General features: G+C 72.9%; 38 protein-coding genes and 1 pseudogene (1 of these 39 only partly in view). 11 read left to right on the top strand and 28 right to left on the bottom strand.

The window, feature by feature from the left end; all coding sequences use genetic code 11:
- Positions 1 to 140: 140 nt before the first annotated feature.
- From CHF15_RS37385 to nrdR, 4 genes are all read right to left on the bottom strand, one after another.
- Positions 141 to 605, bottom strand: a complete 465-nt coding sequence (locus CHF15_RS37385) for a hypothetical protein (protein ID WP_245939245.1) — start codon at positions 603 to 605, stop codon at positions 141 to 143.
- 88 nt (positions 606 to 693) lie between these two features.
- Positions 694 to 2061 (bottom strand): dipeptidase, encoded by a 1368-nt coding sequence (locus tag CHF15_RS37380; protein WP_089228387.1) that lies wholly within the window; start codon positions 2059 to 2061, stop codon positions 694 to 696.
- 292 nt (positions 2062 to 2353) lie between these two features.
- Positions 2354 to 5269: a vitamin B12-dependent ribonucleotide reductase gene (locus tag CHF15_RS37375; protein ID WP_089228386.1), complete on the bottom strand. Its 2916-nt coding sequence runs from the start codon at positions 5267 to 5269 to the stop codon at positions 2354 to 2356.
- A 125-nt stretch (positions 5270 to 5394) separates the two neighbouring features.
- Entirely contained in the window at positions 5395 to 5907 is a 513-nt protein-coding gene (nrdR, locus tag CHF15_RS37370; protein ID WP_018561833.1) for a transcriptional regulator NrdR, read from the bottom strand.
- A 535-nt stretch (positions 5908 to 6442) separates the two neighbouring features.
- Here nrdR and lexA point away from each other — a divergent pair.
- Positions 6443 to 7213, top strand: coding sequence for a transcriptional repressor LexA (gene lexA / locus CHF15_RS37365; RefSeq protein ID WP_026251503.1), 771 nt, complete (start codon positions 6443 to 6445; stop codon positions 7211 to 7213).
- 102 nt (positions 7214 to 7315) lie between these two features.
- Here the strand turns inward: lexA and CHF15_RS37360 are convergent, their stop codons facing one another.
- From CHF15_RS37360 to CHF15_RS37345, 4 genes are all read right to left on the bottom strand, one after another.
- Positions 7316 to 9304, bottom strand: a complete 1989-nt coding sequence (locus CHF15_RS37360; RefSeq protein ID WP_089228385.1) for an ATP-dependent DNA helicase — start codon at positions 9302 to 9304, stop codon at positions 7316 to 7318.
- Positions 9305 to 9386: 82 nt separating this feature from the next.
- A complete protein-coding gene (locus tag CHF15_RS37355) occupies positions 9387 to 10136 on the bottom strand; it encodes a GNAT family N-acetyltransferase (protein ID WP_089228384.1) in 750 nt (249 codons plus the stop codon).
- Between the two features lie 21 nt (positions 10137 to 10157).
- On the bottom strand, positions 10158 to 12050 hold the full coding sequence (locus CHF15_RS37350) for an IucA/IucC family protein (RefSeq protein ID WP_089228383.1): 1893 nt from the start codon (positions 12048 to 12050) through the stop codon (positions 10158 to 10160).
- Positions 12051 to 12117: 67 nt separating this feature from the next.
- The gene (locus tag CHF15_RS37345) at positions 12118 to 13500 is read right to left on the bottom strand and encodes a diaminobutyrate--2-oxoglutarate transaminase family protein (RefSeq protein ID WP_089228393.1); all 1383 of its coding nucleotides are present in this window, start codon (positions 13498 to 13500) and stop codon (positions 12118 to 12120) included.
- 214 nt (positions 13501 to 13714) lie between these two features.
- On the opposite strand from CHF15_RS37345, the gene CHF15_RS37340 reads away from it, so the two are divergent.
- Positions 13715 to 14890: a trypsin-like serine peptidase gene (locus tag CHF15_RS37340; RefSeq protein WP_179280129.1), complete on the top strand. Its 1176-nt coding sequence runs from the start codon at positions 13715 to 13717 to the stop codon at positions 14888 to 14890.
- Positions 14891 to 14966: 76 nt separating this feature from the next.
- Here the strand turns inward: CHF15_RS37340 and hflX are convergent, their stop codons facing one another.
- The 6 genes from hflX to miaA all read right to left on the bottom strand — a co-directional run bounded on the left by hflX (position 14967) and on the right by miaA (position 22876).
- Complete coding sequence (hflX, locus tag CHF15_RS37335; protein WP_089228381.1) at positions 14967 to 16475, bottom strand: GTPase HflX; 1509 nt, start codon at positions 16473 to 16475, stop codon at positions 14967 to 14969.
- Between the two features lie 146 nt (positions 16476 to 16621).
- Positions 16622 to 18106 (bottom strand): M1 family metallopeptidase, encoded by a 1485-nt coding sequence (locus CHF15_RS37330; protein ID WP_089228380.1) that lies wholly within the window; start codon positions 18104 to 18106, stop codon positions 16622 to 16624.
- A gap of 72 nt (positions 18107 to 18178) precedes the next feature.
- A complete protein-coding gene (locus CHF15_RS37325) occupies positions 18179 to 20311 on the bottom strand; it encodes a RelA/SpoT family protein (protein ID WP_089228379.1) in 2133 nt (710 codons plus the stop codon).
- Positions 20312 to 20463: 152 nt separating this feature from the next.
- On the bottom strand, positions 20464 to 21342 hold the full coding sequence (dapF, locus tag CHF15_RS37320; RefSeq protein WP_089228378.1) for a diaminopimelate epimerase: 879 nt from the start codon (positions 21340 to 21342) through the stop codon (positions 20464 to 20466).
- Positions 21343 to 21358: 16 nt separating this feature from the next.
- Positions 21359 to 21835 (bottom strand): hypothetical protein, encoded by a 477-nt coding sequence (locus CHF15_RS37315; protein ID WP_179280130.1) that lies wholly within the window; start codon positions 21833 to 21835, stop codon positions 21359 to 21361.
- Between the two features lie 99 nt (positions 21836 to 21934).
- The gene (gene miaA / locus CHF15_RS37310) at positions 21935 to 22876 is read right to left on the bottom strand and encodes a tRNA (adenosine(37)-N6)-dimethylallyltransferase MiaA (RefSeq protein WP_245939244.1); all 942 of its coding nucleotides are present in this window, start codon (positions 22874 to 22876) and stop codon (positions 21935 to 21937) included.
- Between the two features lie 108 nt (positions 22877 to 22984).
- On the opposite strand from miaA, the gene CHF15_RS37305 reads away from it, so the two are divergent.
- Positions 22985 to 23224, top strand: a complete 240-nt coding sequence (locus CHF15_RS37305; protein ID WP_089228375.1) for an antitoxin — start codon at positions 22985 to 22987, stop codon at positions 23222 to 23224.
- Between the two features lie 30 nt (positions 23225 to 23254).
- Here CHF15_RS37305 and CHF15_RS37300 read toward each other — a convergent pair whose 3' ends face one another.
- The 4 genes from CHF15_RS37300 to CHF15_RS37285 all read right to left on the bottom strand — a co-directional run bounded on the left by CHF15_RS37300 (position 23255) and on the right by CHF15_RS37285 (position 26840).
- On the bottom strand, positions 23255 to 23950 hold the full coding sequence (locus tag CHF15_RS37300) for a class III extradiol dioxygenase subunit B-like domain-containing protein (protein ID WP_089228374.1): 696 nt from the start codon (positions 23948 to 23950) through the stop codon (positions 23255 to 23257).
- Positions 23951 to 23975: 25 nt separating this feature from the next.
- Complete coding sequence (locus CHF15_RS37295; protein WP_089228373.1) at positions 23976 to 24305, bottom strand: hypothetical protein; 330 nt, start codon at positions 24303 to 24305, stop codon at positions 23976 to 23978.
- A 43-nt stretch (positions 24306 to 24348) separates the two neighbouring features.
- The gene (gene miaB, locus CHF15_RS37290; protein WP_220093376.1) at positions 24349 to 25839 is read right to left on the bottom strand and encodes a tRNA (N6-isopentenyl adenosine(37)-C2)-methylthiotransferase MiaB; all 1491 of its coding nucleotides are present in this window, start codon (positions 25837 to 25839) and stop codon (positions 24349 to 24351) included.
- A 113-nt stretch (positions 25840 to 25952) separates the two neighbouring features.
- Positions 25953 to 26840 (bottom strand): MBL fold metallo-hydrolase, encoded by an 888-nt coding sequence (locus CHF15_RS37285; protein ID WP_089228371.1) that lies wholly within the window; start codon positions 26838 to 26840, stop codon positions 25953 to 25955.
- Between the two features lie 129 nt (positions 26841 to 26969).
- Between CHF15_RS37285 and CHF15_RS37280 the strand changes: the two genes are divergently transcribed.
- Positions 26970 to 27953 carry a TAXI family TRAP transporter solute-binding subunit gene (locus tag CHF15_RS37280; protein WP_179280128.1) on the top strand — a complete coding sequence of 328 codons (984 nt, stop codon included), beginning with the start codon at positions 26970 to 26972 and terminating at the stop codon, positions 27951 to 27953.
- Positions 27954 to 28325: 372 nt separating this feature from the next.
- Positions 28326 to 30164, top strand: a complete 1839-nt coding sequence (locus CHF15_RS37275; RefSeq protein WP_089228369.1) for a bifunctional serine/threonine-protein kinase/glutamate ABC transporter substrate-binding protein — start codon at positions 28326 to 28328, stop codon at positions 30162 to 30164.
- A gap of 211 nt (positions 30165 to 30375) precedes the next feature.
- Here CHF15_RS37275 and CHF15_RS46085 read toward each other — a convergent pair whose 3' ends face one another.
- The 5 genes from CHF15_RS46085 to CHF15_RS37245 are packed head-to-tail and all read right to left on the bottom strand — an operon-like array spanning position 30376 to position 36194.
- Positions 30376 to 32172, bottom strand: coding sequence for an HAD-IA family hydrolase (locus CHF15_RS46085; RefSeq protein WP_410169682.1), 1797 nt, complete (start codon positions 32170 to 32172; stop codon positions 30376 to 30378).
- Positions 32173 to 32205: 33 nt separating this feature from the next.
- Positions 32206 to 33300 carry an ABC transporter ATP-binding protein gene (locus CHF15_RS37260; protein ID WP_089228368.1) on the bottom strand — a complete coding sequence of 365 codons (1095 nt, stop codon included), beginning with the start codon at positions 33298 to 33300 and terminating at the stop codon, positions 32206 to 32208.
- Between the two features lie 7 nt (positions 33301 to 33307).
- Positions 33308 to 34141 (bottom strand): ABC transporter permease, encoded by an 834-nt coding sequence (locus tag CHF15_RS37255; protein WP_089228367.1) that lies wholly within the window; start codon positions 34139 to 34141, stop codon positions 33308 to 33310.
- Positions 34129 to 35037, bottom strand: a complete 909-nt coding sequence (locus tag CHF15_RS37250) for an ABC transporter permease (protein ID WP_375821187.1) — start codon at positions 35035 to 35037, stop codon at positions 34129 to 34131. The genes CHF15_RS37255 and CHF15_RS37250 overlap by 13 nt, the downstream gene beginning before the upstream one ends.
- Positions 35034 to 36194, bottom strand: a complete 1161-nt coding sequence (locus CHF15_RS37245) for an ABC transporter substrate-binding protein (RefSeq protein ID WP_089228365.1) — start codon at positions 36192 to 36194, stop codon at positions 35034 to 35036. Before CHF15_RS37245 ends, CHF15_RS37250 begins: the two co-directional genes overlap by 4 nt.
- A gap of 280 nt (positions 36195 to 36474) precedes the next feature.
- Here CHF15_RS37245 and CHF15_RS37240 point away from each other — a divergent pair, with 280 nt between their 5' ends.
- Entirely contained in the window at positions 36475 to 37248 is a 774-nt protein-coding gene (locus CHF15_RS37240) for a GntR family transcriptional regulator (RefSeq protein WP_089228364.1), read from the top strand.
- Here CHF15_RS37240 and CHF15_RS37235 read toward each other — a convergent pair.
- Complete coding sequence (locus CHF15_RS37235; protein ID WP_089228363.1) at positions 37217 to 38605, bottom strand: sensor histidine kinase; 1389 nt, start codon at positions 38603 to 38605, stop codon at positions 37217 to 37219. The genes CHF15_RS37240 and CHF15_RS37235 overlap by 32 nt on opposite strands.
- 14 nt (positions 38606 to 38619) lie before the next feature.
- Positions 38620 to 39327, bottom strand: a complete 708-nt coding sequence (locus CHF15_RS37230; RefSeq protein ID WP_089228362.1) for a response regulator transcription factor — start codon at positions 39325 to 39327, stop codon at positions 38620 to 38622.
- A gap of 290 nt (positions 39328 to 39617) precedes the next feature.
- Here CHF15_RS37230 and CHF15_RS37225 point away from each other — a divergent pair, with 290 nt between their 5' ends.
- The 5 genes from CHF15_RS37225 (at position 39618) to CHF15_RS37205 (ending at position 44722) form a co-directional block, all read left to right on the top strand.
- Positions 39618 to 40394: an amino acid ABC transporter ATP-binding protein gene (locus CHF15_RS37225; RefSeq protein WP_089228361.1), complete on the top strand. Its 777-nt coding sequence runs from the start codon at positions 39618 to 39620 to the stop codon at positions 40392 to 40394.
- Positions 40395 to 40433: 39 nt separating this feature from the next.
- The gene (locus CHF15_RS37220; protein WP_089228360.1) at positions 40434 to 41357 is read left to right on the top strand and encodes a glutamate ABC transporter substrate-binding protein; all 924 of its coding nucleotides are present in this window, start codon (positions 40434 to 40436) and stop codon (positions 41355 to 41357) included.
- A gap of 111 nt (positions 41358 to 41468) precedes the next feature.
- Entirely contained in the window at positions 41469 to 42116 is a 648-nt protein-coding gene (locus tag CHF15_RS37215; RefSeq protein WP_089228359.1) for an amino acid ABC transporter permease, read from the top strand.
- Positions 42113 to 42961 carry an amino acid ABC transporter permease gene (locus CHF15_RS37210; RefSeq protein WP_089228358.1) on the top strand — a complete coding sequence of 283 codons (849 nt, stop codon included), beginning with the start codon at positions 42113 to 42115 and terminating at the stop codon, positions 42959 to 42961. The genes CHF15_RS37215 and CHF15_RS37210 overlap by 4 nt, the downstream gene beginning before the upstream one ends.
- A gap of 105 nt (positions 42962 to 43066) precedes the next feature.
- Entirely contained in the window at positions 43067 to 44722 is a 1656-nt protein-coding gene (locus CHF15_RS37205; RefSeq protein WP_089228357.1) for an FAD-dependent monooxygenase, read from the top strand.
- A gap of 460 nt (positions 44723 to 45182) precedes the next feature.
- Here CHF15_RS37205 and rny read toward each other — a convergent pair whose 3' ends face one another.
- The 3 genes and pseudogenes from rny to recA all read right to left on the bottom strand — a co-directional run.
- Positions 45183 to 46670 (bottom strand): ribonuclease Y, encoded by a 1488-nt coding sequence (gene rny / locus CHF15_RS37195; protein WP_089228355.1) that lies wholly within the window; start codon positions 46668 to 46670, stop codon positions 45183 to 45185.
- A gap of 93 nt (positions 46671 to 46763) precedes the next feature.
- Positions 46764 to 47387: pseudogene (gene recX, locus CHF15_RS37190) on the bottom strand (recombination regulator RecX); the annotation flags it as partial.
- Positions 47363 to 47795: the end of a recombinase RecA gene (gene recA / locus CHF15_RS37185; RefSeq protein ID WP_089228354.1), read on the bottom strand. Its footprint extends 704 nt past the window's final position; only the last 433 of its 1137 coding nucleotides appear in the window; its start codon lies beyond the right edge, outside the window; the stop codon is at positions 47363 to 47365. The gene recA and the pseudogene recX, both read right to left, overlap by 25 nt.

Here is a 47795-nt window from a genome sequence, read left to right as displayed (position 1 = left end):
TCGGCCCGCCACACCGTGCCCATGCCACCACGGCCGATCCGCTCCACCAGCCGGTACCTCCCGGCCACCAGGCGTCCGAGGTCGGACATCGCGCGATTCTCCTTGGTCATCGGTTGACGGGTCCCGCCGGCCGGCCGGCCTCAGGACAGGGCGACGACCCGCGCCTCGGCAGGGCCGGAGTCGAAACGCAGGACGATGTCGTAGAGGTAGGTGTCGCCGGCCCCGGGGGCCAGGGCCGTGCGGGCCCCGGGCCGCACAAGGCCGGAGACGGCCTCGTGCCGTTCGCCGGGCGCCGAACCGCTGATGGTGACGAGCCGCAGGGGCGTACGGCCGGTGTTCTCCAGGGTGACGGTGCGGGTCCGCAGGCACGGCGTGGCCGAGGTGCCCTCGGGGCACCGGAAGCGCACGTCCCCGAAGTCGCCCAGCCCGCAGGAGACATCGGTGGCGTACGCGATGTCCGACGAGCAGACCGCGCCGATCCGCAGACCGGCCGCGGGGGCGGCGTCGGCCGGCGCCCCGTGCGCGTCGGACCCCCGCGGCTGTGCGACGACGAACACCCCGAGGGCAGCGGTGGCGAATACGGCGGGCAGAAGTGATTTCCGCACCAGGTGCTCCAATGGGCGACGCGCAGTAAGAACGGCCGCGCTTTCCTGCGGGGATGACACGCGAATTCCAAGGATCCACTCCGGCCCGCTATGCCCGGTCGCCTCTCCCCGCGTAAAGGCGCATGAAATGGGCTTCGGCGACGGCGAGGCGCCGCAGTTCGTCGACGGAGACGCTCTCGTCCACGGCGTGGATCTGCGCCTCGGGTTCGCACAGCCCGATCAGGAGGATCTCGGCCCGGGGGTAGAGGGAGGCGAGGGTGTTGCACAGCGGGATCCCGCCGCCGAGCCCCGCGATGTCCATGTCGCGACCGCTGTAGGCCGTGCGCATGGCCTCGGCCATGGCCGCGTAGGCGGGGCTCGAGGTGTCGGCGAGGAACGGCTCGCCCTGGGCGACCTGCTCCACCGACACCCGCGCGCCCCACGGGGTGTGCTTCTCGATGTGGGCGGTCAGCAGTTCCGTGGCCCGCGCGGCGTCGACGCCCGGGGGGATGCGCAGGCTGATCGCCGCCCGCGCGCTCGCGTGGACCGAGGGCGTGGCCCCCACGACGGGAGGGCAGTCGATCCCCATCACGCTCACCGACGGCCGCGCCCAGAGCCGGTCCGCGACGGAGCCGGTACCGACGAGGCCGACCCCGTCCAGCACCCCGCCGTCCACCCGGAAGTCGGTCTCCGGGTAGGTCAGGCCGCGCCACTCTCCGTCGGCCTCCAGCCCGTCGACCCGCGGCGTTCCGTCCTCGTCCACCAGCGAGCCAAGGATCTTGACGAGTGCGGTGAGCGCGTCGGGGGCGGCCCCGCCGAACTGGCCGGAGTGCAGGTTGCCGCGGAGGGTCTCGACGCCGATCCGGAGCATCGTGATGCCGCGCAGCGACGCGGTGACGGTCGGCGTCCCGAAGCGGAAGTTTCCCGCGTCGCCGATGAGGATCACGTCCGCGTCGAGCGCTTCCGGGTGGGCCCGCGCGTACCGTTCCAGACCGCCCGTCGCCTGCTCCTCGGAACCCTCGACGATCACCTTGACGTTCAGCGGCAGGCCGCCGTTCGCCTTGAGCGCGCGAAGGGCCAGGAGGTGCATGAGCACGGCGCCCTTGCAGTCCGCGGTGCCCCGTCCGTACCAGCGTCCGTCACGTTCGGCCAGCTCGAACGGCGGCGTCCGCCAAGTCTGCTCGTCCGGGGCCGGCTGGACGTCGTAGTGCGCGTACAGCAGGATCGTGGGAGCCCCCGCCGGGCCCGGCAGGTGCCCGAGCACCGACTGGTGGCCGTCGGGCATGTCGAGGATGCGTACGTCGGCGAACCCTTCGTCCCGCAGGGCGCCGGCGACCCAGGCCGCGGCCTTGTGGCATTCCTCGGGGGGTGCGACAGCGGGGTCCGCGACCGACCTGAACCCGACGAGTTCCGCGAGTTCGCTCCGCGCCGCCGGGATCAGCGATGCGACGGTGTCGGCGATGGGGTCGGGGGACAACGGGGGCTCCTTGGCGTACGGGGAGGAAAGGCGCCGATCGCCGGAGGGGGGAAAGGCCTCCCTGTCACGGGAATTCGACAGCAGTCGCCTCGACCCTATTCGGGCCCGCGCGGGCCCGAATAGAAAGCGCGTGCCACTTTCCGTGCCACCGGATTCCGCCGAGTGCGCGGTGGGGCGGGACGGGGCCGCCGGCCGGCCGGCCGCGCGCCCGTACGGCCCCCGACACGCGCGTGTCCCCCCGAAGCGGAGCTTCGGGGGGACACGCGCGGAACGGCCCGATCAGGCCCCGGCGTCAGCTGCAGCCGCTGGTGGAGCCGCAGCCCTCGCACAGGTAGCAGCTGCCCGCGCGGCGCATCTTCGTGCCGCAGGAGAAGCAGAGCGGGGCGTCGGCGTTGAGGCCGAGCTGGATCTCCAGCAGCTCCGTCGAGTTGTGCGCCGTCTTCGGCGCCGGGGTCACCGCGGCGGGCTCGGCCTCGGGCGTCGCGGCGGCGGCCGGCTTGGGCGCCTCGGTCTGGCGCGGGGCGGACTGCGCCAGGCCCTCGACGTCGACCTCCTCGGCGGCGGGCTCGTAGGAGCCCGTGTCGAGGTGGCGCTGGCGCTCGTCGGCGGAGTGGATGCCGAGGGCGGAGCGGGTCTCGAAGGGCAGGAAGTCCAGCGCCAGGCGGCGGAAGATGTAGTCGACGATCGACTGCGCCATCCGCACGTCCGGGTCGTCCGTGAGGCCGGCCGGCTCGAAGCGCATGTTGGTGAACTTCGAGACGTAGGTCTCCAGCGGCACGCCGTACTGCAGGCCCACCGAGACGGCGATGGAGAAGGCGTCCATCATGCCCGCGAGGGTCGAGCCCTGCTTGGACATCTTCAGGAAGACCTCGCCGAGACCGTCGTCCGGGTAGGAGTTGGCGGTCATGTAGCCCTCGGCGCCGCCCACCGTGAAGGAGGTGGTGATCCCCGGGCGGCCCTTGGGGAGCCGGCGGCGGACCGGGCGGTACTCGACGACCTTCTCGACGGCGGCGGGGGCGGTCGCCGGCGCCTGCTCGGCCTTCTTCTCGTCCGCCTTCTTCTTGGCGGAGAGCGGCTGGCCGACCTTGCAGTTGTCGCGGTAGATCGCGAGCGCCTTCAGGCCGAGCTTCCAGCCCTCGTAGTAGATCTCCTCGATCTCCTCGACGCTCGCCGACTCCGGCATGTTGACCGTCTTGGAGATGGCGCCGGACAGGAACGGCTGGGTCGCGGCCATCATCCGGACGTGGCCCATCGGCGCGATGGAGCGCTCGCCCATGGCGCAGTCGAAGACCTCGTAGTGCTCGGGCTTCAGGCCGGGCGCGTCGAGCACGCTGCCGTGCTCGGAGATGTGGGCGACGATCGCCTCGATCTGCTCCTGCTGGTAGCCGAGGCGGTGCAGGGCCTGCGGGACCGTGTTGTTCACGATCTGCATGGAGCCGCCGCCGACCAGCTTCTTGAACTTGACCAGGGCGAGGTCGGGCTCGATGCCGGTGGTGTCGCAGTCCATCATCAGGCCGATGGTGCCGGTCGGGGCCAGCAGGGAGGCCTGCGCGTTGCGGAATCCGTTCTTCTCACCGAGGCGCAGGACGTCCTGCCAGGCCTCGGTGGCAGCGGCCCAGACCGGGGTGTCCAGGTCGTCCATCCGCGTGGCGACGGCGTTGGCGTCGGAGTGCTGCTTCATGACGCGCTTGTGGGCCGTGGCGTTGCGGGCGTAGCCGTCGTACGGGCCGACGACCGCGGCGAGCTCCGCGGAACGCTTGTACGAGGTGCCGGTCATCAGGGAGGTGATGGCACCGGCGATCGCGCGGCCGCCCTCGGAGTCGTAGGCGTGGCCGGTCGCCATGAGCAGCGCGCCGAGGTTGGCGTAGCCGACGCCCAGCTGGCGGAAGGCGCGGGTGGTCTCGCCGATCTTCTGGGTCGGGAAGTCCGCGAAGGAGATGGAGATGTCCATCGCGGTGATGACGAGCTCGACGACCTTGGCGAAGCGCACGGCGTCGAAGCGCTGGTTGCCCTTGCCGTCGTCGTCGAGGAACTTCATCAGGTTGAGCGAGGCGAGGTTGCAGGACGAGTTGTCCAGGTGCATGTACTCGCTGCACGGGTTGGACGCGGTGATGCGGCCGGTCTCCGGCGTGGTGTGCCAGTGGTTGATGACGTCGTCGTACTGGATGCCGGGGTCGGCGCAGGCCCAGGCGGCCTCGGCCAGCCTGCGGAAGAGGGCCTTGGCGTCGACCTCCTCGATGACCTCGCCGGTCATCCGGGCACGCAGCCCGAACTTGCCGCCGTTCTCGTACGCCTTCATGAACTCTTCGTTCACGCGCACGGAGTTGTTGGCGTTCTGGTACTGGACGGACGCGATGTCGTCGCCGCCCAGGTCCATGTCGAAGCCCGCGTCGCGCAGGGCGCGGATCTTCTCCTCCTCCTTCACCTTGGTCTCGATGAAGGCCTCGACGTCCGGGTGGTCGACGTCCAGGACGACCATCTTGGCCGCCCGGCGGGTGGCGCCGCCGGACTTGATGGTGCCGGCGGAGGCGTCGGCGCCGCGCATGAAGGAGACGGGGCCGGAGGCGTTGCCGCCGGAGGAGAGCAGCTCCTTGGAGGAGCGGATGCGGGAGAGGTTCAGGCCGGCGCCGGAGCCGCCCTTGAAGATCATCCCCTCTTCCTTGTACCAGTCGAGGATGGACTCCATGGAGTCGTCGACCGAGAGGATGAAGCACGCCGAGACCTGCTGCGGCTGCGCGGTGCCGACGTTGAACCAGACCGGGGAGTTGAAGCTGAAGACCTGGTGGAGCAGGGCCCAGGTGAGCTCGTGCTCGAAGATCTCCGCGTCGTCGGGCGACACGAAGTAGCCGTGGTCCTCGCCGGCCTTGCGGTACGTCATGACCACGCGGTCGATCAGCTGGCGGAGGCTGCTCTCCCGCTGTGGGGAGCCGACGGCGCCGCGGAAGTACTTGCTGGTGACGATGTTGACCGCGTTCACCGACCACGAGTCGGGGAACTCCACGCCGCGCTGCTCGAAGTTGATCGAGCCGTCGCGCCAGTTGGTCATGACGACGTCACGGCGCTCCCAGACCACCTCGTCGTAGGGGTGCGTCCCCGGGGTGGTGTGGATGCGCTCGATGCGCAGGCCCTTGGCGGCGGGGGCCGCCGCGGCCGCCTTGCCGGCCTTGGCTCGGGAACCCCGTGCCGGGCCGCTCGTCGTCTCTGTCATGTGCCGCCTCCCATTACAGGCATTACAGGTAAAACGCCCTGAAGCGCCGCGGTCTTCCCGCGTCTGTGTCTCTCATGGCCGGTACACCCCCAGGTGCCCGGCAAGTCCGGTGCCGGTGCGCGCCGCTATGGCGCGGCGACGGTGGCGGTGGGGACGGCTCCGTCCCGGTCCCGCCCTCCGGTGTCGCCCGGCGGCCCCTGGTCGCGCAGCTCCGCGATCGCCGCCTCGAAGTCCTCGAGCGAGTCGAAGGCCCGGTAGACCGAGGCGAACCGCAGGTAGGCGACCAGGTCCAGGTCCTTCAGCGGGCCGAGTATGGCCAGTCCGACGTCGTGGGTCGACAGCTCGGCGCTGCCCGTGGCGCGTACCGCCTCCTCGACGCGCTGCCCGAGCTGGGCGAGGGCGTCCTCGGTGACGGGCCGGCCCTGGCAGGCCTTGCGGACCCCCGCGATGACCTTGTTGCGGCTGAAGGGTTCGGTGACCCCGCTGCGCTTGATCACCATCAGCGAGGCCGTCTCCACGGTGGTGAAACGGCGGCCGCAGTCGGGGCACTGCCGGCGACGGCGGATCGAGGTGCCGTCGTCGGTGGTCCGGCTGTCGACGACGCGACTGTCGGGGTGTCGGCAGAAGGGGCAGTGCATCGTTTCCCTCTCCCTCCCTCACCCACGGTGAGCGCACGACTTCTGAGCCCGAGGGGCCGGTGACGGCCCCGCGAAGCAGCCACAAGCATAGGCGATCCGGAAGGGCTTGATGACCCGGGGACCACTACTTGTGGGGGCTGCACACCATCCAACCACTAGATCTGGTGGCGTGGTGGCCACATGCGCCCATCGCACGGACCGCGTGTCGCGGCCCGCCGACGGGACGGGAGCCTACGCGACGCGGCGCCTCCCGGGGGAGCCGGGGCGCGAGTGACACACTGGGTGTACGGATCGTCACGGCTCGCGCATCATGGAACCGGGCGGGCGCACGGGGGTGCCGGCGCAATACCGGCCCGGGGAAACGGTGTTCGGATCCCGAATGCGGAACGAATTCGAAATTATATTCGATCAATACCATCTACACCTTGATCGCGACAGCGGATCCATGCAAATTCACTCGAACGTGTGTTTGGCGCAACCTTTCGAAAGCAACTACCGTTGTCCTACTAGGGAGAACATCTCGAGAGGGGCCGCCGTGACCACCACCGCCGACAGCGCCGCATTGACCGCCCATGACCGCCCCCAGGACCGGGTACGCCCGATGGAAGCGATGAACGACGAGACGCCAAAGCCCGCGCGAGCGCTACCCGGACGACCTCCAGGAATCCGGGCGGACAGCTCCGGACTCACCGACCGCCAAAGGCGTGTCATCGAGGTGATCCGGGATTCCGTCCAGCGGCGCGGATACCCGCCGTCCATGCGTGAGATCGGCCAGGCCGTCGGGCTGTCGAGCACCTCGTCGGTCGCCCATCAGCTCATGGCCCTGGAGCGCAAGGGATTCCTCCGGCGCGACCCGCACCGCCCCCGGGCGTACGAGGTGCGCGCCTCCGACTCCACGCAGGCGCAGCCCACGGACACCGCGGGCAAGCCGTCCGCGTCGTACGTCCCCCTGGTGGGCCGGATCGCCGCCGGCGGCCCGATCCTCGCCGAGGAGTCCGTCGAGGACGTGTTCCCGCTCCCCCGCCAGCTGGTGGGCGACGGCGAGCTGTTCGTCCTGAAGGTCGTCGGCGACTCGATGATCGAGGCCGCCATCTGCGACGGCGACTGGGTGACCGTGCGCCGTCAGCCGGTGGCGGAGAACGGCGACATCGTCGCCGCGATGATCGAGGGTGAGGCCACGGTCAAGCGCTTCAAGCGCGAGGACGGGCATGTGTGGCTGATGCCCCACAACGCCGCGTACCAGCCCATCCCCGGGGACGAGGCGACCATCCTCGGCAAGGTGGTGGCGGTGCTGCGCCGGGTCTGACCCAGGACCCGCCCGTGACCGGGCCCCGGGACCTCTGCGCCGGTTCCGGGGCCCCGTTGTGTGCCGGGGGCTGCTGCTGTGCTGCCGGGGTGCCCGGCGGCGTCACTCGGCCGCCGGGGCGGCGGCGTCGATGGCGGCCAGCGAGCGGCGGACCTGGTTGCGGTCGGTCGTCTGCCAGAAGTCCGGCATCGAGGCCTTGATGAAGCTGCCGTAGCGTGCCGTGACCAGCCGGGGGTCGAGCACCGCGACGACCCCGCGGTCCCCGGAGGCCCGCACCAGCCGGCCGGCACCCTGGGCCATCAGCAGGGCCGCGTGCGTGGCGGCGACCGCCATGAAGCCGTTGCCGCCCTTCTCCTCCACCGCCTTCTGCCGTGCGCTCATCAGCGGGTCGTCGGGGCGGGGGAACGGAATCCGGTCCATGACCACCAACTGGCAGTTCGGCCCGGGCACGTCCACGCCCTGCCAGAGGGAGAGGGTGCCGAACAGGCAGGTGCGGGCGTCCGAGGCGAAGCGGCGGATCAGCTCGCCCAGGGTCTCCTCACCCTGCAGCAGGATCGGGTGGTCGATACGGCCGCGCAGCGCCTCGGCGGCGGCCTGGGCCGCACGCATGGACGAGAACAGCCCGAGTGTGCGGCCGCCCGCGGCCTCGATCAGCTCGGCGAGCTCGTCCAGCATGTCCTCGCGGCCGCTGTCGCGGCCGGGCTGCGACAGATGGCGGGCGACGTAGAGGATGCCCTGCTTGGGGTAGTCGAAGGGCGAGCCGACGTCGAGGCCCTTCCAGACCGGCGGCTCCTCCTCCCCCTCGGCGGCCACGGTGCCCTCAGGGGCCAGCCCGAGCGAGGCCGCGACCCCGTTGAAGTCGGCGCCCAGCCGGAGCGTGGCGGAGGTCAGGACGACGGAGCGCTCGGTGAACAGCTTCTCCCGCAGCAGCCCGGAGACGCTGAGCGGGGCGACCCTCAGCGAGGCGCCGAAGCGGTCGTGGCGCTCGTACCAGACGACGTCGTACTCGGAGCCCTCGACGATGCGCTCGGCGACCTCGTGGACGTTCTCCGTTGCGGCGAGGGCCATCTTCCGCACGGCGTCCTCGTCCTGCACGGAGCGGTCACGGGTCTCGCCGAGCGAGGTGATGACCTGGCGGCAGGCGTCGCGCAGCGCCATCAGGGCGTAGCGCAGATCCTCGGGCAGCTCCTCGAGACGCCCGGGGAGGGCGAGTTCCATGAGCCGCTCGAAGCCCTCCGACGCGCTCATCAGCGCGTCGGCGGCCTTCTCGTTGACCAGCTTGGCCGCGAGCTTCACGGTCCGGTTGACCCGGCCGGGGGTGAGCTCGCCGGTGGCGACCCCGGTGACGCGGGAGACCAGTTCGTGGGCCTCGTCGACGACGAGCACCTCGTGGCCGGGCAGGACGGGCGCACCTTCGAGGGCGTCGATGGCCAGCAGCGCGTGGTTGGTGACGACGACGTCGGCGAGCTTGGCGCGCTCGCGCGCCGCTTCCGCGAAGCACTCGGCGCCGTACGCGCAGCGCGAGGCGCCCAGGCACTCGCGGGAGGTCACCGCGACCTGCTGCCAGGCGCGGTCGGAGACGCCGGGGGTCAGGTCGTCGCGGTCGCCGTTCTCCGTCTCGTCCGACCAGTCGCGCAGCCGGAGCAGGTCCTGGCCGAGCTTGCTGGTCGGTGCGGCGGCCTCGAACTGGTCGAAGAGCCCGTCGCCCTCGTCCTGCGGCACGCCCTCGTGGAGCCGGTGCAGGCACAGGTAGTTGGAGCGCCCCTTGAGCATCGCGAACTGCGGTTCGCGGCGCAGCAGCGGCTGCAGCGCGTCGACGGTGCGCGGCAGGTCGCGCTCGACGAGCTGGCGCTGCAGGGCCAGGGTCGCGGTGGCGACCACCACGCGCTCGCCGTGGGCCAGCGCGGGCACCAGGTAGCCGAGCGACTTGCCGGTTCCGGTGCCGGCCTGGACGAGCAGGTGGGAGCCGTTGTCCACGGCTTCGGCGACGGCTTCGGCCATGGCGACCTGGCCGGGCCGCTCCACCCCGCCGACCGCGGTGACAGCGGCGTGGAGGAGGTCGGTGAGGGCGGGCTTCGAGGGCTGTGTCATAGGGCGTCCAGCCTACGGGGCGGCACCGACAACGCGGTCCCCACCACCGGCCACGAGCCGGTCCCCCTGCGGGACCGGCGGGTCACAGGACGTGACGCAGTACGCGGTCGCGGACCAGCAGCGCGGCCCGCTTGCCCGGCAGCTCGACCTCCGCCGAGAAGCGGAAGCCAGCGGTGAGGAAGGCGGCCACGGACGGGGTGTTGCGCAGGTCCGGCTCGGCGATCACCCGGGTGCAGCGGGGGCGCCGGCGCAGGGTGTGGTCGGCGACGGCCCGCAGCAGGGTGCCGCCGAGACCGCGGGCCCGGTCGGCGACGGGCCCGATGAGCAGATGGAGCCCGGTGTCGTGGGGGCGGGCCGGGTAGTGGCGGGCCAGCGGGTCGAGGTCGGCGCGGTAGACCTCCCAGTAGCTCATCGGCACTCCGTCCAGGACCCCGACGCAGGGCATGCTGCGCCCGTCGCCGTCGAGCTGGGCGCGCAGGTGCCGCTCGGCGACCTCGGGCCGGCCCGCGAGTTCCCAGAACTCCGCGACGGCCGGGTCGTTCATCCAGCGGGTGATGACAGGGAGGTCGCGCTCGGGGCGTACGGGGACGAGCTGGAAGGTGCCCGCGGGGGTGCCGACCGGGCCCCAGTCGGCAACGCCGTCGAGGAGGTCGTCGAGGGCGGTCGCGCCGCCGGCGCGGTCGTCGGCGGTGAGGTCCTCGTCGAAGAGGGCGCGGACCTCGGGAGGCAGTTCGAGGTCGAGGGTGTCGTCGGCGTTCTCGTCGCGGGGGTCCCGGGGGTCGGCGGTCGCCGCCGGGGAGGCGGGGGCGCGGGTGGGGTCGGCGGTCGCCACGGTGGTCGCGGCCTCCTCTCGTCAGGCGGTGAGCGGGTTGGGGACGGTGACGTAGACGGACTGAGTGTCGACGGGGCCGACGAGCTCGTCGATCCCGTGCAGCCGGGTGAGGAGATTGGCCTTGCAGCGCAGCACGGGTTCCTCCAGCAGCCGCCCGGGCAGGCCCGAGCGGCCGGTGCGGGCGGCCTGTTCCAGGAAGCGGCGGAGGGCGGCGAGGAGCACCCGTTCGTCGGCGAGGCGCTGGGAGCCGAGGGCGCCGACGAGGCCGAGGACGTTGTTGACGCCGAGGTAGTAGGCGAAGCGCTCGTCGGCGACGGCGTCGGCGACGAAGGTGTCGCTGCGGTCGCCGGCTCCGGGGAGCAGGGCGGTGAGGCCGGCGCGCGCGGACTCGCGGAAGTAGTAGCCCTGGTTGTCGCGGTAGCGGCCGCCGGACGGCCAGCCGTCGGCGTCGAGGACGACCAGGGTGTTCTGCTGGTGGGCCTCCAGGGCGATGCCCGCCTCGCCGTCGAGCCACAGCACGGGCCGCACCACGGCGTCGAGGTAGCGCAGGAACCACTCGGTGGCGACGGCCGCCACCGGTCGTCCCGTACGGGACGCGAGCCGGGACAGCAGTTCGGTGAGCCGGGACCGCAGGGCGCCGCCGCCCGCGGCGGGGCGGGGGGCGGTGAGGCCGGCGAGGCAGCGCACCTCGTCGCGGGGGCCGAAGGGGTTGTGCCGCAGGACGACGTCGAGGCCGGGTACGGGGACGCCGGCGGCGGTGCCGACGGCCAGCCAGGCGGGGTCGCGGACGATGTCGAACCCGGGGTGGGCGGCGTGCCAGCGCGCGGCGAGGCCGGCCCGGAGCAGCCGGTGCACCTCGACGCCGCGGTGGAGCTCCTTGCGGAGGTTCTCGCGGCGGGAGTTGGTGATCCGCAGGGCCAGCGAGAGCTTGAGCATCGCGGGGGAGCCGGGCCGGTACACGGTGCGCAGCGAGGACGTGGGGTGCCAGGGGTCGCCGCCGGCGCCGAGGTCGTGGAGGAGTCCGGCCTCCAGGAGTGCGCGCACCCCGGGGCGGTGGGCGACCTCGCGGGCCTGCCAGGGGTGGAGGGGGAGCGCCACGGTGCCCGCGGGGAGCCGCCGGACGAGTTCCGGTCCGGCGAGGGCCGCCAGCAGCCGCTCGGCGGGGACGGGGCGGCCGCGTTCGGTCCAGGCGGAGTCGGTGGCCAGGAGCGAGCGGTGCACGGACAGCCAGTGCAGGGCGAAGGCCCCGCGCAGCTCCGGGGCGTACACGGCGGCCTCGGCCTCGGTGAGTCCTTCGCGGCCCTTGGGCGCGGGGTGCAGCGGGTGGCCGAGGACCAGGGCCTGCTCGGCGTCGAGGAAGGGGTCGGTGCCGTGGGGGGCGGCGGGGCGGGCGCGGCGGGCGGCGAGGAAAGCGGCGGTCTGGCGTACGGAGTCGGCGACGCGCGCGACGAGGCCGGGCCCGTCCGGGCCGGTCGCGGCGGCCTCCCGGGCGAGCAGCGCGGCGAGGGTGACGGCGTCCAGCGGGGCGCCTCCGGCGGCCGGCCGCGGGGCGCCGAAGCGGTGGTGGCCGACGGCGGACCGGTGGTGGACCGGGACGAGGAGTTCGGTGCCGCTCGCGGGGAGCGGGACGCGCAGGGTGCGGCCGTCCGGCTCGGGCGGCAGCCCCGTCTCGCGGACCCAGCAGCGCAGCAGGACCTCCGTGCCCGCGGCGTCGGCGGCGGCCCACGGATCCGCCTGCTCCAGCGGGTCGGCGCCGGACGACGGGCCGGGCGACGGGTCGGTCGGCGTCGGCGGCCCGGCGTGGCCCGCCGGCCGGGCGCGGTCCGGCAGCGTGGCGCGGTCCTGCGGTTCGGCCGCGGCGGCGCGCTGCTGGGGGACGGCCACGGTGGTTTCTTCGCCGGGACGTACGGTCATCGCTTCGCTCCGTGTGGGGTCGGCGTCCGGTGGGATCCGCCCCGGAACGGGGCCGGTGGGCGCAAGGTCACGCCCGGACCGCCGTCACCGCGGCGAGGGCGTCGGCGAGGCGGTCCAGGACGGCTTCTGACTGTTCTTCGGTGATCGTCAGCGGGGGCAGCAGCCGGATCACGCTGCTGTCGCGGCCGCCGAGTTCCACGATGAGCCCGCGGTCGAGGGCGGCCCTGCGGACGGCCGCCGCGAGGCGGGGCGCGGTCGGGGGGACGGCCCCGGGACCGGTGGCCGCTTCCGGGTCGACGAGTTCGACGCCGAGCATGAGGCCGCGGCCGCGGACGTCGCCGACGCAGGGGTGCTCCGCGGCCAGGCCCCGCAGCCGGGCGAGCATACGGTCCCCGAGCAGGGCGGCACGCTCGGCGAGGCCGTTGCGCTTCACATAGGCGAGGGTGGCGGTGCCCGCGGCCATGGCGAGCTGGTTGCCGCGGAAGGTGCCGGCGTGGGCGCCGGGCTGCCAGCAGTCGAGTTCCTCGCGGTAGACGATGACGGCGAGCGGGAGGCTGCCGCCGATCGCCTTGGAGAGGACCATCACGTCGGGGACGATCCCGCTGTGCTCGACGGCCCAGAAGGTCCCGGTGCGCCCCACCCCGGTCTGCACCTCGTCGGCGATGAGCGGGATGCCGCGGGCGGCGGTCAGTTCGCGCATCCGCCGCAGCCAGGTGTCGGGGGCGGGGATGACGCCGCCCTCGCCCTGGACGGGTTCGAGGAGCATGCCCGCGGGGGGCTGGATGCCGCCCTTGGGGTCGTCGAGCAGGCTCTCCGTCAGCCGGGCGGAGAGTTCGGCGCCGCCTTCGCCGCCGACGCCGAACGGGCAGCGGTAGTCGTACGGGTAGGGCAGCCGGGTGACCCGCGCGTCGGCGGTGCCCGCCGCGCCGCGGACGGCGGTGTCGCCCGTGGCGGCGAGGGCGGCGGCGGTCATGCCGTGGTAGCCGCCGGAGAAGGCGAGGAGTCCGTCGCGGCCGGTGGCGGTGCGGACGAGCTTGAGGGCAGCCTCGACGGCGTCGGTGCCGGCCGGGCCGCAGAACTGGATGCGTCCGTGCCGGGCGAGCCGGGGCGGCAGCGTCTCGAAGAGGGCGGTGGTGAAGGCGTCCTTGACCGGGGTGGCGAGGTCCAGGACGTGGAGTGGCGCACCGGAGTCGAGGACGCCGCGGATGGCCTCGAGGACGACGGGGTGGTTGTGGCCGAGGGCGAGGGCGCCGGCGCCGGAGAGGCAGTCGAGGTAGCGGCGGCCGTCGGCGCCCTCGATGGTCATGCCGCGGGCCCGCACGGGGACGACGGGCAGTGAGCGGGCGTAGGTGCGGGCGGCGGACTCGCGCTGGGACTGGCGCCGCAGGATGCCCTCGCTGTCGTCGGACTCGCCCTCGTGCACCGCCGGTCGGCACCTCGCGCTCGGCATGGCGGCCACGTGCTCACTCCTCGGTGTCGGCGCTTGCGTTCCCGGAGCTACCAACGAGGCACGCGCTTACCGGCAACTGCCTGGGGCCGAGATCCTGGCGAGGAACCGTCGGCGCGGCGTCCGCCGTCCTTTCCTCGAGGGCACGGTGAGGGGTCGCCCTCGAGCGGGCAGACGACGTGTTGACGATGTGTTGACAACAGGGGGACCACAACCCATGGCACCGATAAGCCGGTTGGCCGCGGCCGCCGTCGCCGCGGCACTGCTCGCCGTGACCGCGACGGCCTGCGGCCCGTCCGACGACAACGCCGACGCCAAGCCGAGCCCGACGCCCACCGCGACGTCCGGCGACGGCGGACTCCAACTGCCGACCGCCCTCCCGACCAGCCTCGACGACCTGGACAAGTGGGCCGACGCGCTGAAGAACGGCGGCTGGAAGGACTGGGACAAGGACAAGTGGCTGCGCGACGCGGCCGACTTCATCAACCCCATCATCAAGGACCTCTGGGACGCCGACCGGCTCCGCAACGCGGACGGCACCCCGGACGACGAGCAACGGCCCGACCTGCGGCAGGCGAACGACGGCGCCACCGACCCGGAGCCCGCCGCGATCCGGGCGCAGCGCCTCGCGACCCCGTACCACGAGGCCTCCCCGGCCACGGGCAAGCTGCTCTTCGACATGCCCGACGGCCAGGCGGTCTGCTCGGCCACGGTGGTGAGCGACCCGGCGAACCCGGGCCGCAGCAACCTCGTGTGGACGGCGGGCCACTGCGTGCACGCGGGCGCCCGGGGCGGGTGGTACCGCAACATCGTCTTCGTGCCGTCCTTCAACGACACCGGCCTGAGCGGCGCCGCGCTGCGCGGTGCCGGCAAGGAGCAGCTCGCCCCCTACGGCACGTGGTGGGCGACGAAGGCGGGGACCTCCCAGCAGTGGATCGACGGGGGCGGGGAGTCCTCGGAGACGAGTTCCGCCTACCCCTACGACTTCGCGGTGCTGAAGGTGACCAACCCGGACTCGGACACGTCGCTGGAGGAGACGGTCGGCGCCTCGGTGCCGGTCTGGTTCGACGCGCCCACCTCGGCGGGCATCGACGCCATGGACATCCGCGGATACCCGGCGGCGGCCCCCTTCGACGGCTTCGGCTACCAGCAGTACCACTGCTCGGGCGACCCGGTCCGGCTCGCCCTGGACCCGGCGGCGCCGACGATGCACTGGCTGGGCTGCACCATGACGGCGGGCTCGTCCGGCGGCGGCTGGTTCGCCCGGCGGCCCGGCGGAGAACAGGCCCTGGTCAGCAACACCTCGATCGGTCCGCAGGACGGCCCGCGCTGGCTGGCGGGACCGCACCTGGGTTCCGAGGCCGAGGAGGTGTTCGACGCCGTCCGCGGCTGACACCGCCACCGGACGCCGGAAGGGCCCTCCCCCGCGCGGGGGAGGGCCCTTCCGGTGCGTGCCCGGGGATACCGGACTAGCGGCGCGCGGCCAGCGCGAACGGCTCGAGGTCCGCCGCGAGCTCGTCGTGCACCCGCGCCTTGAGCAGGGTGCCCTCGCCGGTGTGCTCCTCGGAGAGCACCTCGCCGTCCGCGTGGACGCGGGCGACGAGCTCACCGCGTGTGTACGGCACCAGGGCCTCGATCTCGACGGCGGGCCGCGGCAGCGCGTCGTCGACCATGCCGAGCAGCTCCGCGATGCCCCGCCCGGTGCGGGCGGAGACGGCGATGGAGTGCTTCTCGCGGCGCAGCAGGGACTGCAGCAGCACCGGGTCGGCGGCGTCCGCCTTGTTGATCACCACGATCTCCGGCACGTTGAGCGCGCCGACGTCGTGGAAGACCTCGCGTACCGCGGCGAGCTGCTCGTCCGGGTTGGGGTGCGAGCCGTCCACCACGTGCAGGATGAGGTCGGCCTCGGCGACCTCCTCCATGGTGGAGCGGAACGCCTCGACCAGGTGGTGCGGCAGGTGCCGCACGAAGCCGACGGTGTCCGCCAGCGTGTAGAGCCGCCCGCTCGGGGTCTCCGCCCGGCGCACGGTCGGGTCCAGGGTGGCGAACAGCGAGTTCTCCACCAGGACGCCCGCCCCGGTGAGCCGGTTGAGGAGCGAGGACTTGCCGGCGTTGGTGTAGCCGGCGATCGCGACCGAGGGCACCTTGTGGCGCTTGCGCTCCTGGCGCTTCAGGTCGCGGCTGGTCTTCATCTCCGCGATCTCCCGGCGCATCTTGGCCATCTTCTCGCGGATGCGCCGGCGGTCGGTCTCGATCTTGGTCTCACCGGGACCACGGGTGGCCATGCCGCCGCCCGAGGAGCCGGAGCCACCGCCACCCATCTGCCGGGAGAGCGACTGACCCCAGCCGCGCAGCCGCGGCAGCATGTACTGCATCTGCGCGAGCGAGACCTGGGCCTTGCCCTCACGGCTCTTGGCGTGCTGGGCGAAGATGTCGAGGATCAGCGCGGTGCGGTCGACGACCTTGACCTTGACGACGTCCTCGAGGTGGATGAGCTGGCCGGGGCTGAGCTCACCGTCGCAGACGACGGTGTCGGCACCGCTCTCCGTGACGATGTCCCGCAGCTCCTGGGCCTTGCCGGAACCGATGTAGGTCGCCGGGTCCGGCTTGTCACGGCGCTGGATGACACCGTCCAGGACGAGGGCTCCGGCGGTCTCGGCGAGGGCGGCGAGCTCCGCGAGGGAGTTCTCGGCGTCCTGCACCGTGCCGTCCGTCCACACCCCGACGAGCACGACCCGCTCCAGACGGAGCTGGCGGTACTCGACCTCGGTGATGTCCTCGAGCTCGGTGGAGAGGCCGACGACCCGTCGCAGCGACGCACGGTCGGAGCGGTCGAACTGGTCGCCGTCACGCTCTCCGTCGATCTCGTGACTCCAGGCGACGTCCTCTTCCATCAGGGCGTCGGCCCGAAGGCTCTCGGGGAGGCGCTGGCGGCTGCGGGCAGAAGAAGCAGAAGAAGAGGAGGAAGAGGAGGTCATTGGATCCTTTGCTCGGATGGTCGACGGGAACGGGGGGCGCTCGGCCCCTCGTACGGTGACAACGTCCCGCGGGCCCGGAGGATTCCCCAGGTCCGGGCGCGCCGTCGTCGCCGTAGGTAGATGGTCGCACGCCCCTCGGCGCCGGGTCACGCGACTTTCCCCGCCTCACGCCGGTGCGCGTGGCCGTGCACCGGTTTGGCGGGCACGGAGCGCTTCCAGTCGGGGTGGCCCGGCATCGGGGGCGTGGTGGGCCCGTAGAGCCAGGCGCGCAGGAAGCCGCCCAGGTCGCGGCCGGCGACCTGGGAGGCGAGGGCGATGAAGTCACGGGTGGAGGCGACCCCGTCGCGGTGGCGGACCACCCAGGCCCGCTCCAGTCGCTGGAAGGCGTCGGCGCCCATCTCCTGGCGCAGGGCGTACAGCACGAGCGCCCCGCCGAAGTAGACGTTGCCGCGGAAGATGCCGAGCTTGCCGTCGCTGCCGGGCGGCTTGGGGGCGGCGGCCGGGCCGCCGTCGCGGCGCAGGCGCGCGTCGGCGCCGTAGGCGGCCTTGGCGAGCTGCTCCAGCGTGAGCTCCCGGTAGTGCTCGGCGGCGTAGCGCCACTGGTACCAGGTGGCGTGCCCCTCGTTGAGCCACAGGTCGGACCAGGTCGCGGGCGAGACGCTGTCGCCGAACCACTGGTGGGCCAGCTCGTGCACCATCACCGGCGCCGCGTCGGCCTCCCGGCTCAGCAGCACCCGCCGCTCGAAGAGCGAGAGGGTCTGGGTCTCCAGCTCGAAGCCGGTGACGGTGTCGGCGCTGAGGATGCCGTACGTCTCGAGGGGGAAGGGGCCGACCTGCTCTTCCATCCACGCGATCTGCCCGGCGGTCATCGCCAGGCGCTTCTCGAGCTTGGCCCGGTCCGGGTCGGCGGTGCCGACGACGTCCCGCAGCGGGAGGCCGCCGGGGCCGGTGCGGCGCAGGACGGTCGAGCGGCCGACGGACACCTGGGCGAGCTCGGTGGCCATCACGTGGACGGTGCGGTAGTTCCAGGTCGTCACGGGGCCCTTGCGGACGGCCGTCTCGGGCAGGCCGTTGGCGACGACGGTGAGGTCGTTCGGCGCGGTGACGTGGAAGGCGAAGCGGGCCTTGTCCGAGGGGTGGTCGTTGCAGGGGAAGACGGTGTGGGCCGCGGCGGCCTGGTTGGCCATGGCCAGGCCGTCCTTGGTGCGGATCCACCCGGTGTCGCCCTTGGCGGCGGGGTCGCTGGTGTGGACGACGGTCACCCGCAGGCGGTCGCCGCGGAGGACGGGGACGGCGGGGGTGACGACCAGTTCCTCGCGCCAGGTGCGGAACGCCGCCCGGCGGCCGTTGACCTCGACGGAGCGGACGTCGCCGCGGAAGTCGAGGTGGAAGCGGTCCAGGGTGTCCGTGGCGAGGGCGTCGACCCGGGTCACGGCGTCCAGCGGCCGGTCGTTGCCGTGGTAGGTGAACGAGATGTCGTAGTCGTGGACGTCGTACCCGGGGTTGCCGAGTTCGGGGTAGAGCCGGTCACCGAGCCCTACGGGCGTCCTGTCACCGGGCAGTCCGGCCGCGGTGAGCGCCGCCACGGCCGCCGCGGTGACGGTGGCACGGCGCGCAAAGGATCCGATCATGGGATACGGCTATCAGTGCACCGCGCCCGCCGGGCGGCGGCGCGTGGGCACCCCACCCGATCGGGTACTCCTCTACGGCTGCGCGGCGGCCACGGCCTCCTGGGCGCGGTACACGTCGTACACGCCGGGCACGGCGCGCATCGCGCGCATGAGCGCGGGCAGCGCTCCCGGGTCGGGCAGTTCGACGGTGTAGGTGTGGCGTACGCGGTGCTCCTGCGGCGGCTCCACGGCGGCGTAGACGATGGCCACGCCCTCGGTGGCGATCACCTCGGTGAGGTCGGCGAGCAGCCGGGGCCGGCCGAGCGCCTCGGCGTAGAGGGTGGCCCGGTGACCGGTGACGGGGGCGTCGGAGCGCCAGTGGACGGCGACCTGGGCGCGGCCGGAGGCGGCCATGCGCGCGGCGACGGGACACTCGCTGCGGTGCACGGCGACGGTGCCGCCGCGGATGGGGAAGCCGGTGATCCCGTCGGGCGGCACGGGGGTGCAGCAGCGGGCCATGCGCACGGCGGCGCCGGGCGGGTCGGTGTCCGCGAGCGGTTCGGCGGCCTTGCGGGCGGCCGTGGCGGCGGAGCGGACGGCGGGTGCGGCCGGCTCCTCCTCGCCCGTGGCCACCGGATGGGCCTCCAGCCAGCGGGCGATGGCGATCCGGGCGGCCGGGGTGCGTGCGTGCTCCAGCCACTCGGGCGAGGGCCCGTATCCGTCCGCGTCCCCTTCGGCGCCCTCGGTCATCAGCAACTGGACGGTGTCGCCGTCCCGCAGGACGGTGCCGAGCGGTGCGAGCCGCCCGTTGACGCGCACCCCGACGCAGGCGTGGGCGCCCTCGCCGTGCAGTGCGTACGCGGCGTCGGTGCAGGTGGCGCCGTCGGGCAGGCCCACGGTGCCGCCGTCGGCGGAGAAGACGGTGATCTCGCGGTCCTGGGCGAGTTCGTCGCGCAGGGTGCTCCAGAAGAAGTCCGGGTCGGGGGCCTCGCGCTGCCACTCCAGCAGCCGGGCGAGCCAGCCGGGGCGCGTGGGGTCGACGCGCTCGCCCTCGTCGCACTCCGCGGTCTCGGCGGTGGCGTACGGATTGCCCAGCGCGATCACCCCGGCCTCGGCGACGTGGTGCATCTGCCGTGTGCGGATGAGGACTTCGGCGACGCGCCCTTCGCCGTCGCGGATGGCGGTGTGCAGCGACTGGTAGAGGTTGAACTTGGGCGCCGCGATGAAGTCCTTGAACTCCGCGATGACGGGGGTGAAACAGGTGTGCAGTTCGCCGAGGACGGCATAGCAGTCGGCGTCCTCGGCGACCTGGATCAGCACCCGCCCGAAGTCGCTGCCGCCGGGCAGCGCGCCGCCGCGCTTGAGCCGGACCCGGTGCACGGAGACCACGTGCCGGGGCCGCACATCGACCTCGGAGCTGATGCCGGCCTCGCGGAGCACCCTGCGGACGTCCTCGGCGACGGCGCCCAGCGGATCGGGCAGGGCGGCGTGCTCCAGGATCAGTTCGGTGGTGCGCAGGTAGTCCTCGGGGTGGAGGATGGCGAAGACCAGGTCCTCCAGTTCGGTCTTCAGCGCCTGGACGCCGAGGCGTTCGGCGAGCGGGATCAGCACGTCCCGGGTGACCTTGGCGATGCGGGCCTGCTTCTCGGGTCGCATGACGCCGAGGGTGCGCATGTTGTGCAGCCGGTCGGCGAGCTTGATCGACATGACGCGGACATCGTTGCCGGTGGCGACGAGCATCTTGCGGAAGGTCTCCGGCTCGGCGGCGGCGCCGTAGTCGACCTTCTCCAGTTTGGTGACGCCGTCGACGAGGAAGCGGACCTCCTCGCCGAACTCCTCCCGCACCTGATCGAGCGTCACCTCGGTGTCCTCGACGGTGTCGTGGAGCAGCGAGGCGGTCAATGTCGTCGTCTCCGCGCCGAGTTCGGCCAGGAGCAGGGTCACCGCGAGCGGGTGCGTGATGTACGGCTCGCCGCTCTTGCGCATCTGCCCGCGGTGCGAGGACTCGGCGAGCACGTACGCCTTGCGCAGGATGGCGAGATCAGCGCCGGGATGCCGGGTGCGGTGCACCTTGGCGATGTGCTCGATCGACTCGGGGAGCCGGCCCGCGCGGCCGCCGGGGCCCAGCAAGGCCGCACGTCCCATCCGGCGCAGGTCCGCGGCCCGGGGGATGCGCCTGCGTCCTGCGGCGCCCGGGGCGGTCTCCACTGCGTTGTCCGGTCTCATGCGGCACCTCCGGCAGCGTCACCCACCGGCGGGATGGCTTCCGTGCCGGTGCTTGATGCTACCGAGCCCATCACGTGCCGCTGCCACGCTCTCGCCCAGCGTGATCGGCATCACCCGTTCGAGCGAATACCGGGCCCTCGGAGCGGGTATCCTCAGCCGCCGTCGCCGAGCCAGGCCGGATCGATGACGCCCTCGGCGACGATGACGGCGGGGCCGGTCATCTCGACGGTGCCGTCGGGACGTTCGGTGATCACCAGGGTGCCGCCCGGCAGATCGACCCGGTACGTCTCGGGACGGCCGGTCACGGCCGGGTCGCGGCCGTCGCGCCGTGCGGCGGCGACCATGACGGCGCAGGCCCCGGTGCCGCAGGAGCGGGTCTCGCCGGAGCCGCGCTCGTGCACCCGCATGGCGACGTGGCGGTCACCGCGGTCGACGACGAACTCCACGTTCACACCGTCCGGGTAGGCCGCGGCGGGCGCCCACGCCGGTGCGTCCAGCAGCTTGCCGGCGTCGGCGAGGTCGTCGACGAAGGCGACGGCGTGGGGGTTGCCCATGTTCACGTTGCGGGCGGGCCAGCTGCGCTCGCCGACCGCCACCTCGACCCCGCCGGCGGGGAGCGCGGCACGGCCCATGTCGACGGTGATGTCGCCGTCCTTGTCGATGTGCACCCGGCGCACGCCCGCGCGGGTCGCCACGGCGACGTCGCCCGCACCGGTGAGTCCGGCGCGCAGGAGGTAGTGGGCGAAGACCCGTACGCCGTTGCCGCACATCTCCGCGATGCTGCCGTCGCTGTTGCGGTAGTCCATGAACCACTCGGCCTCCGCGGCCATGGCGGCGGCCTCCGGGTGCTTCGCCGACCGCACGACCCGCAGCACCCCGTCGCCGCCGATCCCGGCGCGGCGGTCGCACAGGCGCGCGACGGCCACCGGGGTCAGGTCGAGCGCCCCGTCGGGGTCGGGGATGATCACGAAGTCGTTCTCCGTGCCGTGCCCCTTGAGGAAGGGCAGGCCCTGCGGTGCTGCGCTGGTCATGCGCCGAGTCTACGGGTCAGCGCAGACGGGCGACCCGCCAGAAGGCGAGCAGCGCCAGCACCACCGTGATCGCGGCGTACAGCGCCACGAAGCGCCAGTCCGGACGGCGGCCGGAACCGCGGGCCGGCAGCCCGGGCCAGGTGTAGCCGACCCGGCGGGCGGCCATGATCCCCCAGCCCGCGGAGCAGCAGCCCAGCAGGAGGCCGAGCATCGCGACGACGGCGCCGCCGTCACCGGTCTCGAAGGCCAGCGGGAAGGCGAACATGAGCGAGCCGAGCACGCCGAGGGCGACGATCGGGGCGATCTGCCACGCGCGCAGGCGCCGCTCGGGACGCAGCTCGCGGAAGGACTGCTCCTCCTCCGCGAGGGTCTGCTCGTCCAGCGGGTCCTCCAGGGGGCCGTCGACCACGAGCCGGTCGCGCGGCTCGAGCTCCTCGCCTGAGGCGCGCTCGGTGTGATCCGGCTGTGGTCCGTTGCGAGGGCCGGCTTCCATCGCCACGCGCCCTCCCAAGAAGTCCGACACCGTAGCTCCGATGCTCGATGATGGCACGGGCGAAGAGGCGTCAAGTGCCGCTGGGGCGTCCCGATGCCATCACGTGATCAGGCTGTGACCGCCCGAGCGGGCGGGGCCGACAAGGGCGAGCGCCTGGGTCACCAGTTCCTGTCCGCGGCCGCCGAGCCACTGGACGCGGCGGTCCCGGCGGAACCACGAGTCCTGGCGGCGCGCGAAGCGCTTGGTGGCGCGCACGGTCTCGGCGCGTGCCTCCGCGTCGGTGCACTCCCCGGCCAGCGCGGCCAGCACCTGCTGGTAGCCGAGCGCCCGGGAGGCTGTGCGCCCCTCGCGCAGGCCGGCCCCCTCCAGGGCGGCCACCTCGCCGACCAGCCCGGCTTCCCACATGCGGTCGACCCGCAGGGTGATCCGTTCGTCGAGTTCCGGGCGGGGGACGTCGACGCCGATCTGGACGGTGTCGTACACGGAGTCGTGACCGGGCAGGTTGGCGGTGAAGGGGCGGCCGGTGATCTCCACGACCTCCAGCGCGCGGACGATCCGCCGGCCGTTGCTGGGCAGGATCACGCGGGCCGCCTCCGGGTCCACGGCGGCCAGGCGGGCGTGCAGCGGGCCGGAGCCGAGCGTGTCGAGCTCCGCCTCCAGCCGGGCGCGCACCTGCGGGTCGGTGCCTGGGAACTCCAGGGCGTCGATGGCGGCGCGTACGTAGAGCCCCGAGCCGCCGACGAGCACGGGGGTGCGCCCGGCGGCGAGCAGCCGGTCGATCTCGGCGCGGGCCAGGCGCTGGTACTCGGCGACGCTGGCGGCCAGGGTGACGTCCCAGATGTCGAGCAGGTGGTGCGGCACGTCCTGCCGCTCGTCCTCGGTGAGCTTGGCGGTGCCGATGTCCATGCCGCGGTAGAGCTGCATGGAATCCGCGTTGACCACCTCTCCGCCGAGGGCCTGGGCAAGGGCGACACCGAGGTCGGACTTGCCGGCCGCGGTGGGGCCGACGACGGCGATCACGTGGGGGACGTCGTTTCTCACGTGCACAGTTTCGCAAATTCCGGCGGCGCGGTTTCACCCGTGGACGAGTAAGATCGTTACGGGAAAAGGGTCATTTCCGACAAAGGCATCCATGGGAGACGGTGACGCATGAGCCTCAAGGACACGCTGAAGGCCAAGGCCGAGCACGCCAGGGCCAGGGCCGGCGCCAAGGCCGGCGACTTCATGGAGCAGCACGGCGAGGCGATCGGCACCCGGCTGGACAAGGTCGCGCGCACGGTCGACGAGAAGACCAAGCACAAGTACAGCGGAAAGATCCACAAGGGCGTGGACAAGACGAAGGACGCCATGGAGCACCTGAAGGACGGCGGCTCCAAGGAAACGCCCTGACGACGGTCCGGGCCCCGGGACCCGCCGCGGCTACGACCAGGCCGCCACGAAGTAGCCGACGCCGTACGGCGCCTGGTCGTACAGCAGGTCACCGCTGAGCCCGGCGCCGTCGGCGGCGCCGGCGAGCACCTGCCAGGGGGCGCGTCCGGCCGCTCCCAGTTCGGTCGCCAGCGGCACGTCCAGAGCGGCCAGCGCCTCGGTGTCGGCGGCGCCCAGGGCGCGCGCCACGGAGGCGTCGAAGGGCTCGGCGCGCTCGTCGAGGTAGCCGGGGGCCTTGAGCGTGCGGCAGGTGCTGCCGTCCCCCATGACCAGCAGCGCCACCCGGTCGGCCAGCTCCGCCAGGCCCCGCCCCAGTTCCAGCATCCTTGCCGCCGGCGCGGTCACGGGCACTCCGGCGGCGTGCAGCGGCGCGGTCGAGCCGGCCCGGGTCAGGAGCCAGGCCGCGAGCGTCAGCGAGGGGGCCAGGGGCTCGGGGTCGCTGCCGTCGCCGAGCCGCACCGAGAGGTTCACGCCGTAAGGGCGCAGCGAGCCCGTGCCACCGCCCTCCCAGACGTGCGCGGAGTCCGCGGCGCCCACCACCACGAGCAGATCGGGTCGCGCGGCGGCCGGCACGGCCAGGGCGTCCGCGCAGGCGGCGCGCAGCGGGTCCAGTTCCGGCGCCGCGCCCGACGCGACGTCGGGCACGAGCAACGGCGGACAGGGGCAGACGGCGGCGGCGACCAGCATGATCGGAACCCTACCGTCCGTGGTCTCAGAAGCCCTCGGGCACGCGGTCCCAGGGCTCGGCCATGGCGGCGACCTTCGGGTCCTTGCTGTCGCGGACCAGTTCGGCGACCGTGAAACGGCAGATGTACGTCGTGGTCACACCCTCGTTGACCTGGACGAACCCCTCCCCCGAGCGGTACAGCCAGCTGCGCCGCACGGTGAACGGCTTGCTCGGCCGGTAGGCCAGCGCCGTCTCCTCCAGCTTGCGCAGCGCCTCCTCGCGGGTGCCGTCGGCGTGGCCGAGGAGCTCGTACTCCCAGCGCCTGGCGTCGCCGCTGCCCACGGTCTCCTCGGCGAACAGTCCCCAACGAGCCATCAGCGTCCCCCCTTGTCCCCGCGTCCCCGCGGTCCCCGCTCCGTCAGTCGCAGCCGCATCCCGGCGCGGCGGCCGCCGGTGCCGGCACGGGCGCGCCGATCGTCGGCAGGCCCAGCATGACACCCGCGGGCTTGGCCGCCGCGGCCGAGGTGCGCCGCTCCCAGGCGTCGCCCGCCGCGGTGCGGCGGACGCCGAACGCCGGGTGCTCGGCGAGCAGGTGGTGCGGTGCGGCGTAGCTGATCTCCGCCATCACCACGTCGCCGGGACGGACCGGCTCGGCGGGCGGCGCGAAGTGCACCAGGCGGTTGTCTGGGGCGCGGCCGGACAGGCGCCGAGTGGCGTCGTCCTTGCGGCCCTCGCCCTCGGCGACCAGCACCTCCAGGGTGCGGCCGACCTGCTTCTTGTTCTCGGCCCAGGAGATCTCCTCCTGGAGCGCGACCAGCCGCTCGTAGCGCTCCTGGACGACGGCCTTCGGCACCTGGCCCTCCATCTCGGCGGCGGGCGTGCCCGGACGCTTGGAGTACTGGAAGGTGTAGGCCTGCGCGAAGCGCGCCTCGCGCACCACGTGCAGCGTCTGCTCGAAGTCCTCCTCGGTCTCGCCGGGGAAGCCCACGATGATGTCGGTGGAGATGGCGGCGTCCGGCATCGCGGCGCGCACCTTCTCGATGATGCCGAGGTAGCGGTCCTGCCGGTACGAGCGGCGCATCGCGCGCAGCACGGCGTCGGAACCGGACTGCAGCGGCATGTGCAGCTGGTGCATCGCGTTCGGGGTCTCGGCCATGGCCGCGATCACGTCGTCGGTGAAGTCGCGCGGGTGGGGCGAGGTGAAGCGGACCCGCTCCAGGCCGTCGATCTTCCCGCAGGCGCGCAGCAGCTTGCTGAAGGCCTCGCGGTCGCCGATGTCGGAGCCGTAGGCGTTGACGTTCTGGCCGAGCAGGGTGACCTCGATGACGCCCTCGGCGACCAGTGCCTCGACCTCGGCGAGGACGTCGCCGGGACGGCGGTCCTTCTCCTTGCCGCGCAGCGCGGGGACGATGCAGAAGGTGCAGGTGTTGTTGCAGCCGACCGAGATCGACACCCACGCCGCGTAGGCCGACTCGCGCCGGGTCGGCAGCGTGGACGGGAAGGTCTCCAGCGACTCGGCGATCTCGACCTGCGCCTCTTCGGCGATCCGGGCGCGCTCCAGCAGCACCGGGAGGCTGCCGATGTTGTGGGTGCCGAAGACGACGTCGACCCAGGGGGCCTTCTTGACGATGGTGTCCCGGTCCTTCTGCGCCAGGCAGCCGCCGACGGCGATCTGCATGCCGGGCCGGGCGGCCTTCTGCGGCGCCAGGCGGCCGAGGTTGCCGTAGAGGCGGTTGTCGGCGTTCTCCCGGACCGCGCAGGTGTTGAAGACGACAACATCTGCGGCCACCGAGCCGTCCTCGCCCTTGGGCGCGCGGACGTAGCCGGCCGCCTCCAGGAGGCCTGCCAGCCGCTCGGAGTCGTGGACGTTCATCTGGCACCCGTAGGTGCGGATCTCGTAGCTCTTCACATCCTGCTCTTCACGCTGCACCCGTCCAGGGTAAGGGGCGCGTCGCGCGTGCCCGTGACCGCGCCCGCCCCTGTGGGGGCGGGCACCCGGCGACGGCGGGCGGCGGCGCCGCGTCAGGTGGCGGGCGGCTCGGGGAGGAGGCGGTGGCCGTCCGCCCACGGGACGACGGTGCCCGCGGTGGGCGGCGGGAAGTGGGTGCCCAGCAGCAGGGTGTCCGTACCCGCGTACCGGCCGAGCAGCGCGCGGCGGGTACGCACGGCCAGGGCCGGGTCGTCGTCCGCGGTGCTGGTGATCGCCGGGTCGGCGATCTGCACGGGGTGGTGGAAGCTGTCGCCGGTCACCAGTGCCGACCGGCCCGTGCCGCGCAGCTCGACCGCGATCTGCCCCGGGGTGTGCCCGGGCACCGGCAGGAGACGGATCCCGGGGGCCGCCTCCACGGGGGCGCCGGTGACGTCGGCGAGGTCGAGCAGTCCGGCGTCGCGGACCGGCAGCACCGAGTCGCGGAACACCTGCCGGTGGTCGTCGTCCAGGTCCGTCCCCGCCCAGTGGTCCCATTCGGCGCGGGAGACCAGGTAGCGGGCGCGGGGGAACGCGGGCACCCAGGCGCCGCCGTCCTCGCGGGTGTTCCAGCCGACGTGGTCGGTGTGCAGGTGGGTCAGGATCACCAGGTCCACGGAGTCCGGCGGGAAACCCGCCTCCGCCAGGCGCCGCGGGTAGTCCGTGGCGAGACGGTGCCACGCGGGGTCGGACCGGGTCTTGCCGTTGCCGATCCCGGTGTCCACCAGCACGCGCAGGCCGCCGGCCGCCACGGCGAAGGTGTGGGTCGCCAGGCGGAGCGTGCCGTCGGCGGCGGCGAAGTCCGGCCGCAGCCACGGCGCCCCCGCCACGGCCTGCGGGGTGGCGGCGGGCAGCAGGCGCCGTCCGGTCCGCGGGGGCAGCGTCGTCTCGTCGACGCGGTGCACGACGAGGTCGCCCACCGTCCAGGTCACCGAGCGTGCCATGCGGACCTCCCTTCGGCGGGGCGCGCCCTGGGAGGAGTGTTCCCCGTGGGGCGGACCTGAACGTCCGGGAGCCGCAGGCCGCGGGACGGCGCTGGCCAGTGCGGCGCCGGGCCTGGCACCATCACGGGGATGGAGCTCCCCCGTATCGGCAGACGCCGGGCCGTGCAGGCCGTGCTGGCGGTGGCGGCGGCGGTCGCGCTGCTGCTGTGGTGGGTGCTGCCCTCCGACGGGCCGTCGTACCCGAAGGACAGGGTCGACTTCGCCACCGGTGTGCGCAACGGCGTGTACGACACGTACGGGAAGCGGCTCCAGCCCTATCTGCACACGGACCTGCCCGGGGTACCGGTGCGCCTGGTGCGGTCCGAGGGGTCCGTGGACAACGTCCGGCGGGTGGCGACGGGCAAGGCCGATTTCGCGATCGCCGCGGCCGACGCCGTCGCCGACTACGACGGCCCGGGCGCGGGGCGGCTGCGGGCCTGCGCGCGGCTGTACGACGACTACATGCAGCTCGTGGTGCCCGCCGGCTCCCCCGTGCGGTCGGCGAAGGACCTGCGCGGGCTGCGGGTGGGGATCGGCCAGCCCAGCTCCGGGGTGAACCTGATAGCGCAGCGGCTGCTCGAGGCCGCGGACCTCGGGGAGCCCGGCGACGTGCGGCGCCGGACGGTGGGCATCGACCGGGCGCCGGAGATGCTGCGCGAGGGGAAGCTGGACGCGTTCTTCTGGTCGGGCGGACTGCCGACCAAGACGATCGCGAACCTGGCGGAGACCACCGATGTGAAGCTGGTGCAACTCGGCGACCTAGTGGCCCGGCTGCACGCCGAGAGCGAGGAGTCGGCGTACTACCGGCAGGCCGTCATGCCCGCGGACGCCTACCCGATGGTCCAGGGCGGCCGCGCGGTGCAGACGATCGCCGTGGCCAACCTGCTGATCACCACCGACCGGACGGACACCGGCCTGGTGGACCGCCTCACCCGCACCGTGATCGACAGCCGCGACCGGATCGGTCAGGAGGTGCACGCCGCCCAGCTGATGGACCTGCGGACGGCGGTCTTCACCGACCCCCTGCGGCTGCACGCGGGCGCCGAGCGCTACTACCGGTCCGTGAAGCCGTAGGCCGTGACGTCACATGCCCTCCCCCGGCCTTCGGCCGGAGGTGCCCCCGCTCGGCGGCACTCCCCCAGTCCCCCGCGCTGCGTCGGCGAATCGTCCGAGTAGCCCACTGCGAGCATGCTCCGCCTTGCGATGCACCGCACTTGGGGGCACCGCCGGCGTCAGCCGGGGGAGCCGCCGAGCCCGCCCTCCGGGCGGTGGGGGGCACCTCCCGGCGGCAGCTGGGGAGTTCAATGACGACACGGCCTGGGCGCCACCGGCGCCGGTACGGACCATTCCGCCCGACATGTGATCGTTCCGCGTCCCGGGGGCGATGTTCATCCCCGTCAGAGCCCCCTAACCTGTAGCGGACCACGTACCGATGGGGGCACACGCATGAGTTCTGGGGGTATGCCGCACACCCTCGTCGACGGCCGCTACGAGCTGCGCCGGCAACTGGGGCGCGGCGGCATGGGCGTGGTGTGGGAGGCGTACGACAACCGGCTCGGCCGTCAGGTCGCCGTCAAGGAACTGCTGTTCCGGGGCGCGCTGGACCCGGAGACGCAGGCCCAGTGGGTGGAGCGGGCGCGCCGGGAGGCGCAGGCCATCGCCCGGATCGGGCACGAGCACGTGGTCGCGGTGCACGACGTGATCGAGGCCGACGGCCAGGTCTGGATCGTCATGGAGCAGGTCAACCCGCACTCGCTGGCCGACCAGTTGCGCGAGCAGGGCCGGATCCCGGCGCTCCAGGCGGCGCAGATCGGTCTGGAGGTGCTGCGCGGGCTGCGCGCGGTGCACGCGGCCGGGGTGCTGCACCGTGATGTGAAGCCGCACAACATCCTCTTCCGCCGGGACGGGCGGGCGGTGCTCATGGACTTCGGGATCGCGACCTTCGAGGGCGCCGCCCAGGTGACGCGGATCCACGAGACCGTCGGCACCCCCCAGTACCTGGCGCCGGAGCTGGCCAGCCGGCTGACGCCCACGCCCGCCGCCGACCTGTGGTCGCTGGGCGTCACGCTCTACGAGATGGTCGAGGGCCGGGCCCCCTTCCGCGGCCCGACGCCGTACGAGGTGCTGGAGGCCGTCCGCACGACCGAGCCGCCGCCGACGGCGCACGCGGGGCCGCTGCGCCCGCTGATCGACGGGCTGCTGGTCAAGGAGCCCGGCGCGCGGGTGTCCGCCGAGCGCGCCGAGCAACTGCTGCAGCACGTGGCGCAGGAGACCCCGCAGTTCCCGGTCGCCGTCCACCCGGACTACGACCCGGACGCCACCCGGACGGACGCGGGCGCCCTGCCCTCGCCGCGCCTGACCGAGCCCGACGCCGGTACGCCGCCGGTGCACCCGCCCGGGGGGCGGTCGTGGCGCCGCCGCTGGTACACGCTCGTCGCGGGCGGGGTGGGTCTCGCTGTCCTGGCCGCGGCCGGCTGGTTCGCCGTCGACCGGATGCGGGACGACGGGCCCCCGCTGTCCAGCTCGCCGACGTACAAGGCCGCGCGCGAGCGCGGTTACCTCATCGTCGGCGTCAAGAAGGACCAGCCGGGCCTCAGCGAGGAGTCCAGGACGGCCGAGGGCGGGTACGAGGGCTTCGACATCGACCTCGCGCGGGCCATCGCCAGGCATCTGGGCTTCAAGAAGGTGCGGTTCACCGTCGTGGACACCCAGTCCCGCGAGTACCGTCTGAGTGCCGGGAACGTCGACTTCATAGTGGCCAGCTATTCGATCACGCCCGCCCGCAAGGAGAAGGTCGACTTCGCCGGGCCCTACTACCAGGCCGGCCAGGACTTCCTGGTGCGCACCGACGCCCCCGTCCACAGTGTGCAGGACCTGTTCGGCCGCGACGTCTGCACCGTCACCGACTCCACGCCCGCCGAGCGGCTCCGCAAGGAGTACCCGCAGATAAGGACCGCGCAGCAGGCCTCGTACGGGCTCTGCGTCGGTGAACTGCTCGCGGGCGAGGTCGATGCCGTGTCGACCGACGACATCATCCTGGCGGGCTACCGGGCCCAGCACACCAAGGAACTGCGGCTGCTGGGCGCGCCCTTCGGGAACGAGGAGTACGGGGTGGGGCTGCAGCAGAACGAGCCCGCGCTGAAGCGGGCCATCTGCGACACCATAAAGGAGCAGATCACCTCGGGCGCCTGGCGCGCGTCGTACGTCAAGCACCTCAAGCCGCTGACCTCGCAGGGGCTGGCCGACCAGCGCCCGCGGCTGGACGAGATGGCCGAGTGCGGCTAGGCCGTGTCGTCAAATGCTCGCCTGCCCAGCGGCGCCTGGCACGGCACCTCGCTGCGTTGTCGAATCGTCCGAGTAGCCCACTACGAGGACGACTCTCCGCCTTGCGATGCACCGCACCAGACGCCGCTGGGCCCGCCCTCCGGGCGGCCGACGTTCATTTGACGACACGACCTAGGCCCCGCGCGGCCCGGACGGCCGCGCGGGGCGGCCGTCACCGCAGGGCGAACGTGGTGACCACGGCCGCGTGGTCGGAGGGCCAGGCGTTGCCCGCTACATGCGGTTCGGGGCGGGGCTCCCCGGTGACCAGGGTCGTGGAGTCCAGCACCCGCAGGCCGGACCCGGCGTACAGGACGTAGTCGATCCGGTCCTGCGGCTCGGGCTCGGGATTCACCGGTGACCAGGTGGTGCCGGGGTCGCGCACGGGGTCCGGGTGGGCCTCGCGGTAGGAGTCGCGCAGTCCGGCGGCCTCGGTGGCGAGGGTGACGGGCCAGGGCACGGGTCCGTACCCGCCTCGCAGGGGCGCCGCCTCGGCGGTCCAGTCCAGGTGGGAGGGGACGTTGAAGTCGCCGACGAGGACGACCGGGACGGTGTCGCGGGCGGCGAGGTCGCCTGCCATGTCGTGCAGGATGTCCCGGATCTGGTCCAGGCGTCCCGAGGCGGCCTCGTGTTCGACGAGCACCTCGACCGGCTGCCGGTCGTGGAGGGCGTCGTAGGGGCCGTACGGGGTGTAGTCGAGGTGCGCGCTCCACAGCGTGACGTCGCGGCCCTCGTCGAGCCGGACGGTGGCGCCGAGGCCGCCGTAGAACGGGCTCGCGGGCAGGCCGTGGCGGGAGACGACGGGGTAGCGGCTGATGACGCCGAGGTTGTCGCCCGCCTGGTGGTGCTCCCAGCCCAGGGCCTCGGCGAGTTCCTTGGCGGAGTGCGTCCGCGTCTCCTGCAGGCCGACGACGTCCACGTCGGCGTCGAGCAGCACACGCAGCTGCTTGTCGCGGTGGTCGTCGACGCGGGTGCCGCCGAGCCACAGGTTCCAGCTCATGACGCGCAGCTCGCGCACCATCGGCTCGCCCGCCGCGACGACAGGCACACGCACGGTGACGGTGGCGGAGCGCCCGTCGGCGTCCGTGGCGGTGACGGTGACCTCCGCGTCGCCGGGCGCGTCGGGGGTCCCGGTGACGGTGCCATCGGCGGAGACCCGTGCCCAGCCCGGGCCCTCGGTCTTGGCGCAGGTGACCGGGGCGCCGCGCAGCAGCCCGGCGACGGTGGTCCGGAACGGCTCGCCGACGCGGGCGCGGCGGCTGGTGAAGGCGGGCACCAGGAAGGACGGCGGCTGCGCCACCAGGGCCCGCAGCAGAAAGACGTCGGCCCGTTCCAGGCTGCCGAGCACCGCGCGGCCCGCGCCGGGGGCGATCGGCGCCAGGGACGGCACGGCGAGCACCCGGCAGCCGGCGGCCTCGGCGGAGGCGACGCCGGTCGGGGTGTCCTCGACGGCCACGCACGCGCCGGGGTCCACGCCGAGGGCGTGGGCGGCGGCGAGGTAGGGGTCGGGGGCGGGCTTGGTGCGGGGTGTGTCGTCGGCGGTGAGGGAGACCGCGAAGCGCTCGGGGCCGAGCACCGCCAGCACGATGTCCACGACGTCGCGCGGGGACGCCGAGACCAGGGCGATGGGGATGTCGTGCCGGGCGAGTTCGTCCAGCAGTTCCAGCGCGCCGGGGCGGGGCACCGTGCGGGCGCGGACCCGCTCGGCGAACTCCCGGTGCAGGACGGCGGCCAGTTCGTCGGCGCCGGTCGCCGTTCCGGTCGTGCTCACCAGGTGGGCGGCGGTGTGCTCGACGGCGCGGCCGAGGACCTCGGTCACGTCCGCGTCGCCGAGCACGTGCCCCAGCCCGGCGGCCACCTCGGCGACCGCCTCCCACCACAGCTCCTCGGTTTCGACGAGGGTGCCGTCCATGTCGAACAGGACGGCCTGGAGCGGGTGGTGCGGTGGGTGGGTCACGGGGCTCTCTTTCATCAGCGGTGTGGGGGGATGGGAGTGCGGTCGGGGTCAGACGGCGCGCGCGGTCACCAGGACGGGCCGGTCGGGCAGGGACACGGTGACGGTCGCGCCCGGCGGGAGGGCGGCGGCCTCGGAGCTGGCCAGGTCGGCCTTGACCGAGGTGCCGTCGGCCAGTCGCACGGTCACCCGGGTGACGGCGCCGAGGAAGGCGGTCGCCACGACGCGCGCGTCGCCGGTGGGGTCGGCGTCCACGCGCACCGCTTCGGGGCGGACGAGGACGTCCACCTCGGTGCCGGCGGGCACGTCACCCTGGGCGGGCAGCCGCCGGCCGAGGACCTCGACGAGGCCGCCGTCGGTGAGCCGGCCCGGCAGGCGGCTGTTGGTGCCGACGAACTCGGCGACGAAGGCGGTGGCGGGGCGGTCGTACAGTTCGGCGGGGGCGGCGCACTGCTCCATCCGCCCGGCGTTCATGACGGCGACGCGGTCCGCCATGGACAGTGCCTCCTCCTGGTCGTGCGTCACGAACAGCGTGGTGATGCCGAGTTCGCGCTGCAGCCGGCGGATCTCCTCCCGGAGGGTGGTGCGCACCTTGGCGTCCAGTGCGCTCAGCGGCTCGTCCAGGAGCAGGACGCGCGGGCGCAGCGCCAGGGCGCGGGCGAGGGCCACGCGCTGCTGCTGGCCGCCGGAGAGCTGGTGCGGGTAGCGGTCCCCGTGGTCCGGCAGGCCGACGAGCTCCAGGAGCTCGGCGGCACGGCTGCGCCGCTCGGCGGCGCCGACCTTGCGCATGCGCAGCCCGAAGGCGACGTTGTCGGCCGCGCTCAGGTGCGGGAAGAGGCTGTAGGACTGGAAGACCATGCCCGCGTCGCGGCGGTGGGCGGGGGTCTTGGTGACGTCCTCGCCGTCGACCAGGACCTGGCCGGAGTCGGGGTGCTCGAAGCCGGCGAGCATGCGCAGCGCGGTGGTCTTGCCGCAGCCGGACGGGCCGAGCAGCGCGACGAGTTCGCCGGGCCGGACGGTCAGGTCCAGCCCGTCGAGCGCGGTGGTGGTTCCGAAGGAGCGGCGCAGGGCCCGGAACTCGACGGTGGCGCCGCTGCTCGCGACGGTCACGGCGTCGGCGACCGGGGCGGGGGAGGTGTCGGTCATCTGTCGGTCACTTCCGGGAGGCGGATGAGGTGGGACGGCGTCCGCCGACGGCGGCCAGGACGAGCAGCAGCAGCCAGGTGACCAGCAGGCTGAGCACCGAGACGGCCACCGACAGCTGGGCCTGCGAGCCGCTGACCGTGACGATCCACACCGCGAAGGGCTGGAAGCCCAGCAGCTGTGCGACGGTGAACTCGCCGAGCACCAAAGCGAGGGTGAGGAAGGAGGCGTTGAGCAGCGCCCCGCGCAGGTTCGGCAGCACCACCCGGATCAGGGCGGCAGGCCAGTTCGCGCCGCAGGACCGGGCGGCCTCGACGAGGGTGCGGACGTCCACCGCCCGCAGCCCGGCGTCCAGCGCCCGGAACACGAAGGGCAGCGCCATCACGACGTACGTGAGCACCAGGACGACCGGGAAGGCCGGGTTCTGGATCGCCACGAAGGTCTGGAAGAACGGCGTGCTGGCCAGGTGCTCGGGGCCCCAGCGCAGCACGCTGCTGACCCCGGCGACCAGCGCGATCGGCGGCACCACCAGCGGCAGCGAGCAGATCACCTCGACCAGCGGGCGCAGCCGGGGCGCGGACAGGCGCAGCGCGACCATGGCGGGGACCATCAGCAGCAGGACGACCGCGATGGTGGCGGCCGCGAGCTCCAGGGAGAGCAGCAGGCTGGAGGTGAAGCCCTCCGCCTTGAGGATCTGCCCGTACGCGTCGAAGGTGACACCCTGGCCGGGGACGTCCACGGTGAAGATCACCGAGGCGGCCAGCGGCACCAGGAAGTAGAGGCCGGCACCGGCGAGGACGACACCGCGCCAGGGCCGGATCCGTGTGCCCGTCAGACCAGCCATCGCGCGCTCCGTCGTTGCAGGGGCAGGTAGACCGCCATGACCAGGCCGGCGACGACGATCATGTCGAGGCTCAGGGCGAGCGCCACGTTCTCCTGTCCGACCAGGACGTTGCCGGAGATGGCGTCGGCGATCTGCAGGGTGATCAGCGGCACGGAGCTGCCGACCATCGCCGCGGCGGTGGCGTAGGCGGCGAAGGCGCTGCCGAAGAGCAGCACCAGGCCGCCGAGGAGCGAGGGGGCCAGCACGGGCAGGGCGACGTGCCGCCAGTACTGGCCGGTGGTGGCGCCGTTGTTCTGGGCGGCCTCGCGCCACTGGACGCGCAGCCCCTCCAGCGCCGGGGTCACGGTGAGCACCATGAGGGGGATGAGGAAGTAGAGGTAGACGATGACCAGGCCCCAGAAGCTGTAGAGGCTCCAGCCGTGTTCGTCGAGACCGAAGTGACGGGTGAGGACACCGGCGTTGCCCAGGGTCGCCACGAAGGCGAAGGCCAGCGGCACCCCGCCGAAGTTGGCGAGCACGCCGGACGCGGTCAGCACGGCTTCGCGCAGCGCGCGGAAGCGCGAGGTCACCACGGCCTGGGCGAGCAGCAGCCCGAGCACCGCGCCGATGGCGGCGGAGAGCCCGGACAGCTTCACGCTGCCCCACAGGGCGGTCAGGTAAGCGCCCTGCAGGGAGGCCGTCAGGTTGGCCGTGGTGTACGAGGAGGCCCCGCTCGCGGGGTCCTTGACGGTGAAGGCGCCGTTGACCATGGCGACGGCGGGGGCCCCGAAGCTGATCGCCACGAAGACGAGCAGCGGGACCACCGCGAGCCAGCCGGCCGAGCGCCGCCGCGCCGGGGCGGTGGCCCCGGCAGCGGCGGCGACGGGCGCCGCGGTGGCGGTCATCGGGTCGGTCATCCGGAGACGGCCTTGCCCCAGCCCTGGGCCAGCACTTCCTTGGCCTTGTTCTGCTGGTCGTCCGTCGGGAAGGACGGGGTGCCGGCGACCGGGGGGAGCTTGGCGGCGGCGGTCTTGTCCAGGGTGCCGGCCTTGTCCATGGCGGGCATCAGGACGGGGCGGGCGAAGCCGGCGAGCCACAGGTTCTGGCCCTCGGCGCTGTAGAGGTACTCCTGCCACAGGCGGGCGGCCGCCGGGTGCGGGGCGTCCTTGTTGATCGCCTGCGCGTAGTACTGGGCGTACTCGCCGTCGCTCGGGACGGAGACCTTCCAGTCCACGCCCTTGCTGGCGAACTCCTCGGCGTAACCGGCGTTGAGGTAGTCCCAGTCGATGCTGATCGGGGTCTCGCCCTTCTCGACCGTGGCCGGGGTGGACTCGACGGGGTTGTAGTTGCCGTTCTTCTTCAGCTTGCCGAAGAAGTCGATGCCGGGCTGGATGTCGTCGAAGGAGCCGCCGTTGGCCAGCGCCGCCGCGTAGACGCCGCCGAACGCGGAGCCGGACTTGGTCGGGTTGCCGTTCATCGCGACCTGGCCCTTGTACTCGGGCTTGAGGAGGTCGGCGAAGGTGGTCGGGCAGTTCTTGACGCGCTTGGCGTCGCAGCCGATGGAGACGTAGCCGCCGTAGTCGTTGTACCAGCGGGCCTGGGCGTCCTTCTGGGCGGCCGGGATGTCGTCGTAGGAGGCGACCTTGTAGGGGGCGAACAGGCCCTGCTGGGCACCGCTGATCGCGAAGGACGCGCCGAGGTCGAGGACGTCGGGGGCGCGGTCCTGGCCCTTGCGGGAGGTGACGGCGTTGATCTCGTCCTGGCTGGCGGCGTCCGGGGTCTCGTTCTGGATCTTGATGCCGTACTTCTTGGTGAAGCCGTCGATCAGCGCGCCGTAGTTCGCCCAGTCGCGAGGCAGGGCGATCGCGTTGAGCGTGCCCTCCTTCTTGGCGGCGGCGATCAGGGCGTCCATGCCGCCGAATTCCTCGGCGGAGGTCGCGGTGGCCGCGCTCTTGCCGTTCTTGCCGTCGGCGGAGGTCTGCGTGGTGGGGGCCGAACCGCAGGCGCTGAGGGCCAGCGCGGTCACGGCGAGGCCGGCGGCGAGAGCGGCCGCCTTCGGAAGGGACGCGGGCACGGAAGTCTCCTGGAGGGTAAGTCGGGTCCTGAAGGGCAGGGAGGTCGGGGAGCGCTTCAACTTGTCCGAACAAGTTGGCCTTCAGTAGGCCGGGCGTCAATGGCCTTTCCGTAAACGGCGGGAAAACCTGGGCAAGCCTGCAGAGGGCAGTCGTCCCCTTTCGGCCAAGCACCTGGTGACAGGCCCGAAGGAGCCGTGAACCCCTGCGCGCGATCGGCGCCAAGCTCGTCTACGCTGAGCGGTGTTGTGCGCAGACGGTGCATGAACGGAAGGGGGCGCAGTGGCGGCACGGCACGAGGAGATCGCCGAGGAGCTCCGGCGGGCCATCGACGACGAGGAGTACACCGTCGGTGCCCTGCTCCCCCCGGAGACGGAACTGGCCGCCCGGTACGGCGTCTCCCGCGGGACCGTCCGCCAGGCCGTCGCCGCGCTCACCGTGGAGGGCCTGATCGGCTCCCGCCAGGGCGCCCGCCGCGTCGTGCTGGCCAGCCGGCGCAGTCAGAGCTTCGCGGAGCTGCGCAGCTTCGCCCAGTGGGCGCGGGCCATGGGCCGTGCCGCCTCCGGCACCGTGGTCCGCACCGAGACCCGGCCGGCCTCCGCGGAGGACGCCACGCGCCTGCACCTGCGCACCGGCACGGACGTGCTGTACGTGCTGCGGGTACGCGGTCTCGACGGTGAGCGCGTCCTGGTGGAGCGCACCGTCTACGCCGACTGGATCGCCCCCGCGGTGCTGCGCATAGAGCCGGACTGCGAGTCCGTCACCCAGCGGCTTTACGAGGACATGGGCCTGGTCTTCGCCTACGGGGAGCACCTGATCGACGCCGTCTCCGCCGGCACCCGGGACAGCGAGCTGCTGGGCGTCCGGCGCGGCAGCCCGCTGCTGCGGGTACGCCGGGTGACCACCACGCAGAAGGGCCGCCCGGTGGAGTGGTCGGACGACCGCTACCGCTCGGACGCGGTCAACTTCAGCATCCACAACTCGATCGGCTCCAACCCGCTGGCCCGCCAGGCCGGCCCCGGGCTCAGGGAGCCGTTCGCGGCACCGTCAGGGTGACGCGCAGCCCGTGCGGCTCGTTCGGGGCGAAGGCGATGCCGCCGCCGCCCTGGGCCAGCAGGACCCGCGCGATGGACAGGCCCAGACCCGATCCGTCCACGTTCTGGTGACGCGGGCTGCGCCAGAAGCGGTCGCCGATGCGGGCCAGTTCCTCCCCCGTGAGCCCCGGGCCGCCGTCGGCGACGGTCACGTCGATGGCTCCGGGGCCTCCCCGCAGTTCGGTGGTGACCCGTACGCGCCCGCCGCCCGGCGTGAACTTCACGGCGTTGTCGATCACGGCGTCGAGGGCGCTGGACAGCGCCACCGGGTCCGCCCAGCCGGTCACCGCGGCGGCGCCCCCGTAGCCGAGTTCGACACCGTCGCGCTCGGCGACCGGCCGCCACGCCTCGACGCGTTCCGCGGCGAGGGCGGCGATGTCGGTGAGGGCGAGGTTGGCCTCGGCGTGCTCGGCGGTGGCGAGGCCCAGCAGGTCGTCCAGGACCGAGGCCAGGCGCTTGCCCTCCTCCTGGACCGAGGCGATCTCCTCGTGCCCGTCGGGCAGTTCCAGGCCCAGCAGTTCGATCCTCAGCAGCAGCGCGGACAGCGGGTTGCGCAACTGGTGGGAGGCGTCGGCGACGAAGGCCCGCTGCTGGTCGAGGACCTCCTCGACGTTGTCGGCCATCTCGTTGAACGACCTGGCCAGGCGCCGCAGTTCGGGCGGCCCCCCGGACACGGCCACCCGGGACTTCATCCGGCCGGTGGCGATGTCGTGGGTGACCCGGTCCAGCACCCGCACCGGGCGCAGCACCCAGCCGGTGAGCCGGAAGGCGGCCATGACGGCCACGATCATGGCGGCCAGTTCACCGGCCGCGAGCAGCAGCCAGCCGCGCAGGATGCGCGAGCGCATGGCGCCGGTCGGGGAGTCGGTGAGCACCACCGCGACGACGTCGCCGTCCCGGACGACCGGGGAGGCGACCGGCAGGGAGCGGTGCTGCCAGGGCCAGATCTGCGTGGGATCGTGGCTGCGCCGCCCGGCGAGGGCCTCGCTGTACGCGGTGAAGGCCTCGCCGCCGGTGGGCAGTGTCCAGCCGGCCGGGGCCGAGGCGATCGGCTTGCCGTCGCGGCCGAAGACACCGGCCCTGATGCCGTAGACCTCCTGGTACTGCAGCAGCTCCGCCCGCAGCGTGCTCTCCCGTTCACCGCCGCCGTCGGTGCTGACGTACTGCGCGAGCGCGGCGAAGCGCGCGGTGTCGTCGATGCGGTCCACGACGACCCGCTGCTGCTGGGTGGCGGCCAGGCTGGCGGCGAGCGGGAAGCCGAGCGCCAGCAGCACACCGGCCATCAGGACGATGAGCAGCGGCAGCAGCCGGGCATGCACGGAAGAACGGCCCCCTAGCCGGAGGGCACGACGAGGCGGTAGCCGACCCCGCGCACGGTCTCGATCAGGGAGGGCAGGCGCAGTTTGGAGCGCAGGGACGCCACATGCACCTCAAGGGTGCGCCCGGTCCCCTCCCAACTCGTCCGCCACACCTCGCTGATGATCTGCTCACGGCGGAAGACCACACCGGGCCGCTGCGCGAGCATCGCGAGCAGGTCGAACTCCTTGCGGGTCAGCGCGACCGGCTCGTCGCCGACGGTGACCTTGCGGGTGGCCAGCTCCACCCGGACCGGGCCGAGCCCGATGACGTCGGGGGCCTGCGCACCCTCCGTCTCGGGCCCCGCGGACGCCTCCTGCGCCTTGCGGCGGCAGACGGCGTGGATACGGGCGAGCAACTCCCCGGTGTCGTACGGCTTCACCACGTAGTCGTCGGCGCCGAGGTTGAGTCCGTGGATGCGCGACCGCACGTCGGCGCGGGCGGTCACCATGATCACGGGGATGGCGGTGCGCAGCCGGATGCGGCTGCACACCTCGAAGCCGTCCTGGTCGGGCAGGCCGAGGTCGAGCAGGACCACGTCGAAACCGGGACCGTGGTCCGGCAGCAGCGCGTGCAACGCCTCCTCGCCGCTGCGGGCGTGGGTGACCTGCAGTCCGTGCTTGGCCAGCACGGCCGCCAGCGCGGCGGCGACCCGGTGGTCGTCCTCCACGAGCAGCAGTCTCATCCGTCCACCTCCCGCGGCTCGGTCCCGCACGCTCCCGCAATCATGCTGTACCACCGAATACACGCCGATCCGCCACGTGTGCGTCAAGCGCAGCCCGGCCCTGTGTGGCGACTGTTACGGAGCCGGTACGCTGCACAACCGGCCGGGCTCACCCACAGTGCCGGATTTGTACCAGCCAGTGACCGGATCGTAATGCTCAAGTTCCCCTCAGATGTGCTGACTCCGTTTGCCAAGCGTCAATAGGGTGATCGCCAAGGTCTGGTCAACCGACGAGGATGGAGCACACGCCGATGACCGAAGTCCCCGTGCCCAAGGACGCCGTTCCGGCGGCCGACGACCTGGTCGTACTGAAGGACGTGAACAAGCACTTCGGCGCGCTGCACGTGCTCCAGGACATCAACCTCAGCATCGGCCGCGGCGAGGTCGTGGTCGTCATCGGCCCCTCGGGGTCGGGCAAGTCGACGCTGTGCCGGGCGGTCAACCGCCTGGAGACGATCGACTCGGGTCTGATCACGATCGACGGGAAGCCGCTGCCGCAGGAGGGCAAGGAGCTGGCCCGGCTGCGCGCCGACGTCGGCATGGTCTTCCAGTCCTTCAACCTCTTCGCGCACAAGACGGTCCTGGAGAACGTCACGCTCGGCCAGGTCAAGGTGCGCAAAGCCGGGAAGAAGGCCGCCGAGGAGCGCGCCCGCTCCCTGCTGGACCGGGTGGGCGTGGGCAGCCAGGCGGACAAGTACCCCGCACAGCTCTCCGGGGGCCAGCAGCAGCGCGTGGCGATCGCCCGGGCGCTGGCGATGGAGCCGAAGGTCATGCTCTTCGACGAGCCGACCTCGGCGCTCGACCCCGAGATGATCAACGAGGTGCTGGAGGTCATGCAGCAGCTCGCACGCGACGGGATGACGATGGTTGTCGTCACCCATGAGATGGGCTTCGCCCGGTCCGCCGCGAACCGCGTCGTCTTCATGGCGGACGGGCGGATCGTCGAGCAGGCGACGCCCGACCAGTTCTTCAGCAATCCCCGGAGCGACCGGGCAAAGGACTTCCTTTCGAAGATCCTTCACCACTGAGAGCGACACCGACGGTTCGCCGACCTAAGGATGATCACGATGAGCTTCCGTACCACTGCCGCCGCCGCTCTGGCCGTCCTGGCGCTGACCGCCACCGCCACCGCGTGCGGCAAGGAGGGCTCGCCCTCCTCCTCCGGCACCCCTGACAAGAGCGGTTCCAGCAGCGCCGCCGCCGCCGAGCTGCCCACCTACACCGTCAAGACCGGCGTGGACCTGGCCGGCTCCAAGACCTGGGACCGCATCAAGAAGAACGGCAAGCTCGTCGTCGGCGTCAAGGCCGACCAGCCGAACCTGGGCTACCAGGACCCGGGCAGCAAGAAGTACTCCGGCTTCGACATCGAGATCGCCAAGATGATCGCCGCCGACCTCGGCTTCGACGAGAGCAAGATCGAGTTCAAGACGATCCAGTCGGCCAACCGCGAGACCGCCCTCGCCGGCGGCCAGGTCGACTACTACGTCGGCACGTACACCATCAACGACGAGCGCAAGAAGTCCGTCTCCTTCGCCGGCCCGTACTTCGTCGCGGGCCAGGACCTCCTGGTCAAGAAGGGCAGCGGCATCAAGAGCACGGACGACCTCAAGGGCAAGAAGGTCTGCTCGGCGACCGGCTCCACCTCCATCCAGCGCATCAAGGACGGCGGCTACGGCGCCGAGCCGGTCGAGTACGACTCGTACTCGCTGTGCGTGCAGAACCTCGCCTCCGGCCAGGTGGACGCGGTGACCACGGACGACGCCATCCTCAAGGGCTACGCCGCCCAGGACCCGGCCAACCTCGAGGTCGTCGGCAAGCCGTTCTCCGAGGAGCCCTACGGCGTGGGCCTGCTCAAGGACGACAAGGTCCTGCAGGAGGCGCTCACCGCCGCCCTGAAGAACCACGAGGACAACGGCGACTGGAAGAAGGCGTACGACGCCACGCTCGGCAAGTCCGGCGTGAGCGCCGAGATCCCCCAGCTGGAGTCCTGAAACGGCCGGGACCCGGCCTGAGCCGGGTCCCGTCCCCCTTCCCCGGCACAGCCCGAGCCTGATGCGCCGGCGGCCGGGAGCGGCCGTCGGCGCACCCCCTTCGGAGAATCGATGAACGTACTGCTGGACAACTTCGCGCTCTTCCGCGAGGGGTTCCTCGGCACGGTCGAGCTGACCGCGCTGAGCGGGGCGATCGCCCTGGTGCTCGGGGTGATCATGGCCGCGTTCCGGGTGTCCCCGGTGCCGCCCCTGCGCGCCTTCGGCACGGTCTGGGTGACGCTGCTGCGCAACACCCCGCTGACCCTGCTCTTCTTCATCGCGGCGCTGGTGCTGCCCCGGCTGGGGCTGAACACCTGGAGCTTCTTCCGGCTCGCCGTGCTCGCCCTGAGCTGCTACACCTCGGCCTTCATCTGCGAGGCCGTCCGCTCGGGCATCAACACCGTCCCGCTCGGGCAGGCCGAGGCCGCCCGCAGCCTCGGGATGACCTTCACCCAGACCCTGCGGCTGATCATCCTGCCGCAGGCCACCCGGACCGTGCTGCCGCCCATCGGCAGCCTGCTGATCGCGCTCACCAAGAACTCCGCGATCGCCGGTGGCTTCAGCGTCTTCGAGCTGTTCAGCGTGCAGAAGACGCTCGGCGAGGAGGGCTACAACATCTTCGCGATCTTCATCTGGGTGGCCGTCGCCTACCTGATCATCACCCTCTTCATCAGCGCGGTCTTCCGACTGCTCGAGACCCGGCTGGCGGTGGCCCGATGAGCGCGAACGTCCTCTTCGACGCGCCCGGCCCCCGGGCCAGGGTCCGCAACCGGGTCGTCGGCGCGCTCGCCGCCCTGGCGATCCTGGCGCTGCTGTGGTTCGTCTACCGGCGGCTCGACGACTCGGGGCAGTTCGCCTCGTACCTCTGGGAGCCCTTCCAGTACACCGACATCCAGCAGCGCATCGTCGACGGTCTGGTCGCCACGCTGAAGGCCTTCGCGCTCGCCGCGGTCTTCTCGCTGGTGCTGGGCGCGGCGCTGGCGGCGGGCCGGCTGTCGGACCACGCGCCGGTGCGCTGGGTGGCGACCGTCGTCGTGGAGTTCTTCCGCGCGATGCCGCTGCTGATCATGATCTTCGCGCTGTACGTGGGCGTCTTCACCTCCGCCCCGCTGTGGGCGCTGGTGATCGGCCTGACCCTCTACAACGGCTCGGTGCAGGCCGAGATCTTCCGGGCCGGCATCAACGCCGTGCCGAAGGGCCAGCGCGAGGCCGCGTACGCGATCGGCCTGCGCAAGACGCAGGTCATGGTCTTCGTGCTGATCCCGCAGGCGACCCGGGCGATGCTGCCGTCGATCATCAGCCAGCTGGTGGTCACCCTGAAGGACACCTCGCTCGGCTACATCATCACCTACGAGGAGCTGCTCTACACCGGCAACCTCATCGCCAAGAACAGCGCGGGCTTCCCCTTCATCCCGATGATCATCATCGTGGCGCCGATCTACATCCTGATGTGCCTGGCGCTCAGCGCGCTGGCCAACTGGATCGAGCGTCGCGGCCGCCGCAGCCGCAAGGGCGCGCCGCCCAAGGCCGGCGACATCAAGGCGGTGGAGGCCGCGGCGGAGTGACGGTGCGCCAGGCGTACCACCGCGCGGCGGGTGTGGTCACTTGACGCACGCACGCGCAGTAGGTTGCATACGCAATGTGACTGCACAACTTCCCGGGACCCTGCCGTGGACCCGGTGATCATCGCGGGGGCGGGTCCGGTCGGGCTCGCCCTCGCGCTCTGCCTGGCCCGGCACGACGTGCCGAGCATCGTCCTCGACGAGCACGACCACCCGCCCGCGCTCTCCCCGGAGCGCACGGCCGTACTGAGCCCGGAGACCGCCGGGCTGCTGGTCCGGCTCGGCCACCGCCGGCTGTACGAGTCCGGGGCGACCTGGGACGCGTGGCGGACGCTGCGCCGCCGGCAGGAGACCGTCCGCGTGGAGTTCGGCGACCGTGCCTCCGGTGGGCAGGGGCCCTCCCCGCTGCACATCGGGCAGGAGCGCCTGGAGCGCGGGCTCCGTGGGGCGCTCGCCGAACAGGCGCTGGCGCGGATCGTGCCGGGAGCCCGCGTCGAGGCGGTCGAGCAGGACGAACGCGGTGTCAGCGTCCGCACCAAGGGTGCCAACGCCACCTGGTGGCGCGGCAGTTACCTGATCGGCTGCGACGGCCCGCGCTCCACCGTGCGCAAGCTGCTGGGCGTGCGGTTCCCCGGCCGTACGGCCGTCGACCGGCACGCCGTGGCCGCCCTGCGGGTCGCGCTGCCCGACGAGGGCGTGGCACTGCTGCACCGCGAGCCGCCGGGGCCGGGCGCGGGCCCGGAGGTGACGGCCCGTCCGCTGCCGGACGGGGTGTGGCGACTGGACTGGCTGCTGCCGGCGCGCGGTGAGCCGCTCACCTCCGACGAGCTCGTCTCGCGCGTCCGCGGCACGCTCACGGCCTGGTGCGGAAGCGTTCCTCCGTACGAACTGCTGGGCTCCGCCGAGTACCCGGTGCACCAGCGGCTGGCCCGGCGCTGGCGCGCCGGCCGGGTCTTCCTGGCCGGCGACGCGGCGCACCTCATGGGCGCGCTGGGCGCACAGGGCCTGGAGGAGGGGCTGCGCGACGCCGACAACCTCGCCTGGAAGCTCTCCCTGGCCTGGCACCACGGGGCGTCGGACACCCTGCTCGACAGCTACCAGGCCGAACGGCGCGGCGCGGTGGGCGCCCGGCTGCGGGCCACCGACCAGGTGCTGCCGCTGCTGCGGACGAGCGGTGTCTGGCACACGGTGCGGCGCTCCGTGCTGTCCGGCTCCGCCCGGCGGTACGCCGAACTGCTCACCGACGGCCACCTCGGCCGGGGCGCGCTCGGCGCCCCGCCGGTCTACGCCCGCTCACCGCTCGCGCTGCCCGCTCCCCGCGGAGCGGGCGCGGCGGCCTCCGCGTCCTCGGCGGCGGCGCCGTCGCCGCTGCTGGGGTCCTGCGCCACTCCCCCGGGCGGCGCGGTCTTCGACGTCCCGGTCACGGCACTCGACGGCTCCCGTGCGCACCTGTACGAGCGGCTCGGGCGTGACCTGCTGGTCGTCCTGGTCGCGCCGGGCACCGGGGTCTGGGAGAGCCGGCACTGGCTCACCGCGGGCCTGATGCCCCGGCTGGCCAAGGCGGTGGCGGCCCTGCCCACCCGGGCGGAACTGCTCGTCACGGAGGCCTATCCGGGGTCGACGGCGCACAGCGTGCTGCTGATCCGCCCGGACGGCCATCTGGTGACCGTGATGACCGGCTGCCGCCCGACCGAGCTGTACGCCTACGCCGACCTCGCCCGCGGCGGCCCCCCGAGCGCCGTCCAGGACCGCGTCCCCCACTGACGGACCCCGGCCCGGGCCTGGGCATGGGCCTGGGCCTGGGCCTGGGCCTGGGCCTGGGCGGGGGCGGCACGGCCGCCATGGCATCCGTTGCTCCCGCGTCGGGCCTGGTGGCCGCGACGGCCCGGACCCGCCACCGGCCGCCGGCCCTCCGGCGGCGCGGGCGCTCGCGCCCATGGGCGGACGAGCGGGGCCGGGCCCTGAGCCCGGTCGCGTTCCCCGCGCCGCGGTGAGAAGGGCAGCGGGCTGCACGGTCGCGGTACGACTCTCGCCGGAGACCGGAGCGGCGCGCCCTGCGCTCGCGTGAGCGCTTCGCCGACCTCGCGGGAGTTGGCCGGCTCCGGGAGCAGTCGCACGCCGGGTCGCCGCTGGGTTCGCCGGTGACACCGGCACCGCGCGAGCGCTTCACGGCGGGCCCGGACGGGGTGCTGAGCCGTCTGTACGGGGCTTCGCGGCGGCCCGCTCAGCGGGCGAACTCCGTGGCCCGGGACTCCCGGACGACGGTGACGCGGATCTGGCCGGGGTAGGTGAGTTCCTCCTCGACCTGCTTGGCCACGTCGCGGGCGATGACCTGCGCCTGGATGTCGTCCACGTCCTCCGGGCGCACCATGACCCGGACCTCGCGTCCGGCCTGCATGGCGAAGACCTTGGAAACGCCCGTGTGCGCGGCGGCGATCTGCTCCAGCCGCTTGAGCCGGCGGACGTAGCTCTCCAGGGACTCGCGCCGGGCGCCGGGACGCCCCCCGGAGATGCCGTCGGCGGCCTGGGTGAGGACCGCCTCGACGGTACGGGGGGCGACCTCGTTGTGGTGGGCCTCGATGGAGTGGACGACGTCCTCGCACTCGCCGTGCCGCCGCGCCAGGTCCGCGCCGATGAGGGCGTGGCTGCCCTCGACCTCGTGGGTGAGTGCCTTGCCGATGTCGTGCAGCAGCGTGCCGCGCTTCGCCACGGCCGGGTCGACGCCGAGTTCGGCGGCCATCATGCCCGCGATGTGCGAGGACTCCAGGAGATGGCCGAGCACGTTCTGGCCGTAGGAGGTGCGGTAGCGCAACCGCCCCAGCAGCGTGACCAGTTCGGGGTGCATGTCGGTGATGCCGATCTCGGTGAGCGCGTCCTCTCCGTGGCGCACGCACAGTTGCTCCACCTCTGCCTGCTTGCGCTCGTAGACCTCCTCGATGCGGTGCGGGTGGATACGGCCGTCGGTGACGAGTGCGTCCAGGGCGAGCCGGGCGACCTCGCGGCGCACCGGGTCGAAGCAGGAGAGCAGAACCGCTTCGGGCGTGTCGTCGATGATGAGGTTGACTCCGGTGACGGCCTCGAAGGCACGGATGTTGCGGCCCTCGCGGCCGATGATCCGGCCCTTCATCTCGTCGCCGGGCAGTTGCAGCACCGACACCACGGACTCGGCGGTCTGCTCGGTGGCCACCCGCTGGATGGCCCCGGCGACGATCCGCCGGGCGCGTTCCTCACCGCGGTCGCGGGCGGCCCGCTCGATGTCGCGGGCGATCACCGCCGCCTCGCGCTTGGCCTGTTGCTCCGCGGAGCGCACGAGGTCGGCGCGGGCCTCGGCGGCGGTGTAGGCGGCGACGCGCTCCAGGACCTCGCGCCGCTCCTCCTCCAGCCGGCTGAGCTCGGCGCGGCGGCGCTCCAGTTCCTCGCGTTCCTCCGCCAGTTCACGGCGGCGCCGGTGGAGTTGCTCCGACTCGGCGTCGATACGGGCCTCCCGGTCGGCGAGCCTCTGCTCACGCCGCTCCAAGTCGGCCCGGATCTCGCGGACTTCCTCCTTGGCGGTGGCCCGGATCTCCCGGGCCTCACGCTCGGCCGCCGCCCTGAGCTGTTCGCGTTCCGCGCGGAGCCGTCGGAGCAGCACGCCGGCGGTGACGGCGACGACAACGGTGACGGCCACGGCCGCGGCCGTGAACACGGATTCGGTCCCCAGCGCGATGCCCATGGCACCAACTCCCGTATCTCTGAGGACGCGATCCCTCACCCGTTGTGAGGCTAGGTCGACTCAGAGGCACGGTCAAGGAACCTCAGCGAAGGTTCAGTCGGGCAGGTAGTACTCCAGCGCCTCCGGGTCCTCGCCCTCCTCCTCCAGGGCACGGCGGACCACCCTCAGGGCGAGCCCTTCCGCATACCCCTTGCGGGCGAGCATCCCGGCGAGCCGGCGGATCCGCTTCTCCTTCTCCAGACCGCGGGTGGCCCTGAGCTTGCGATCGACGAGGGCGCGGGCCGTCTCCTCCTCCTGCTCCGCGTCGAGCTGCCCCACGGCGTGGCCGATCGCCTCGGCGTCCACCCCCTTGGTGCGCAGTTCCTGGGCGAGGGCACGCCGGGCGAGGCCCCGGCCGCGGTGCCGGGACTCGACCCAGGCGTGGGCGAACGCCTGGTCGTCGATGAGCCCGACGTCCTCGAACCGTTCCAGCACCTGCTCCGCCGCCGCCTCCGGGATGTCCCGGCGGCGCATGGCGTCGGCAAGCTGCTTTCGGGTACGGGGGGTCCCGGTGAGCAGGCGCAGACAGAGCGCCCGCGCCTGCTCCACGGGGTCAAGCGGGCGCTCTTGCTCCGCCCTGGTCCCCTCCTGCCCGGGGGCGGGCAAGGAGGGGGAGAAGGAGTCACCACGATCCTTGCGCCGGGATGCCACCGTCAGGCCTTGGCGGCCGCGGCCTTGGTCGCCTTGACGGCCTTGGGCGCAGGGACGGTCGCGGCGTCGGCCTTGGCCGGGTCGGCCGCCGCAGCGGCGGGAGCGGTCGCGTCGGCGCCGGCCTCATCAGCCGCGGCCTCCGGCCGGACGCCGATGCCGAGCTTCTCCTTGATCTTCCTCTCGATCTCGTCGGCGAGGTCGGGGTTGTCGCGCAGGAAGTTGCGCGCGTTCTCCTTGCCCTGGCCGAGCTGGTCGCCCTCGTAGGTGTACCAGGCACCGGACTTGCGGATGAAGCCGTGGTCCACACCCATGTCGATCAGACCGCCCTCGCGGCTGATGCCCTGGCCGTAGAGGATGTCGAACTCGGCCTGCTTGAAGGGCGGCGCGACCTTGTTCTTGACGACCTTGACGCGGGTGCGGTTGCCGACCGCGTCC

Origin of the sequence: Actinacidiphila glaucinigra (assembly GCF_900188405.1) — a bacterium.
Taxonomy (GTDB): Bacteria; Actinomycetota; Actinomycetes; order Streptomycetales; family Streptomycetaceae; genus Actinacidiphila; species Actinacidiphila glaucinigra.
Note: the sequence above shows the minus strand (reverse complement) of the source record. Positions and strands in the feature narration are given on the sequence as shown.

Coding starts and splice junctions, on each gene's coding strand:
- CHF15_RS46085 (WP_410169682.1), bottom strand. CDS start 32,172: ATGAAAGAGAGCCCCGTGACCCACCCACCGCACCACCCGCTCCAGGCC.
- CHF15_RS37260 (WP_089228368.1), bottom strand. CDS start 33,300: ATGACCGACACCTCCCCCGCCCCGGTCGCCGACGCCGTGACCGTCGCG.
- CHF15_RS37305 (WP_089228375.1), top strand. CDS start 22,985: ATGAGCCTCAAGGACACGCTGAAGGCCAAGGCCGAGCACGCCAGGGCC.
- CHF15_RS37280 (WP_179280128.1), top strand. CDS start 26,970: ATGGAGCTCCCCCGTATCGGCAGACGCCGGGCCGTGCAGGCCGTGCTG.
- CHF15_RS37285 (WP_089228371.1), bottom strand. CDS start 26,840: ATGGCACGCTCGGTGACCTGGACGGTGGGCGACCTCGTCGTGCACCGC.
- CHF15_RS37225 (WP_089228361.1), top strand. CDS start 39,618: ATGACCGAAGTCCCCGTGCCCAAGGACGCCGTTCCGGCGGCCGACGAC.
- CHF15_RS37375 (WP_089228386.1), bottom strand. CDS start 5,269: ATGACAGAGACGACGAGCGGCCCGGCACGGGGTTCCCGAGCCAAGGCC.
- CHF15_RS37345 (WP_089228393.1), bottom strand. CDS start 13,500: ATGCCGAGCGCGAGGTGCCGACCGGCGGTGCACGAGGGCGAGTCCGAC.
- CHF15_RS37330 (WP_089228380.1), bottom strand. CDS start 18,106: ATGATCGGATCCTTTGCGCGCCGTGCCACCGTCACCGCGGCGGCCGTG.
- CHF15_RS37315 (WP_179280130.1), bottom strand. CDS start 21,835: ATGGAAGCCGGCCCTCGCAACGGACCACAGCCGGATCACACCGAGCGC.
- CHF15_RS37295 (WP_089228373.1), bottom strand. CDS start 24,305: ATGGCTCGTTGGGGACTGTTCGCCGAGGAGACCGTGGGCAGCGGCGAC.
- CHF15_RS37325 (WP_089228379.1), bottom strand. CDS start 20,311: ATGAGACCGGACAACGCAGTGGAGACCGCCCCGGGCGCCGCAGGACGC.
- CHF15_RS37215 (WP_089228359.1), top strand. CDS start 41,469: ATGAACGTACTGCTGGACAACTTCGCGCTCTTCCGCGAGGGGTTCCTC.
- rny (WP_089228355.1), bottom strand. CDS start 46,670: ATGGGCATCGCGCTGGGGACCGAATCCGTGTTCACGGCCGCGGCCGTG.
- CHF15_RS37350 (WP_089228383.1), bottom strand. CDS start 12,050: ATGACCGTACGTCCCGGCGAAGAAACCACCGTGGCCGTCCCCCAGCAG.
- CHF15_RS37250 (WP_375821187.1), bottom strand. CDS start 35,037: ATGACCGACCCGATGACCGCCACCGCGGCGCCCGTCGCCGCCGCTGCC.
- dapF (WP_089228378.1), bottom strand. CDS start 21,342: ATGACCAGCGCAGCACCGCAGGGCCTGCCCTTCCTCAAGGGGCACGGC.
- CHF15_RS37255 (WP_089228367.1), bottom strand. CDS start 34,141: ATGGCTGGTCTGACGGGCACACGGATCCGGCCCTGGCGCGGTGTCGTC.
- CHF15_RS37275 (WP_089228369.1), top strand. CDS start 28,326: ATGAGTTCTGGGGGTATGCCGCACACCCTCGTCGACGGCCGCTACGAG.
- CHF15_RS37220 (WP_089228360.1), top strand. CDS start 40,434: ATGAGCTTCCGTACCACTGCCGCCGCCGCTCTGGCCGTCCTGGCGCTG.
- CHF15_RS37340 (WP_179280129.1), top strand. CDS start 13,715: ATGGCACCGATAAGCCGGTTGGCCGCGGCCGCCGTCGCCGCGGCACTG.
- nrdR (WP_018561833.1), bottom strand. CDS start 5,907: ATGCACTGCCCCTTCTGCCGACACCCCGACAGTCGCGTCGTCGACAGC.
- CHF15_RS37230 (WP_089228362.1), bottom strand. CDS start 39,327: ATGAGACTGCTGCTCGTGGAGGACGACCACCGGGTCGCCGCCGCGCTG.
- CHF15_RS37360 (WP_089228385.1), bottom strand. CDS start 9,304: ATGACACAGCCCTCGAAGCCCGCCCTCACCGACCTCCTCCACGCCGCT.
- hflX (WP_089228381.1), bottom strand. CDS start 16,475: ATGACCTCCTCTTCCTCCTCTTCTTCTGCTTCTTCTGCCCGCAGCCGC.
- CHF15_RS37210 (WP_089228358.1), top strand. CDS start 42,113: ATGAGCGCGAACGTCCTCTTCGACGCGCCCGGCCCCCGGGCCAGGGTC.
- CHF15_RS37300 (WP_089228374.1), bottom strand. CDS start 23,950: ATGCTGGTCGCCGCCGCCGTCTGCCCCTGTCCGCCGTTGCTCGTGCCC.